52 protein-coding genes, 1 pseudogene and 1 riboswitch (1 of these 54 only partly in view) are annotated in these 57671 nt (G+C 71.9%); of the genes and pseudogenes, 31 read left to right on the top strand and 22 right to left on the bottom strand.

Annotation, left to right across the window (positions count from 1 at the left end; translation table 11 throughout):
- The first annotated feature begins 188 nt into the window (after positions 1-188).
- The 3 genes from OG715_RS26650 to OG715_RS26640 are packed head-to-tail and all read left to right on the top strand — an operon-like array spanning position 189 to position 3513.
- On the top strand, positions 189-2474 hold the full coding sequence (locus OG715_RS26650) for an FdhF/YdeP family oxidoreductase (RefSeq protein WP_266271452.1): 2286 nt from the start codon (positions 189-191) through the stop codon (positions 2472-2474).
- Complete coding sequence (locus OG715_RS26645; protein ID WP_266271451.1) at positions 2467-3096, top strand: CatB-related O-acetyltransferase; 630 nt, start codon at positions 2467-2469, stop codon at positions 3094-3096. The genes OG715_RS26650 and OG715_RS26645 overlap by 8 nt, the downstream gene beginning before the upstream one ends.
- Before the next feature lie 18 nt (positions 3097-3114).
- Positions 3115-3513, top strand: a complete 399-nt coding sequence (locus tag OG715_RS26640; protein WP_266271450.1) for a hypothetical protein — start codon at positions 3115-3117, stop codon at positions 3511-3513.
- On the opposite strand, the gene OG715_RS26635 is transcribed toward OG715_RS26640, so the two are convergent.
- Positions 3447-3731: a DUF397 domain-containing protein gene (locus tag OG715_RS26635; RefSeq protein WP_266271449.1), complete on the bottom strand. Its 285-nt coding sequence runs from the start codon at positions 3729-3731 to the stop codon at positions 3447-3449. The genes OG715_RS26640 and OG715_RS26635 overlap by 67 nt on opposite strands.
- Before the next feature lie 202 nt (positions 3732-3933).
- On the opposite strand from OG715_RS26635, the gene OG715_RS26630 reads away from it, so the two are divergent.
- Entirely contained in the window at positions 3934-4503 is a 570-nt protein-coding gene (locus tag OG715_RS26630; protein WP_266271448.1) for an SMI1/KNR4 family protein, read from the top strand.
- Here the strand turns inward: OG715_RS26630 and OG715_RS26625 are convergent.
- The 3 genes and pseudogenes from OG715_RS26625 to OG715_RS26615 all read right to left on the bottom strand — a co-directional run.
- Positions 4475-4669 (bottom strand): annotated as a pseudogene (locus OG715_RS26625) (hypothetical protein); the annotation flags it as partial. The gene OG715_RS26630 and the pseudogene OG715_RS26625 sit on opposite strands and share 29 nt — an antisense overlap.
- A gap of 166 nt (positions 4670-4835) precedes the next feature.
- A complete protein-coding gene (locus OG715_RS26620; RefSeq protein ID WP_266271447.1) occupies positions 4836-5027 on the bottom strand; it encodes a DUF397 domain-containing protein in 192 nt (63 codons plus the stop codon).
- On the bottom strand, positions 5020-5883 hold the full coding sequence (locus OG715_RS26615) for a helix-turn-helix domain-containing protein (protein ID WP_266271446.1): 864 nt from the start codon (positions 5881-5883) through the stop codon (positions 5020-5022). Before OG715_RS26615 ends, OG715_RS26620 begins: the two co-directional genes overlap by 8 nt.
- 321 nt (positions 5884-6204) lie before the next feature.
- Between OG715_RS26615 and OG715_RS26610 the strand changes: the two genes are divergently transcribed.
- From OG715_RS26610 to OG715_RS26600, 3 genes are read left to right on the top strand one after another with little or no spacing between them, the layout of a single operon-like run.
- The gene (locus tag OG715_RS26610) at positions 6205-6570 is read left to right on the top strand and encodes an ATP-binding protein (RefSeq protein ID WP_266271444.1); all 366 of its coding nucleotides are present in this window, start codon (positions 6205-6207) and stop codon (positions 6568-6570) included.
- Positions 6567-6800, top strand: a complete 234-nt coding sequence (locus OG715_RS26605) for a hypothetical protein (protein ID WP_266271443.1) — start codon at positions 6567-6569, stop codon at positions 6798-6800. Before OG715_RS26610 ends, OG715_RS26605 begins: the two co-directional genes overlap by 4 nt.
- A complete protein-coding gene (locus OG715_RS26600) occupies positions 6797-7018 on the top strand; it encodes a hypothetical protein (protein ID WP_266271442.1) in 222 nt (73 codons plus the stop codon). The genes OG715_RS26605 and OG715_RS26600 overlap by 4 nt, the downstream gene beginning before the upstream one ends.
- 391 nt (positions 7019-7409) lie before the next feature.
- Here OG715_RS26600 and OG715_RS26595 read toward each other — a convergent pair whose 3' ends face one another.
- Positions 7410-9071: a C40 family peptidase gene (locus OG715_RS26595; RefSeq protein WP_266271441.1), complete on the bottom strand. Its 1662-nt coding sequence runs from the start codon at positions 9069-9071 to the stop codon at positions 7410-7412.
- A gap of 412 nt (positions 9072-9483) precedes the next feature.
- Between OG715_RS26595 and OG715_RS26590 the strand changes: the two genes are divergently transcribed.
- Positions 9484-10668, top strand: coding sequence for an inorganic phosphate transporter (locus OG715_RS26590; protein WP_266271439.1), 1185 nt, complete (start codon positions 9484-9486; stop codon positions 10666-10668).
- Positions 10669-10697: 29 nt separating this feature from the next.
- On the top strand, positions 10698-10952 hold the full coding sequence (locus tag OG715_RS26585) for a hypothetical protein (protein ID WP_030392835.1): 255 nt from the start codon (positions 10698-10700) through the stop codon (positions 10950-10952).
- A 276-nt stretch (positions 10953-11228) separates the two neighbouring features.
- On the opposite strand, the gene OG715_RS26580 is transcribed toward OG715_RS26585, so the two are convergent.
- Positions 11229-12782, bottom strand: coding sequence for an MDR family MFS transporter (locus tag OG715_RS26580; RefSeq protein ID WP_266271438.1), 1554 nt, complete (start codon positions 12780-12782; stop codon positions 11229-11231).
- Between the two features lie 128 nt (positions 12783-12910).
- Entirely contained in the window at positions 12911-13384 is a 474-nt protein-coding gene (locus OG715_RS26575; RefSeq protein ID WP_266271437.1) for a MarR family winged helix-turn-helix transcriptional regulator, read from the bottom strand.
- A gap of 111 nt (positions 13385-13495) precedes the next feature.
- On the opposite strand from OG715_RS26575, the gene OG715_RS26570 reads away from it, so the two are divergent.
- Positions 13496-14593, top strand: coding sequence for an ABC transporter permease (locus OG715_RS26570; RefSeq protein WP_266271436.1), 1098 nt, complete (start codon positions 13496-13498; stop codon positions 14591-14593).
- Between the two features lie 64 nt (positions 14594-14657).
- Here the strand turns inward: OG715_RS26570 and OG715_RS26565 are convergent, their stop codons facing one another.
- The 4 genes from OG715_RS26565 to OG715_RS26550 all read right to left on the bottom strand — a co-directional run bounded on the left by OG715_RS26565 (position 14658) and on the right by OG715_RS26550 (position 20070).
- Positions 14658-15872 carry an ROK family transcriptional regulator gene (locus OG715_RS26565; RefSeq protein ID WP_266271435.1) on the bottom strand — a complete coding sequence of 405 codons (1215 nt, stop codon included), beginning with the start codon at positions 15870-15872 and terminating at the stop codon, positions 14658-14660.
- A 127-nt stretch (positions 15873-15999) separates the two neighbouring features.
- The gene (locus OG715_RS26560) at positions 16000-16485 is read right to left on the bottom strand and encodes a GtrA family protein (RefSeq protein ID WP_266271434.1); all 486 of its coding nucleotides are present in this window, start codon (positions 16483-16485) and stop codon (positions 16000-16002) included.
- A gap of 88 nt (positions 16486-16573) precedes the next feature.
- On the bottom strand, positions 16574-19045 hold the full coding sequence (gene lon, locus OG715_RS26555; RefSeq protein WP_266271433.1) for an endopeptidase La: 2472 nt from the start codon (positions 19043-19045) through the stop codon (positions 16574-16576).
- 209 nt (positions 19046-19254) lie between these two features.
- Positions 19255-20070, bottom strand: coding sequence for a rhomboid-like protein (locus OG715_RS26550; protein WP_266271432.1), 816 nt, complete (start codon positions 20068-20070; stop codon positions 19255-19257).
- A gap of 550 nt (positions 20071-20620) precedes the next feature.
- Here OG715_RS26550 and OG715_RS26545 point away from each other — a divergent pair.
- The 7 genes from OG715_RS26545 to OG715_RS26515 all read left to right on the top strand — a co-directional run bounded on the left by OG715_RS26545 (position 20621) and on the right by OG715_RS26515 (position 31542).
- Entirely contained in the window at positions 20621-21358 is a 738-nt protein-coding gene (locus OG715_RS26545) for a response regulator transcription factor (protein WP_093864899.1), read from the top strand.
- Between the two features lie 89 nt (positions 21359-21447).
- A complete protein-coding gene (locus OG715_RS26540; protein WP_266271431.1) occupies positions 21448-22578 on the top strand; it encodes a sensor histidine kinase in 1131 nt (376 codons plus the stop codon).
- A 327-nt stretch (positions 22579-22905) separates the two neighbouring features.
- Complete coding sequence (locus OG715_RS26535; protein WP_266271430.1) at positions 22906-26676, top strand: multifunctional oxoglutarate decarboxylase/oxoglutarate dehydrogenase thiamine pyrophosphate-binding subunit/dihydrolipoyllysine-residue succinyltransferase subunit; 3771 nt, start codon at positions 22906-22908, stop codon at positions 26674-26676.
- 338 nt (positions 26677-27014) lie between these two features.
- Complete coding sequence (locus OG715_RS26530; RefSeq protein WP_266271429.1) at positions 27015-29090, top strand: serine/threonine-protein kinase; 2076 nt, start codon at positions 27015-27017, stop codon at positions 29088-29090.
- 48 nt (positions 29091-29138) lie between these two features.
- Positions 29139-29318 (top strand): DUF6104 family protein, encoded by a 180-nt coding sequence (locus tag OG715_RS26525; protein ID WP_030392846.1) that lies wholly within the window; start codon positions 29139-29141, stop codon positions 29316-29318.
- Positions 29319-29516: 198 nt separating this feature from the next.
- Entirely contained in the window at positions 29517-30446 is a 930-nt protein-coding gene (locus OG715_RS26520; protein WP_266271428.1) for a DUF4097 family beta strand repeat-containing protein, read from the top strand.
- A 1-nt stretch (position 30447) separates the two neighbouring features.
- Complete coding sequence (locus OG715_RS26515) at positions 30448-31542, top strand: PadR family transcriptional regulator (protein ID WP_266271427.1); 1095 nt, start codon at positions 30448-30450, stop codon at positions 31540-31542.
- A gap of 132 nt (positions 31543-31674) precedes the next feature.
- Here OG715_RS26515 and OG715_RS26510 read toward each other — a convergent pair whose 3' ends face one another.
- Positions 31675-32637, bottom strand: a complete 963-nt coding sequence (locus OG715_RS26510; RefSeq protein WP_266271426.1) for a zinc-binding dehydrogenase — start codon at positions 32635-32637, stop codon at positions 31675-31677.
- A 95-nt stretch (positions 32638-32732) separates the two neighbouring features.
- The gene (locus OG715_RS26505; RefSeq protein WP_266271425.1) at positions 32733-33929 is read right to left on the bottom strand and encodes an NAD(P)-dependent malic enzyme; all 1197 of its coding nucleotides are present in this window, start codon (positions 33927-33929) and stop codon (positions 32733-32735) included.
- 623 nt (positions 33930-34552) lie between these two features.
- On the opposite strand from OG715_RS26505, the gene OG715_RS26500 reads away from it, so the two are divergent.
- From OG715_RS26500 to OG715_RS26480, 5 genes are all read left to right on the top strand, one after another.
- Positions 34553-35476, top strand: a complete 924-nt coding sequence (locus OG715_RS26500; RefSeq protein WP_266271424.1) for an ABC transporter substrate-binding protein — start codon at positions 34553-34555, stop codon at positions 35474-35476.
- 457 nt (positions 35477-35933) lie between these two features.
- Positions 35934-36869 carry an ABC transporter substrate-binding protein gene (locus tag OG715_RS26495; RefSeq protein WP_266271423.1) on the top strand — a complete coding sequence of 312 codons (936 nt, stop codon included), beginning with the start codon at positions 35934-35936 and terminating at the stop codon, positions 36867-36869.
- A gap of 58 nt (positions 36870-36927) precedes the next feature.
- Entirely contained in the window at positions 36928-37878 is a 951-nt protein-coding gene (locus OG715_RS26490) for an amino acid ABC transporter permease (protein ID WP_266271422.1), read from the top strand.
- Entirely contained in the window at positions 37875-38687 is an 813-nt protein-coding gene (locus OG715_RS26485; protein ID WP_323182166.1) for an amino acid ABC transporter ATP-binding protein, read from the top strand. The genes OG715_RS26490 and OG715_RS26485 overlap by 4 nt, the downstream gene beginning before the upstream one ends.
- 136 nt (positions 38688-38823) lie before the next feature.
- On the top strand, positions 38824-39411 hold the full coding sequence (locus OG715_RS26480) for a CGNR zinc finger domain-containing protein (protein WP_266271421.1): 588 nt from the start codon (positions 38824-38826) through the stop codon (positions 39409-39411).
- Positions 39412-39429: 18 nt separating this feature from the next.
- On the opposite strand, the gene sodX is transcribed toward OG715_RS26480, so the two are convergent.
- Positions 39430-39807, bottom strand: a complete 378-nt coding sequence (sodX, locus tag OG715_RS26475) for a nickel-type superoxide dismutase maturation protease (RefSeq protein WP_078896343.1) — start codon at positions 39805-39807, stop codon at positions 39430-39432.
- A gap of 330 nt (positions 39808-40137) precedes the next feature.
- Here sodX and sodN point away from each other — a divergent pair, with 330 nt between their 5' ends.
- From sodN to OG715_RS26440, 7 genes are all read left to right on the top strand, one after another.
- Positions 40138-40533, top strand: a complete 396-nt coding sequence (gene sodN, locus OG715_RS26470) for a superoxide dismutase, Ni (protein WP_030392857.1) — start codon at positions 40138-40140, stop codon at positions 40531-40533.
- A gap of 162 nt (positions 40534-40695) precedes the next feature.
- Positions 40696-40758: riboswitch (cobalamin riboswitch) on the top strand.
- A 125-nt stretch (positions 40759-40883) separates the two neighbouring features.
- Positions 40884-41975 carry a FecCD family ABC transporter permease gene (locus tag OG715_RS26465; protein WP_266271420.1) on the top strand — a complete coding sequence of 364 codons (1092 nt, stop codon included), beginning with the start codon at positions 40884-40886 and terminating at the stop codon, positions 41973-41975.
- A gap of 20 nt (positions 41976-41995) precedes the next feature.
- Positions 41996-42766 (top strand): ABC transporter ATP-binding protein, encoded by a 771-nt coding sequence (locus OG715_RS26460; RefSeq protein ID WP_266271843.1) that lies wholly within the window; start codon positions 41996-41998, stop codon positions 42764-42766.
- A gap of 133 nt (positions 42767-42899) precedes the next feature.
- On the top strand, positions 42900-43895 hold the full coding sequence (locus OG715_RS26455; RefSeq protein WP_266271419.1) for an ABC transporter substrate-binding protein: 996 nt from the start codon (positions 42900-42902) through the stop codon (positions 43893-43895).
- A 92-nt stretch (positions 43896-43987) separates the two neighbouring features.
- Positions 43988-44464, top strand: a complete 477-nt coding sequence (locus OG715_RS26450) for a GNAT family N-acetyltransferase (protein ID WP_266271418.1) — start codon at positions 43988-43990, stop codon at positions 44462-44464.
- A gap of 315 nt (positions 44465-44779) precedes the next feature.
- Positions 44780-45190, top strand: a complete 411-nt coding sequence (locus tag OG715_RS26445; protein WP_030392862.1) for an ATP-binding protein — start codon at positions 44780-44782, stop codon at positions 45188-45190.
- 164 nt (positions 45191-45354) lie between these two features.
- Positions 45355-46422 carry an RNA polymerase sigma factor SigF gene (locus OG715_RS26440; RefSeq protein ID WP_266271417.1) on the top strand — a complete coding sequence of 356 codons (1068 nt, stop codon included), beginning with the start codon at positions 45355-45357 and terminating at the stop codon, positions 46420-46422.
- 80 nt (positions 46423-46502) lie between these two features.
- Here the strand turns inward: OG715_RS26440 and OG715_RS26435 are convergent, their stop codons facing one another.
- Positions 46503-46931, bottom strand: coding sequence for a hypothetical protein (locus OG715_RS26435; RefSeq protein ID WP_266271416.1), 429 nt, complete (start codon positions 46929-46931; stop codon positions 46503-46505).
- 50 nt (positions 46932-46981) lie between these two features.
- Here OG715_RS26435 and OG715_RS26430 point away from each other — a divergent pair, with 50 nt between their 5' ends.
- Positions 46982-47953, top strand: a complete 972-nt coding sequence (locus tag OG715_RS26430) for a diacylglycerol/lipid kinase family protein (protein ID WP_266271415.1) — start codon at positions 46982-46984, stop codon at positions 47951-47953.
- 368 nt (positions 47954-48321) lie between these two features.
- Complete coding sequence (locus tag OG715_RS26425; RefSeq protein WP_014138019.1) at positions 48322-48573, top strand: WhiB family transcriptional regulator; 252 nt, start codon at positions 48322-48324, stop codon at positions 48571-48573.
- 430 nt (positions 48574-49003) lie between these two features.
- Here OG715_RS26425 and OG715_RS26420 read toward each other — a convergent pair whose 3' ends face one another.
- From OG715_RS26420 to OG715_RS26390, 7 genes are all read right to left on the bottom strand, one after another.
- Entirely contained in the window at positions 49004-50524 is a 1521-nt protein-coding gene (locus tag OG715_RS26420; protein WP_266271414.1) for a sensor histidine kinase, read from the bottom strand.
- A 416-nt stretch (positions 50525-50940) separates the two neighbouring features.
- The gene (locus OG715_RS26415) at positions 50941-51993 is read right to left on the bottom strand and encodes an SIS domain-containing protein (protein ID WP_266271413.1); all 1053 of its coding nucleotides are present in this window, start codon (positions 51991-51993) and stop codon (positions 50941-50943) included.
- Positions 51994-52239: 246 nt separating this feature from the next.
- Positions 52240-53532 (bottom strand): type 2 periplasmic-binding domain-containing protein, encoded by a 1293-nt coding sequence (locus OG715_RS26410; RefSeq protein ID WP_266271841.1) that lies wholly within the window; start codon positions 53530-53532, stop codon positions 52240-52242.
- Between the two features lie 446 nt (positions 53533-53978).
- Positions 53979-55532, bottom strand: a complete 1554-nt coding sequence (locus OG715_RS26405) for a glycoside hydrolase family 3 protein (protein WP_266271412.1) — start codon at positions 55530-55532, stop codon at positions 53979-53981.
- Between the two features lie 7 nt (positions 55533-55539).
- Positions 55540-56367: a carbohydrate ABC transporter permease gene (locus OG715_RS26400; RefSeq protein WP_266271411.1), complete on the bottom strand. Its 828-nt coding sequence runs from the start codon at positions 56365-56367 to the stop codon at positions 55540-55542.
- Positions 56364-57392, bottom strand: coding sequence for a carbohydrate ABC transporter permease (locus OG715_RS26395; protein ID WP_266271410.1), 1029 nt, complete (start codon positions 57390-57392; stop codon positions 56364-56366). The genes OG715_RS26400 and OG715_RS26395 overlap by 4 nt, the downstream gene beginning before the upstream one ends.
- Before the next feature lie 89 nt (positions 57393-57481).
- Positions 57482-57671 carry the end of an extracellular solute-binding protein gene (locus OG715_RS26390; RefSeq protein WP_266271408.1) on the bottom strand. The gene runs 1106 nt beyond the window's last position, so only the last 190 of its 1296 coding nucleotides appear in the window; its start codon lies off the right edge, out of view; its stop codon occupies positions 57482-57484.

Below are 57671 nucleotides of genomic sequence, written 5' to 3'. Positions count from 1 at the left end.
ACTCGTGCCGCCTCCGCACTCTATCCACGGGACCGCCCGCTCCGGCCGTCCCGTCGCCCGCTCTTTCTCCCCCCTCCACTTCCCGCCTTCGGCCACATCTCCCCTGCCGCCCGCGAGTGCCCTGGTGGGAGGATGGCAACGGGCCCCGCGACGACGCGTTGGCCGCACGCACAACAAGGAGCGCAGTCATGGCCAAGCAGGCCCCGCAGAGCGATCCGGCACAGGACGCCCCCCAGGTGTCCGCGCCCCAGCACGCGGCCGCCGGGCTGCCCGCGGTCGGCCACAGCCTGCGGATGGCCGCCGAGCAGATGGGTGTCCGCCGCACGCTCAGCACCCTGCTCAAGGTCAACCAGCCCGACGGCTTCGACTGCCCCGGCTGCGCCTGGCCCGAGCCGGGGAAGACCCACACCGCCGAGTTCTGCGAGAACGGCGCCAAGGCCGTCGCCGAGGAGGCCACCGAGCGCCGGATCCGCGCCGAGTTCTTCGCCGCGCACCCGGTCGCCGAACTCGCCGAGCGCTCCGGCTACTGGCTCGGCCAGCAGGGCCGGCTCACGGCGCCGATGCTCCTCGACGAGGGCGCCACCCACTACACCCCGATCTCCTGGGACGACGCCTTCGCGATGATCGCCGAGGAGCTGCGGGCCCTGGACACCCCGGACGGCGCCGCGTTCTACACCTCGGGCCGGACCAGCAACGAGGCCGCGTTCGCCTACCAGCTGTTCGCCCGCCGGCTCGGCACCAACAACCTGCCGGACTGCTCCAACATGTGCCACGAGTCCTCCGGCTCGGCGCTGACCGAGACGCTCGGCGTCGGCAAGGGCAGCGTCAGCCTCAAGGACCTCTACCAGGCCGATCTGATCATCGTCGCGGGCCAGAACCCGGGCACCAACCACCCCCGGATGCTCTCCGCCCTGGAGCGGGCCAAGCGCGCCGGCGCCACCATCGTCAGCGTCAACCCGCTGCCCGAGGCCGGGCTGGAGCGGTTCAAGAACCCGCAGCAGGCCCGCGGCCTGGTCGGCCACGGCACCAAGCTGACCGACCTCTTCCTGCAGATCCGGCTCGGCGGCGACCTCGCCCTGTTCCGCGCCCTGAACCAGCTGATCCTGGAGAAGGACGCCGTCGACCACGCCTTCGTCGCCGAGCACGGCCACGGCTTCGAGGAGTTCGCCGCCGAGGCCCGGACCACCTCGCGCGAGGAGGTGCTCGCCGCCACCGGCCTGCCGTGGGAGCAGATCGAGGAGCTGGGCCGGATGGTCCTCGCCTCGGAGAAGGTCATCGTCTGCTGGGCGATGGGCCTCACCCAGCACAAGCACTCCGTGCCGACCATCCGCGAGGTGGTCAACTTCCTGCTGCTGCGCGGCAACGTGGGCCGTCCCGGCGCGGGCGTCTGCCCGGTGCGCGGCCACAGCAACGTCCAGGGCGACCGGACGATGGGCATCTTCGAACGGCCCTCCGCGGCCTTCCTGGACGCCCTCGGCCGCGAGTTCTCCTTCGAGCCGCCGCGCGAGCACGGCTTCGACTCGGTCGACACCATCCGGGCCATGCGGGACGGCCGGATCGGCGTCTTCTTCGCGATGGGCGGCAACTTCGTCGCCGCCACCCCGGACACCGAGGTCACCGAGGCGGCGATGCGCCGCTGCCGGCTGACCGTGCACGTCTCCACCAAGCTCAACCGCTCGCACGTGATCACCGGCGCCCGCGCGCTGATCCTGCCCACCCTCGGCCGCACCGACCGGGACGTCACCGCGCGCGGCGCCCAGTTCGTCAGCGTCGAGGACTCCATGGGCCAGGTCCACTCCTCGCGCGGCGGCCTGCGCCCGCCCGCCCCGGGCCTGCTCTCCGAGGTCGCCATCGTCTGCCGCCTCGCCCGCGCCGCCCTCGGCCCGCAGGACTCCGTGCCGTGGGAGGACTTCGCGGACGACTACGACACCCTGCGCGACCGGATCGCCCGGGTCGTCCCCGGCTTCCAGGACTTCAACGACAAGGTCCGCCGCCCGGGCGGCTTCACCCTCCCGCACGGCCCGCGCGACACCCGCACCTTCCCCACGGCGACCGGCAAGGCCAACTTCACGGTCAACCCGCTCACCGCCCCCGAGGTGCCGGAGGGCCGGCTGCTGCTGCAGACGCTGCGCTCGCACGACCAGTACAACACCACCATCTACGGCCTCGACGACCGCTACCGGGGGATCACGGGCGGGCGCCGGGTGGTGCTCGTCAACCCGGCGGACGCGGAGGAGTTCGGCCTGTCCGACGGCCAGTACGTGGACCTGGTGAGCGAGTGGAAGGACGGCGTGGAGCGCCGCGCCCCGCACTTCCGCGTCGTCCACTACCCGGTGGCGAGGGGCGGCGCGGCCGCGTACTACCCGGAGACGAACGTGCTGGTGCCGCTGGACTCCACGGCGGACGTCAGCAACACCCCGACGTCGAAGGCCGTGGTCATCCGCTTCGAGGCCGACAGCGGCGCCGATGCCTGATCCCTCGGTGCTCCACCCGATGCCGGAGCAGCCCCGTGTGGTGCTGCTCCGGCCGCTGGTGACGTCGCCGCTGATCGAGGTCGGCGAGTTCACCTACTACGACGACCCGGACGACCCGACGGCGTTCGAGACGCGGAACGTGCTGTACCACTACGGCCCGGAGCGGCTGGTCATCGGCAGGTACTGCGCCCTGGGCACCGGCGTCCGCTTCATCATGAACGGCGCCAACCACCGGACGGACGGCCCGTCGACCTTCCCGTTCCCGATCATGGGCGGCGCCTGGGCCGCGCACTTCGACCTGCTCACGGACCTCCCGAACCGGGGCGACACGGTGGTGGGGAACGATGTCTGGTTCGGCAACGGCGTGACGGTGATGCCCGGCGTCCGCATCGGCCACGGTGCGATCGTGGCGACGGGCTCGGTGGTCACGGCGGACGTCCCGGACTACGCGGTCGTCGGCGGCAACCCGGCCCGGGTGATCCGCCGCCGGTACGAGGAGGCAGACGTCGCCCGCCTGGTGGCTGTGGCCTGGTGGGACTGGCCTGCTGAGCACATCACCGCCCATGTGCGGACGATCATGTCCGGGACGGTGGAGGAGCTGGAGGCGGCGGCTCCGGAGTAGTTCTGGCAGTCTGCCCGGGTGTCGAAGAAGCAGAAGCACGTCACGACCTTCGCCGAGGAGTTGGCGGCCCTGCCGTCACCGGTGGAGACGGAGCCCCGGAGCTCGTACGTCCAAATGCCCGTGGCCGCTCGCGGCTTCACCGATGCCGACGGCTGCTACTGGCAGCTCGCCCGCGGCCCGATCGATCCCCGCCGGGCCAAGCGGCTCGCGGTCGATGCGGACGTGATGACGATGGGCACCTACTACGAGGAGCGGGTCGAACGGTGGCTTCCGCGTTTCCTGACGGAGGCCGAGCGCCCGGCGGCCTGGGCAGAAGCGCGGGCCCGCTTCGACGCTGATGAACTGCCGATTCATGAGGCGTACGAGTTTGTTGGGGAGGACGGCCGCGTCCTGCTATTCATCGAGACGTACTGCTGAGCCGACAACGAGCGCGACCGAACTCGGCCGAGGATCGTTCCGGGCTCGTCGGACTCCCGGAGTTCCACCACCTCGCCGCAAACACGGACCTCCACGCACTCGTTGTTCGCCGCGCTGAAACTGGACTTCTGCCAGCCGGAGCTGTTCACGCCTTCCCCTTTCCGTCCGTGATGCCAGTACCCCTGGCCACAGCCGACAGCCCCGGACTTCCCGATCATCTCCTGGCGGCACCTCGCTCGACAGGAAGTCGGCCCGGCCGCCTTCCTGCTCCAGCTTTGCCTCGGCTGGGCGGACGATCGCGGAGGAGGAATGGAACACGCGCTCGAAGTACCATCCCTGCAAGGTTCTCCGGCCGGTACTTCTCAACCTCCGCAGTGGCGTAGTCGGACGGGGACATCCCTGCAGAGAGGGCAGAGGGCGATGGGTGTGGCTGAGAGCTGGTCGCGTTTGATGAGTCTTCTTCGGGAGCACGCGCCGGCCGATCACGCGGATCTGCCGGGGCCCGCTACGGAGCAGATGCTCGCGGCAGCCGAAGAGCGGATGGGGATCTCCCTGCATGTGGACCTGCGGACGTGGCTGTTGCAGAACAATCCGGATCTGCCGGTGGAGGACGTCGACGACGACGTGATGTGCTGCGGCTTCGACGGGTTCCCCGACGAGGGAAGCTTCTTTCTGGGTGTCCGGGCGATGGAGAGGCTTTACGCGAACCGCTCGACGTCCTGTGGATTCGACCCTCCGGACCAGCCGGACTATCCGTTCTGGCGTAACGAGTGGATCCCGTTCCTGTCCGACCAGGACGGCTGGAGGGGAAAGTTCATCGATGTGCGGGACGGCCGCGTCGGCAGCTGGTTCGTGGGTGAGATCACGGTCACGGGCGAGTACGAGTCGATGGCCCAGTACTTCGACTCCGTGGCGGAGACGCTGACGAGGATCGCTGATGGAAGCTCCCCGGTCTGTCGGTTCACCGAAGGCCGGCTTGTCTGGTCGTGAGACGGTCCTCAACTGGATGACGGCCATTGCCAGGCGTGAGGACGGCTGCGGCGATGACGGTCATCCGGTCGGGGCTGCAGCGGGCCCGGCGGAGGACCTGCCAGGACTCGAGTCGCGCGATGCTTCGTTCGACCGGTGCTCGTTCCGTTGACAAGGCTCGGTTGACGCCACCTGCGCTGATGAATTGGGACGTCGAGCTCGTCTCTCAACGGCACGGGAGCCTCGTGTCCAACGGGACGCTGGCCCGTCACCCGATCAGTGGCCACTCCGAAAGACCTCAGTGACCCGGATCCTGCGGCCCCTCGCTCGGCCCGAGCGAGGGGCCAGCGAGATCACAAGTGCCGGTCAAATACTCCAGCCTTGATCGATTTGAGCAGGCTGGCGAAGGCCGCGGGATCTGCACCGAGGACCGCTCCAGGATCATCAGACTCACGTAGTTCGACCAGTCCGTCCACCACGCGAACCTCGACACACGCGTTACTCGAACCCGAGTAGCTGGACTTCTGCCATATGGGGCTACCCATGCTTGCGCTCTACCTCACTCTTGACGGAACGGATGAAGTCTCGCGACTCCGCCTCCGACAGAGCTACCGCAGCCACGCTGACAAGCACCTCACGATAGTTCGACAGGTCGGAAGGGGTATCGAAGAGCGGACAACCGAAACTGATGTCGATCTGCACGGTATCCAGCTCGGGGACCGGACCCTCGGTATAGACGAAGTTTTCGCTCGGCCCCGGTAGTGCTTCGACATTGAACGGCACGACCCGGATGGAGACTCCTGGACCCTCCGAACCACTAATGAGGGCTTCGAGCTGGTCCGCAAGCACCTTTGGCCCACTGAACTGCATACGCAATGCAGCCTCGTGGATGAACGCCACATAGGGCGTCCCGCCCGCTCGAACGGCCTTCTGCCGCTGCAACCGAAAAGCCATCCTGCGCTCGACATCGGCCGACGGCAGCGGCGGAACAGCACGAGCGAAAACCGATGCCGCGTACGCCGATGTTTGGAGCAGTCCAGGAAGAAAAGTGATCGAGTAGGTGGAGATCCTCCGGGCGTGCCCCTCGATCGCAGCCACGTCCAGCAGATCAGTCGGCAGGCCGTCGCCGTACGCCTCCCACCAGCCGGCGTCCGGCTGGCTGATCATGTCGGCGAGCGCACTGACCAGGGACTCATTAGCGCACATGCTGGCGGCTGCGATCTCTCGAAGCCGCTCCGCACTGACGGCCGACTTCCCGTTCTCCATCTGAGTTACCAAGGCCGGGGTCACCCCGAGCAGGCGTGCGAGTTGACTACCGCCGAGGCCCGATGCCTCTCTCATCCTCCGAAGCTCAGCACCAAGGCGGCGTTGGCGAAGGGTCGGCTTCTGACGAAGAGCCATGACGTCCTCTCAGGCGGGTCCCCCGCAAGTGTGCCGTGCGGTCCGCGACGAGAGCCACTGGGGTGCCGCCCGGCAGCCCTGCGCTGTGGATCATCCCACTTGAGAGGGAACTTCCGACACCGGGATTAACTTTAAGAGCCAGTGCGCTATGGTCAATGTCACAGCGATCCGACGGATCGTCAGTAACGCCTGTTCATCCGGGCAGTAGGCGCATGCTGCCCTTTTGCACCGCAGAGCAGCCGGGTCCGGACTCGGCCTCGTTCACGGTGGCGCATCCGTCGACGTTTCCTCCCTCCCTGCCCCTCCCCTTGGAGGTTCGCCATGCGTGCCTGCAACCCGCCCGACTGCTCCGCCGTCCGGGCCGAACTCCGCTCCGTCCTCCACACCGCCGGCTGGCGGCCGGACGCCATCGCCGACGCCGAACTCGCCTTCCAGGAACTGTTCGTCAATGCCTGGCAGCACGGCCGCTGCCCCGCCCCTGCCGTCCTGGTCTGCCTCCGGCCGACCACGCTGCGCGTCGCGGTCTGCGACGACTGCCCCGACCTCCCCGAACCCCGCATCTCCGCCGACCCCTACGCGGTGTCCGGGCGCGGCCTCCACCTCGTGCGCGCCCTCACCCACCGCCTCGGTGTCGACCCCACCAAGACCGGCAAGGTCGTCTGGTTCGAACTGGACTTCGCCGCGTGAACGCCCCCGTCGATCCCCACGACCCCTACCTGCGCACCTACACCGAACCCGAGGTCACCGCACTCCTCCGCGAACTCCACGAACGCGGCAGACCCCTCGGCCTCCGCTGGGGCTCCATCACCGTGGCGGAGCCCACCATCGACGGCCGCCTCCTCGTCGACTTCGGCGACGCCCCCGTCTCCACCCTCCTCAACCTCCTCACCCTGCTCCGCGAAGCGGCCCCGGGGTGAGCCGCTTCCTCGTCGGCGCCGCCTTCGCCGTCCTCCTCGCCCTCGCCATCACCACCGTGATCACCGGCGTCCTCACCGCCCTCAAGATCGGCCCGCCCCCACCCCCGATCACCCGCCACGGCCACTGGGAACCCCACACCCTCCCCGACGGCACCACCGAACACACCTGGACCGCCCACCAGACCGACCAGCAACCCCACACCCGCATACCCCAGTAACCACCCCGGAGTGGGAAGTCGGCCCCACCGACTTCCCACCCCACCAACAGCACCGCCCAGTTCCGGTGGCTCCCGTGCGAGCAGCAAGGGAGCCGCCCAAGAAGCCCCAGGAGTGGGAAGTCGGCCGCGCCGACTTCCCACTCCCCCGGTGGCACGGTTCGGTCCCGGTGGCTCCTTGCGTGGAGCAAGGAGCCACCGGAAACGGCTCTCACGGCGTGCCCCAGAAACAGGAAGTCAGCCCCGCCGACTTCCTGCTCCGCCTGCTCATCACCAGGACGAACGGCGTCGGCGAGCGGCTGGCCGAGGTCGGAACGGCTGCCCCCGGACAACGGCGGAGGCCGGGCTTCGAGAGGGTCTCGAAGCCCGGCCTCCGCCGTGGTCCGTGCTGGGGTCAGTGCTGGTTGGGCGGGAGGATGCCCGACGCGGTTCCGGAGGCCGAAGCGGTGCCGGAGGCGGTGGCCGCCGCAGAACCCGAGGCGGTGGGCGAGCCGGTGCCGGTCGGGGTCGAGGTCGGGGTGCCCGTCGGCGTCTCGGTGGGCGTCCCGGTCGGGGTGCCGGTCGGCGTTCCCGTGGGCGTCCCCGTCGGGGTGCCGGTCGGCGTGCCAGTCGGCGTGCCGGTCGGGGTACCCGTGGGCGTGCCGGTCGGCGCGGTCGTCGGCGTGCCGGTGCCCGGGTCGGTCGGGACCCCGGTCGGCGTCCCCGTCGGGGTGCCGGTCGGCGTCCCCGTCGAAGTACCCGGGTTGGTCGGGTCGGGCGTGCCCGGAGTCACCGGCGTGCCCGGGGTGGTGACCGGCGCGGTCGGCGTACCCGGGAGGGCGGGCACGACCGGCGGCACCACGGTGCCCTCGGGCACCGGCGGCTGGTTCAACGGGCTGGACGCGATCGGGGTGACCGCGTCCCAGCCGGCCGGCAGGTCCGGCACCTTCCAGGAGCCGCCCGCCTCGTCGGCGGCACCGCTCGGGTCCGGCCGGACGGCGCCGAGGACCGGGTTGGCCCCGATCGGCCCGACCTTGACGTACGAACCCGGCCTCGGCGCGTGCACGACCAGCCCGCCGCCGATGTACATCGCGACGTGCGTGGCGCCCTCGAAGTAGATGACGAGGTCGCCGGGCCGCATCTGGTTCAGCGGGATGTGCTGGAGCTGCGCCCACTGCTCCTGGCTGGTGCGCGGGATCGGCTTGCCGGCGTGCAGCCACGCCTGCGAGGTGAGCCCGGAGCAGTCGAAGACGTCCGGCCCGGCGCCGCCCCACACGTACGGCTTGCCCAGCTGGGCGAGCGCGAAGGCGACGGCGGCCCGCCCGGCAAGCGACGGCGTGCGCTCGCCCTGGCCGAGCACCCCGGAGGCGAGCAGGGCGAGCTGGGCCTCGTCGGCCTTCGCCTTCTCGACCTGCTCCAGTTCGGAACGCTGCGCCCCGGTGAGCGAGGAGACCAGCTGCTCGACGGCGGCGAGGTCGGCGGCGACCTTGGCCTTGGCGGCGTCCTGCTGGGTGACCAGGGTCTGCGAGGTGCCGAGCGCCTCCTCGTTCTGCTTCCGCAGCACGCCCAGCGCGTCGCGGTCGGAGGTCAGCTTGGCGAGGAACTCGTTCTGCGAGCGGCTGGCGGTGGCGAGCAGCTCGGCGATGGTGACGGCCTCGTACGGGTCCTTGGAGAGCAGCAGCTCGGCGTAGGCGGAGGCGGAGCCGTTGCGGTACTGGGCGGCGGCGAGCTGGGCGGCGATGTCGGTACCGGCGTCGACCTGCTTCTCCTGGCGGTCCAGCTTGGTCTTGAGCTCGGTGAGCGAGGCCTGCTGCTCGGTGACCTTGGCGACGGCCGCGTTGTACTGCTCGGTGGCGGCCTCGGCACCCTGGTAGAGCGTCTGCAGCTGCTCCAGCAGCGGGCCGAGGGTGGCCTTGGCGGCGGCGAGCGGGTCACCGCCGGGGTCGGTCACGGGCGCGCCGGGCGCGGTGGCGCCGGGGGTGGGCCGGGCCGGGTCGGCCCAGGCCGCGCCGGCGGCCAGCGGCAGCGCGAGCGCGGCGGCCGCGAGCACGGCCCCGCAGCGCAGTGCGGCCCGCACCCAGGCCGGCCGTCCGCCGCCGCGGTTGCCCGCCGCTCGTCCGCCCGTCGGTTCCGCTCGTCGTACCCCGCCGCCCATAGGTCCTGTCCTCCCCTAAGCCCACGCTCCGGGGTCCCCGGACCTCCGCCGATCCTGCCATGGGTTACTCACCGGAAACAGACCGCACCCGTACGGCTCGATGAATTTTTCACCGCGCTGTGAGACAGCTCTCAGCAAAAGGGGGCGAACCGGGCAGATCTCCACTAATGTCCAGCTCAGCGCGGTGGCCAGCACCCCCTGGAAAGGTCCCGGACACCCCCAAGTCACCATCGGAACCACGATTCCGATGCCTGTTCACCTTCCGTTCATCCGGGATCCCTACCGTCGCGAACAACGCCGACGTCTGTGCGACAACTACGACGATTGTTTGGGTATGGAACACATCTCGTTCCTGGTGGCCGTTGTGATCATCACGGCGCTCGCCTTCGACTTCACCAACGGGTTCCACGACACCGCCAACGCGATGGCCACCTCCATCGCCACGGGAGCCCTCAGGCCGAAGGTCGCGGTCACCATCGCGGCCGTCCTCAACTTCGCGGGTGCGTTCCTCTCCGTGAAGGTCGCCACCACCATCTCGGGCGGCATCGTCAACGAGAAGGCCGGCATCCATCCGGAGATCATCTTCGCCGCACTGGCCGGCGCGATCCTCTGGAACCTGCTGACCTGGCTGCGCGGTCTGCCGTCGAGTTCCTCGCACGCGCTCTACGGCGGCCTGATCGGCGCCACCGTGGTCGGCGTCGGCGCCAACGGTGTCAACTTCGACACCGTCGTCAGCAAGATCCTCATCCCGGCCGTCGCCTCCCCGCTGGTGGCCGGCCTGGCCGCCTGGGGCGCCACCAAGCTCGCCTTCGCGATCACCCGCAAGAGCAACGGCGAGACCGTCGGCAAGGGCTTCCGCACCGGCCAGATCTTCTCCTCCTCGCTGATCTCGCTGGCGCACGGCACCAACGACGCCCAGAAGACGATGGGCATCATCACCCTGACCCTGGTCTCGGTCGGCGCCCTGCCGAAGGGCGCGCTGCCCCCCACCTGGGTCATCGTCTCGGCCGGCGCCGCGATCGCGGTCGGCACCTACATGGGCGGCTGGCGGATCATCCGCTCGATGGGCAAGGGCCTCGCGGACATCACCCCGCGCCAGGGCTTCGCCTCCGAGTCGGCCGCCGCGACGGTCATCCTGACCTCCTCGCACATGGGCTTCGGCCTCTCCACCACCCAGGTCTGCTCCGGCGGCATCATGGGCGCCGGCCTCGGCGGCCCGAAGGCCGAGCTGCGCTGGGGCCTGGTCCGCCGCATGGTCTACACCTGGGGCCTGACCCTGCCCGCCGCCGCCACCGTGGGCGGACTCGCGGCCTTCCTCGCCGAGCAGGGCAACTGGGGCGTGGCGCTGGTCGGCGTCGCCCTCGTGGCCGGCTCGGGCGCGATGTGGGTCATCTCCCGCCGCCAGCCGGTCGGGGCGGACAACGTCACCGCCGACGACGTCACCGACGTCACCCCGGTCGAGGTCGGCCCGGCCGCGTCCGCCACCCCGACCCCCGCCTCGACCACGGTCGCGGCCTGACCGCCGCCGGCTGAGGAGCTCGAAACACCATGCACATCAAGTGGAACGCCCTGGCCCAGACCGCAGGTGTCAGCTTCGGCATCACCGTCGCCGTCGTCGCCGTCTTCGCCCTCGGCATCCTGGCCCTGTCCCGCCGCGAGGCCTCGCTCACCGCGCAGCGCGAGGCGGCCGGACCGGGCGCCCCGGCGAACGGCGGCCGACTGGCCCTGGCCGGCGCCTACACCTGCTTCGCCGTCTGCGGCGCGGCCGTCCTGTACGGGCTGTCGCTGATCGCGGGCAAGTAGCCGCACAGCACCGAACGGCCGGAGGGCCGGGAGTGGACCACCACTCCCGGCCCTCCGGCCGTTCTCCGTACCCGTCCCCCCGGCCGACATCCGCCGGACCCGTCCCGGCCCTCCGTTCCCGTTCCCGACCCGGACGCCCGAACGCCCGAACGCCCGAAGCCGCGCACGACCCGGGCACCGCACGACCCGCACAGGGCATCCAACGCCGGACGCCCGCCCGGCAAGCGGGCGGGCGTCCGGTCGAACGGAGCCCCCGGCGGACCGGCCCCGGGCGAATCAGTCCTGAGCGGTCCGCAGCACCGTCTCCCGGATGAACAGCACCGTGACGAAGGCCAGCAGCGCGAACGGCGCCGCGACCAGGAACACCACCCCGACCCCGTGCCCGAAGGCGTCGGTGACCAGCGGCACCAGCGGCGCGGGCAGCTTGTGCAGGTCCGGGATGCCGCCGCCGAGCGCGCCGCCGGAGGCCGGGACGTGCGCGGCGGCCAGGTTCTCGGCGAGGTAGTGGCCGACCCGGTTGTTCATCAGCGCGCCGAGCGCGGAGACGCCCATCGCGCCGCCCATGGTGCGGAAGAAGGTGACCACCGAGCTGGCCGCGCCGAGCTCGGCGCGCGGCACGGTGTTCTGCACGGCGAGGACGAGGTTCTGCATGGTGAGGCCGAGGCCGACGCCGGTGATCGCCATGTAGACCGAGAGCAGGCCGTAGGCCGTGTCGGCCCGGGCGGTGCCGAGCAGGGCGAAGCCGACGGCGAGCAGCGCGGTGCCGGCGACCAGGTAGGCCTTCCACTTGCCGTACTTGGTGATCAGCCGTCCGGCCACGGTGGACGAGACGGCCAGGCCGAGGATCATCGGCAGGGTCATCAGGCCGGCCACCGTCGGCGACTTGTCCCGGGCGAGCTGGAAGTACTGGCTGAGGAACGTGGTGGCGCCGTACATCCCGATCCCGACCAGGACGCTGGCCAGCGCGGACAGGGTGACCGTCCGGTGCCGGAACAGGTGCGGCGGGATGATCGGCTCGGCGGCGCGGCGCTCGACCACGACGGCGAGGGCGCCGAGCAGCAGTCCGCCGCCGACCATGGCCGCGGTCTGCCAGGAGAGCCAGGCGTAGTTCTTGCCGGCCAGGGTGATCCAGATCATCAGCAGGCTGACCGCACCCGTGATCACCAGCGCGCCCAGGTAGTCGATCCGCACCTTGCGCCGGACCACGGGCAGCTTCAGGGTCCGCTGCAGCACCAGGATGGCGGCCAGCGCGAACGGGATGCCGACGTAGAAGCACCAGCGCCAGCCGAGCCAGGAGGTGTCCACGATGACGCCGCCGATCAGCGGGCCGCCGATGGTGGCGAGGGCGAAGACGGCGCCGAAGTAGCCGCTGTACCGGCCGCGCTCGCGCGGCGGGACCATCGCGGCCAGGCAGATCTGGGCGAGCGCGGTGACGCCGCCGGCGCCGATGCCCTGGAGGGCGCGGCAGGCGATCAGCTGGCCGGTGTTCTGGGAGAAGCCGGCCAGGGCCGAGGAGGCGATGTAGATGACCAGCGCGATCTGCAGCAGCAGCTTCTTGCTGGCGAGGTCGGAGAGCTTGCCCCAGATCGGGGTGGAGGCGGTGAGGGTGAGCAGGGTCGCGGTGATCACCCAGGTGTAGGCGGACTGTCCGCCGTGCAGATCGGTGAGGATCCGGGGAAGCGCGTTGGAGACGACGGTCGACGAGAGCACGGCGACGAAGAGGCCGAGCAGCAGGCCGGAGAGCGCCTCCATCACCTGCCGGTGCGTCATCGGTTGGTCGGTGGCGGCGGCGGCTCCGGTCGAGGCAGTCGGGGTGGCGGTGGCGGTCATCAAGGTCCTTCGGGATAGTTGCCTGACGCAACCATAGGCCGAGATGGTTGACTTGGGCAACATTCTTCAAGAACAAGTAAAGCCCGGACCGACCCACGGCCCGGGCTCCCGGCAGACCACTCGGACGTTCAGGCGCTCGGCACGGCCGCCTCGCCCACCACGTCGTTGAAGCGGTGCAGCAGCTCGGCGAAGCGCACCACGTCCTCCTCCGACCAGCCGGCCATCAGCTCCCGCACCCGGTCCATCCGCGCGTCCCGGGCCGCGAGGAACCGCCGCCGGCCGTCCTCGGTGAGCGACACCAGCGCCGAACGCCGGTCCAGCGGATCCGCCTCCCGGGCCAGCAGGCCCAGCTCCTCCAGCGCCCGGATCTGCCGGCTGATGGTCGCCTTGCCGACCGCGAAGTGCACGCCGACGTCGGTCACCCGCACCGGCCCGGCCTGCTCGACATGGCCCAGCAGGCTGTACGCCATGCCCTCCAGCTGCGGATGGACCCGCCGGGACAGCTCCGCCACCCGGGCCCGGCCGCGCCGGAACAGCACCCCGACCTCGCGCTCCACGGCCAGCAGGGGTTGCTCGTCGTGCTCCTCGTTCGGCACCTTCACCGCGCCAGTATCCCGCAGCCGGCCCGGGCCGCTGCGGCGCGGGAGAAACACAGAGGAAACTAGTTCATGCTATTAAGTATCCGGTTTCCCCCGATACACAAGGAGATGTGCATGACCTCCGCCCCCGGGCAACAGGCAGGCCAGGAACCGACGCAGGAACCCGCGCGGGCATCGGCGCCGGAGCCGCGGAAGGGCTTCGTCGCCGAGCTGAAGGGCGCGGTCACCCCGCGCGCCGCGATGCTGGTCATCGGCGTGCTGCTGCTCCAGCTCGGCTTCGTCACCTCGTACGTGGGTGCCCTGCACCACCCCGCCCCGCACGAGCTGTCGATCGCGGTGGTCGCCCCGCCGCAGGTCGCCCCGAAGTTCGTCCAGGGCCTGGAGTCGGTCCCGGACCAGGCCGTGAAGGCCGTCACCGCGCCGGACGCGGAGACCGCCACCGAGCAGATCAAGGACCAGAAGGTCTACGCCGCGCTGGTGGTGAACCCGGCCTCCACCGAGGACGTGCTGCTGGTCGCCAACGCGCGCGGCCCGTCGGCCGCCCGGGCCGCCGAGAGCATCGTCACCGGCCTGGAGAAGACCCAGGGCCGCACCGTGAAGGTCGAGGACGTGGTGCCGCTCGCCAAGGGCGACGCCAACGGCCTCTCCTCCTTCTACCTGGTGATCGGCTGGTGCGTCGGCGGCTACCTGGTCGCCTCCATCCTCGGCGTCAGTGCCGGGGCCAAGCCCGCCAACACCGACCGGGCACTGATCCGCCTCGGCACGCTGGCGGTCTACTCGGTCGCGGCCGGCATCGGCGGCGCGATCATCGTCCAGACGGTGCTGGACGCGCTGCCCGGGCCGTTCTGGTCGATGTCGGCCGTCGGCGCGCTGGTGGTCTTCGCGGTGGGCGCGTTCACCATGGCCCTGCAGTGCCTGTTCGACATCATCGGCATCGGCGTCGCGGTGCTGCTCTTCGTGGTGCTCGGCAACCCCAGCGCGGGCGGCGTCTTCCCGCCGCCGCTGATGCCGCCGTTCTGGCGGGCGATCGGGGCCTGGTTCCCGAACGGCGCGGGCACCGACGCGACCCGCTCCATCGCCTACTTCGACGGCACCGCGCTGACCCGGCCGCTGCTCGTCCTGCTGGCCTGGGCCCTGGCCGGGATCGCGGTGACCTTCGCCGCCGTGCTGCGCCGGCCCTCGCACCGCAGCCGCGAGCTGATCGAGGGCTGATCGAGGGCCGACCGCCCCGGTGCGCGCCGCCGCCGGGCTCCGGGCCGTCAGGCCCGTCAGGCCCTCAGGCCTCCAGCCGGCCCGGATCGGCGAGCACCGACCGCACCACACCCGCCGCGGCTCCCAGCAGGGGGCCGCGGCGGCCCAGCCGGGAGACCGTCAGCCGCTCGTCCGCCCAGGGCCGGACGGTCACCCGGGCGGCCAGCTCGGCCCGCATCGCGGGCAGCAGCCAGGGCGCCAGCTGCGCGTAGCCGCCGCCCAGCACCACCTCCGCCGGGTCCAGCAGGTTGACCGCGCCCGCCGAGGCGATCCCCAGCGCGGCCCCGGCCCCGGCGAGCGCCCGCCGCACCTCCTCGTCCCCGGCCTCGGCCCGCTCGGCGAGCAGCGCCACCCAGTCGCCCCGGATGCCCTCCAGCCCGGCCGCGCGCAGCACCGCAGCCTCCCCCGCGTACTGCTCCAGACACCCGTGCGCCCCGCAGGCGCAGCGCGGGCCGTCCGGTCGCACCGGGACGTGCCCCAGCTCGCCCGCGAAGCCGCGCGAGCCGCGCAGCAGGCGACCCTCGACCACGATCGCCGAGCCGATCCCGGCCTCGGCGGAGACGTGCAGGAAGTCGGCCGGTCCACCGCCGAGCCAGCGTTCGGCGAGCCCGCCGAGGTTGGCCTCGTTGTCGGCCCGCAGCGGCAGCTCGGCCAGCTCCCCGGCGCCGGCGGCGCGCAGCGCGAGCCGCAGCTCGGCGGCGAGCGGCACCTCCTCCCAGCCCAGGTTGGCGGCCCGCTGGAGCAGGGCTCCGTCGATCCCGACCAGTCCGGGCACGGCCAGGGCGAGCCCGGCCGGACGCGGTCCGGCCTCGGCGGCGGCCCGGCGGACCAGTTCGGCGAGGTCGGCCATGACGGCGGCGGGGCGCCGGCCCCGGTTGCGGATCTCCTGGCGCTGCCAGGAGCGGACCTCGCCGCGCAGGTCGACCACGCAGGCGCCCAAATGCTCCACCCCGATCTCGGCGCCGAGGCCGCCGGGGCCGTCCGGGTTGAGCCCGAGCGCGGTGCCGGGGCGGCCGACCTTGCCGCTGGGCGCGGCCGGTCCCTCCTCGACCACCAGTCCGGCCCCGATCAGCTCCTCGGCGAGCGAGGAGACCGCGGCCCTGGTCAGTCCGGTCCCGGCGGCCACCTCGGCGCGCGAGCGCGGGGCGCGGGCGATCGCGCCGAGCACCAGCGCCAGATTGGCCCGGCGCATCCCCTGCTGGCTCGCGGGCCCGGTCGGGGCGCCATCCGTCTCACGCATCATCCTCACCCGCTCCGGCCGAGGCTCCCTGCCCTGACGAACCGGGCGCTTCCGGTGCCCGGGAGCCCTTCCGAGCCTAGGCCGAACCGCCCCGGGCCGCCCCGGGGTGCTCCGGCCCGCCCCGGGCTCAGGTCTGCTCCACCCGGGTGAAGACCCAGCGCTGCATGGCCCAGAAGCGGAACAGCATCGCCACGAAGGTGCCCAGCACCATCCCGCTCAGGAAGTCGGCCAGCTCCTGGGTGAACGGGCTGACCCAGGGCTCGCGCAGGTTCAGCAGGTAGCGCGAGGCGATCAGCGGCAGGTCGTTCACCGCCACGGCGACGGCGCTCACCAGGACGAACAGCAGTGGTTCGCGCCGGCGCCAGCAGGAGCGGAAGGACCACCGCCGGTTGAGCAGGTAGGAGAGGACGGTGCCGACCACGGTCGCCACGGTGAGCGCCAGCACCGGCTTGCTCGGCATGACGGTGAACCGCAGTGCGTAGTTGATCAGCACCGTCAGCGCGAAGCAGCCGCTGCCGACCAGCAGGAACTTCACCAGCCGCCGGTGCCGGACCAGGGCCGGTCGCACCCGGCCCGGTACCCGGACCAGGACGCGCTGGGTGAGGGACGGCATCTTCGCAGTCTGGCACGGCGCACGGAGCCCGTCCCGTCCGGCGAACCGGGCTCCGTGCGGGGCCGCAGAAGTGACCGGACGGGCCGGGTCAGGCGACGGCGGCCAGCACCTCGGCCGGCTCCAGGGCCAGCCGCAGCACCTCCCGGACGTCGGCCACCGGGTGCACGGTGAGCCGCGCCAGCACCTCGGCCGGGACGTCGTCCAGGTCGGCCTCGTTCCGCCGGGGGATGATCACCGTGGTGACCCCGGCCCGGTCGGCGGCGAGCAGCTTCTGCTTCACCCCGCCGATCGGCAGCACCCGCCCGGTCAGCGACACCTCACCGGTCATCGCCACGTCGGCGCGCACCTTGCGCCCGGAGAGCAGCGAGGCCAGCGCGGTGGTCATGGTGATGCCGGCGCTCGGACCGTCCTTGGGGACGGCGCCGGCCGGGATGTGCAGGTGCACTCCCCGGTCCCGCAGCGAGGTGACCGGCAGCTCCAGCTCGGCCCCGCGCGAGCGCAGGTAGGAGAGCGCGATGTGCGCGGACTCCTTCATGACGTCGCCCAGCTGGCCGGTCAGGGTCAGCCCGGTGCCGCCGGTCTCGGCGTCGGCGAGCGAGGCCTCGATGAAGAGGACGTCGCCGCCGGCCCCGGTGACCGCAAGGCCGGTGGCCACCCCGGGCACCGCGGTGCGGCGCTCGGCGGGCTCCTGGGCCGCCTCCGGCACGTGGTGCGGCCGGCCGATCAGGGCCCGCAGCTGCTCCGCGCCGATCGCGGCGGGCAGCTCGCGCTCCCCCAGCTCGGTCTGCGCGGCGACCTTGCGCAGCACCCGGGCGATCGCCCGTTCGAGGTTCCGGACGCCGGCCTCGCGGGTGTACTCGCCCGCCAGCTTCCGCAGCGCCGGCTCGTCGACCGCGACCTCCTCGTCCTTGAGACCGGCCCGCTCCAGCTGGCGCGGGAGCAGGTGGTCGCGGGCGATGACGACCTTCTCGTCCTCGGTGTAGCCGTCCAGGCGGACCAGCTCCATCCGGTCGAGCAGCGGCTCGGGGATGGACTCCAGCACATTGGCGGTGGCGAGGAAGACCACGTCGGAGAGGTCCAGCTCGACCTCCAGGTAGTGGTCCCGGAAGGTGTGGTTCTGCGCCGGGTCGAGCACCTCCAGCAGGGCGGCGGCCGGGTCGCCCCGGTAGTCGGAGCCGACCTTGTCGATCTCGTCGAGCAGGACGACCGGGTTCATCGAACCGGCCTCCTTGAGCGCCCGGACCAGCCGGCCGGGCAGCGCGCCGACGTAGGTGCGCCGGTGGCCGCGGATCTCGGCCTCGTCCCGGACGCCGCCGAGCGAGACCCGGACGAAGGTGCGGCCCATGGCGCGGGCCACCGACTCGCCGAGCGAGGTCTTGCCGACGCCGGGCGGGCCGACCAGCGCGAGCACCGCGCCGCCCGCCCGTCGTCCGCCGCCCTTCGGGGGCGCGACCTCGCCCGGTCCGTCCTGCTCGCCCGGTCCGTCCGGCTGCGCCGCGAGCCCCTGCCCCGCGGCGGCCTGCTCGGCCCGGCGCTTGCGGACGGCCAGGTACTCGACGATGCGGTCCTTGACGTCGGCCAGGCCGGCGTGGTCGGCGTCGAGCACCGCGCGGGCGCCGGCGATGTCGTAGCTGTCCTCGGTCCGCTCGTTCCAGGGCAGCTCCAGCACGGTGTCCAGCCAGGTGCGGATCCAGGAGCCCTCGGGCGACTGGTCGCTGGCCCGCTCCAGCTTGTCGACCTCCTTGAGGGCGGCCTCGCGGACCTTCTCCGGGAGGTCGGCGGCCTCGACCCGGGTGCGGTAGTCGTCCTCCTCGTCGGCCGGGTCGCCGTTCAGCTCGGCCAGCTCCTTGCGGACGGCCTCCAGCTGGCGGCGGAGCAGGAACTCCTTCTGCTGCTTGGCGACGCCCTCCTCGACGTCCTTGCGGATGGTGTCGTTGACCTCCTCCTCGGCGAGGTGGTCGCGGAGCAGGCCGAGCGCGTACTCCAGTCGCGCGACCTGGTCGGCCTCCAGCAGCACCTTGAGCTTCTGCTCGGCGGTGGCGAAGGGCGCGTAGCCGATGTTGTCGGCGAGCTCGCCGACGCCCTCGATCGCGGCCACCCGGTCGACGATCTGCCAGGCGCCGCGGCGACGCAGCCACTGGGTGGAGAGCGACTTGTACTCCTTGACCAGCTCGGCGGCCCGGCCGGCCACCGGGGTGCCCACGGAGGACTCGCGGAACGGCGTGGTCTCCACCCAGAGCGCGGCGCCGGGCCCGGTGGTGCCGACGCCGATCCGCACCCGGCGCACCGCGCGGACCAGCGCCGCCGGGTCGCCGTCCGCCAGCCGGCCGACCTGCTCGACGGTGGCGAGGGTGCCGGCCGCCGCGTAGGAGCCGTCCACCCTCGGGACCAGCAGTACCTGGGGCTTCCCGGCACCGCCGGTGGCCGCGGCGCGCGCGGCCTCGACGGCGGCGCGGACCTCGGCGTCCTTCAGGTCCAGCGGGACGACCATGCCCGGCAGGACGACCTCGTCGTCGAGCGGCAGCACGGGCAGGGTGAGCGGTGTGGACGTCGATGCCATGATCTCTCCCCAGTCAGTGAACTTGAGCCGACCTGACTAAGGCTTGGCGGCCGCCGGATGTTCCCCGCCGTCTGTTCGCCGTGAGCGAACGGAACGGGGTCGACGCGGGTCGGCGCGGGGCCGTCAAAAAGGCCCGGCGGGCGGACCGGGAAGCGGTCCCGGCGGACGGACCCCGGCCACGCGGGCCCGGGGCCCCCACCCGCACAGCCTCAGGAGCGGCCCGGCCACGCGGGCCCGGGAGCGGCCCGGCGGACCGCGGACGCGGACGCGGAGGCCGGCCGGGACGACAGCTCGGCGGGCACCCCGAGCGGGGCACGGCGGGGGGCGCGGCGCGGCCGGTGGCCGTCCCAGCGGCGCAGCCACCGCCACAGCGCCACCCCGGCCAGCAGCGCCACCGGATGGCCGATCCCGGTGACGAGGTCCCGCTCGGCGGCGATCTGGTCCGCGATCAGCGCCACCGCCAGCGCGAGCACGGCCACGCGCCCCGCCGGCCGGAGCAGCCCGGCCAGCGCGCCGAGGCTGGCGAGCACGCCGTAGCTGACACCGATGTCGAGGTGGTCCATGGCGGCCGGCTCCATCCGCCCGGTCTCCACCGCGGCGACGACCACGCCCTGGGAGAGCAGGGTGGCGGCGACGTGCCCGGCCGCGAAGACCACGGCCGCCCGGCCGGGGCCGACCCGGCGCTCCAGCGGCGCGACGGTGAAGGCGAAGGCCCAGAGGTAGGGCATCCAGACCGGTCCGGCCACCCAGAAGCCGCTGAACAGCAGCGCGCGCAGCGGGTGCTGCAAAAGATTGTGCCCGTCCGAACTGGAGGCCTCCTGGAGCCGGAGCACGAGCTCCGGGTCGGCCAGCCCGGCGAAAGTGGTGGTGGCGCCGACCACGGCGAGATAGCCGAGGGCGAAGGGATTGCGGCGCAGGGTCGGCACCCGGGCCAGGATCCAGTCGACCGCGCCGCTCCGCAGACCGGCCCGGAGCATCCCGTACGGCGGCCCGCCGTACCCGGCGGGCGCCTGTCGCTCCGTCATGCCGCCTCCGCTCCAACGCCCGCAGCCGTCACCCGCGCGTACCCAACGTACCGGCGCGTACCGGAAATCCCACCCCTCACGAATTTGTCGTGGTCACGGTACGTCCGGGAGCTGGGAGTCCGCTGGGAGAACGCCGTGAGGATCCGGGGTCCGTACGGGCCCGCATTGGTCCAGACCTTCTACCCCTTTCGGGGCCGCTTTCCGCCCTGACCGGCGGCTTGGTGTCAACTCATGTGCATACGTACCGTTACAGAGTGAAAAAACGCCGGGTAAGGTATCGGCCCGTGCCCACTTCCCGGTGGGCCGGAAAGCCGGTCCGAGCGACCGGTCCGTGGGCCGGAAATGTCCGGTCCACCTGCCGGGAATCACCTGCGGTCCGTACGCTGCGAGGTGTACGGGAGACGGAGAGCGGCCCACGCCCTCGCCGCCACCCCCGCACGCGACGGGACGGCGGACCCGGCACAGTCCACGACGGAACAAGACTACGAAGCGGAGCCTTCGCCATCCCCACAGGTGGCCGGCCCGCAGCCCTGGGGGCGGTGGCGTGACCGTGACAGAAATTCAGCAGGACAACCAGAACACCGGCGGCACGGTGAGCAGCCAGCGCAGAGTGCTGGTGGTGGAGGACGAGCCCACGATCGCCGAGTCGATCGCGGCCCGGTTGGGCGCGGAGGGCTTCAAGGTGGCGGTGGCCCACGACGGCCCCGGCGCCGTCGACGGCTTCCACACCTGGCAGCCGGACCTCGTCGTCCTCGACATCATGCTGCCCGGCTTCGACGGACTGGAGGTGTGCCGCCGGATCCAGGCCCAGCGCCCGGTACCGGTCCTGATGCTCACCGCGCGGGACGACGAGACGGACCTGCTGGTCGGCCTCGGCGTCGGCGCCGACGACTACATGACCAAGCCCTTCTCCATGCGCGAACTGGCCGCCCGGGTCAACGTGCTGCTGCGCCGCGTCGAGCGCGCCCAGCAGGCCGCCCGGACGCCCGCGCTGGGCAGCCTGCGCTTCGGCGAGCTGGAGATCGACCACGTGCAGCGCCGGGTCCGGCTCGCCTCGGGCGACGTCCACCTGACGCCGACCGAGTTCGACCTGCTCGCCTGCCTGGCCGCCCAGCCGCGCGCCGTGCTCACCCGTGAGCAACTGCTGGCCGAGGTCTGGGACTGGACGGACGCGTCCGGCACCCGCACCGTCGACAGCCACGTCAAGGCGCTGCGCCGCAAGATCGGCGCCAGCTGGATCCGCACCGTGCACGGTGTCGGGTACGCGTTGGAGGCACCGCTCTCGTAGCGGCACCACCCTCGGACACCGGGCCGCCGGGGGGCCCGTTGTCCCGAACCGCCGTGCGGCGGACCCACGCGGGGGACCACAGGGGACCAATGACCTTTCCACAGCAACGCAACGGGGACATCGACGGCAGTCGGCCGCCCACCCTGGCCGCACGCGCCGCGAAACGGGTCTGGGCCGACATCCGGCCGCTCGACCCGGTCCGCTCCATCAAGGGCAAACTCGCCCTCCTGGTGATCGTCTCGGTCTTCCTGGCCACCGGCATGGTGGTCGTGGCGATCCGGTCCGAGACCCAGATCCGGATCATCATGATCTTCTCGATGATCGCCTCGCTGCTCTTCATGCAGTTCCTCGCGCACGGGCTGACCGCCCCGCTGCGCGACATGACCGCCGCCGCCCGCGCGATGGCCTCCGGCGACTACAGCCGCCGGGTCGAGGTGAACTCGCGCGACGAGATCGGCGAGCTCGCCACGACCTTCAACCAGATGGCGTCCGACCTGGAGGCCTCCGACCGGCACCGGCGCGAGCTGGTCGCCAACGTCTCGCACGAGCTGCGCACGCCGATCGCGGCGCTGCGGGCCGTGCTGGAGAACGTGGTCGACGGCGTCGTCCAGCCCAACCCGGCGACCCTGGGTGCCGCGCTGGAGCAGACCGAGCGGCTCGGCCGACTGGTCACCCACCTGCTCGACCTCTCCAAGATCGACGGCGGTGTGGTCGACCTGGACGCGCGCCCGTTCGAGGTGCGCGAGTTCCTGGACGGCGTGCTGCGCGGGGTCACCGTGGACGGCGCCACGGCCGGCGGGGCCTTCTCCCGCCGCGGCGACGTCCGGCTCGCCCTGGAGGTCAGCCCGGCCGGGCTGACCGGCGTCGCCGACACCGAGCGGCTCCACCAGGTGGTCGCCAACCTGGTCGACAACGCCTGCAAGCACTCCCCGCCCGGCGGCACCGTGACGGTGCGGGCCCGGCCCGACGAGGGACCGGGGGCGCTGCTGCTGGAGGTCGAGGACGAGGGTCCCGGCATCCCCGCGGCGGACCGGGCCAGGGTCTTCGAGCGGTTCGGCCGCAGCGGCACCGCGACCGCGGCCGGGCCCGGCGCCGACGGCGGGACCGGCCTGGGCCTGGCCATCGCCCGCTGGGCGGTGGACCTGCACGGCGGGCGGATCGAGGTCGCCGAGGCCGCACGCGGCTGCCGGATCGAGGTCCGGCTGCCCGGTCCGCGCTGACCGCGCTCCGCGTCGCGGGTCCGGCCCCGGACCCGCGACGCGGACGGACCGCCGGCACGGGACGGATGTCACAGATCCGACACAGTGCACAAAGAGGAACAACGCCCGCTTTTGTCCGTATTTGTCACGGCTTGGGCGGCGATCGGAAGCAGTCGGTTCCCCGCCGATGTGGCTTTCTAACGCACATTTCCAGCCAAACCGCAGGTCAGGACTGTGATCTGGGCGACGCCTGCCCCCCGGGGACTGCGCGATCACTGATCGGAGGCGTAGCCTTAATCCCCGCTGTCCAAACATCCCAAAAGGAAGCGGAAGAGGGCGGTTGCCGCCGTGTCGCCACAGTCCCCCGAACACCCCAACAGCTCGGCTAGCTCCACTGGCTTCGGCCCCAATGAGTGGCTCGTCGACGAGATCTACCAGCAGTACCTCCAGGACCCGAACTCGGTCGACCGAGCCTGGTGGGACTTTTTCGCCGACTACAAGCCCGGTACCGAGGTGACCCCAGTGACCCAGGCCGCGACCCAGGTCGGCGTGACGCCGACCCCCGCCGCCGCCCCCGCGCCCGCCGCCGCTCCGGCCGTCCAGGCCCCCGCCGCCCCGGCCGCCCCCGCGCCGGTGCAGCAGGCCCCGACGGCTCCCGCGGCCCCCGTGGCGCCCGCGCCGCTCGCCGCCGCCCCGGCCGCGCCCCCGGCGCCCAAGGCCGCCGCCCCGGCGCCCGCGCCGGCCGCCGCGACCGCCGGCCCCGAGCTGGTGCAGCTGCGCGGCCCGGCCAAGGCCGTCGCCACCAACATGGACGCGTCGCTGGAGGTGCCGACCGCCACCTCGGTCCGCGCCGTCCCGGCCAAGCTGCTGATCGACAACCGCATTGTCATCAACAACCACCTGCAGCGCGCCCGCGGTGGCAAGGTCTCCTTCACCCACCTGATCGGTTACGCCCTGGTCCAGGCCGTCAAGGCCTCCCCGGGCATGAACCACAGCTACAAGGTGGAGGACGGCAAGTCCTACCTGGTCAAGCCCGAGCACGTGAACCTCGGCCTGGCCATCGACCTGGTCAAGCCGAACGGCGACCGCCAGCTCGTCGTCGCGGCCATCAAGAAGGCCGAGACCCTCGACTTCTTCGGCTTCTGGCAGGCCTACGAGGACATCGTCCGCCGGGCCCGCGCCAACAAGCTGACCATGGACGACTTCACCGGCGTCACGGTCTCGCTGACCAACCCCGGCGGCATCGGCACCGTGCACTCCGTGCCGCGCCTGATGCAGAACCAGGGCACCATCGTCGGTGTCGGCGCCATGGAGTACCCGGCCGAGTTCCAGGGCTCCGCCCCGGAGACCCTGGCCCGCCTCGGCGTCTCCAAGATCATGACGCTGACCTCGACCTACGACCACCGCGTCATCCAGGGCGCGGCGTCCGGCGAGTTCCTGCGCACGATCCACCAGCTGCTGCTGGGGCAGAACGGCTTCTACGACGAGATCTTCGAGTCCCTCCGGATCCCGTACGAGCCGGTCCGCTGGGCCACCGACGTCGCCACCACGCACGACGACGAGGTCAACAAGACCGCCCGCGTCATCGAGCTGATCCACTCCTACCGGGTCCGCGGCCACCTCATGGCCGACACCGACCCGCTGGAGTACAAGCAGCGCAAGCACCCCGACCTGGACGTCACCACCCACGGCCTCACCCTGTGGGACCTGGAGCGCGAGTTCGCGGTCGGCGGCTTCGGCGGCCAGCGGATGATGAAGCTCCGCGACATCCTCGGCCTGCTGCGCAACACGTACTGCCGCACGGTCGGCATCGAGTACATGCACATCCAGGACCCGAAGCAGCGCAAGTGGCTGCAGGAGCGCCTGGAGAAGCCGTACACCAAGCCGGAGCGCGAGGAGCAGCTGCGCATACTGCGCCGGCTGAACTCGGCCGAGGCCTTCGAGACCTTCCTGCAGACCAAGTACGTCGGGCAGAAGCGTTTCTCGCTGGAGGGCGGCGAGTCCCTCATCCCGCTGCTGGACGCCACCATCGACTCGGCGGCCGAGCACCGCCTGGACGAGGCCGTCATCGGCATGGCCCACCGCGGCCGCCTCAACGTGCTGGCCAACATCGTCGGCAAGCCGTACGGCAAGATCTTCGGCGAGTTCGAGGGCAACCTCGACCCGAAGTCGATGCACGGCTCCGGCGACGTGAAGTACCACCTCGGCTCCGAGGGCACCTTCACCGGCCTGGACGGCGAGACCATCAAGGTCTCGCTGGCCGCGAACCCCTCCCACCTGGAGGCCGTGGACCCGGTCGTCGAGGGCATCGCCCGCGCCAAGCAGGACATCCTGGACCAGGGCGGCACGACCTTCCCGGTGCTGCCGATCCAGATCCACGGCGACGCGGCCTTCGCCGGCCAGGGCGTCGTCGCGGAGACCCTGAACATGTCGCAGCTGCGCGGCTACCGCACCGGCGGCACCGTGCACGTCGTGGTGAACAACCAGGTCGGCTTCACCGCCGCCCCGGCGTCCAGCCGCTCCTCGATGTACTGCACCGACGTGGCCCGCATGATCGAGGCCCCGATCTTCCATGTGAACGGCGACGACCCGGAGGCCGTGGTCCGCGTCGCGCGGCTCGCCTTCGAGTTCCGCCAGGAGTTCCACAAGGACGTCGTGATCGACCTCATCTGCTACCGCCGCCGCGGTCACAACGAGGCCGACAACCCGTCGTTCACCCAGCCGCTGATGTACGACCTGATCGACAAGAAGCGCTCGGTGCGCAAGCTGTACACCGAGGGCCTGATCGGTCGCGGCGACATCACCATGGAAGAGGCGGAGCAGGCGCTCCAGGACTTCCAGGGCCAGCTGGAGAAGGTGTTCGCCGAGGTCCGCGACGCCGCCCAGGCCCCGGCCGCCGCCATCAGCGGCAAGCCGGTCGCCGACTTCCCGGTCACCATCCGGACCGGCATCTCCGAGGAGATGGTCAAGCGGATCGCCGCCTCGCAGGTCAACCTGCCGGACTGGCTGACCGTCCACCCGCGACTGCTGCCGCAGCTGCAGCGCCGCGCCGGCTCGGTCGAGGACAACACCATCGACTGGGCGATGGGCGAGACCCTCGCCATCGGCTCGCTGCTCATGGAGGGCCACCCGGTCCGCCTGGCCGGCCAGGACAGCCGCCGCGGCACCTTCGGCCAGCGGCACGCCGTCCTGATCGACCGGGCCACCGGCGAGGACTACACCCCGCTGCAGTACCTCACCGAGGACCAGGCCCGCTACACCGTGTACGACAGCCTGCTGTCCGAGTACGCGGCGATGGGCTTCGAGTACGGCTACTCGCTGACCCGCCCGAACGCGCTGGTCATGTGGGAGGCGCAGTTCGGCGACTTCGTCAACGGCGCGCAGACCGTGGTGGACGAGTACATCGCCTCCGCCGAGCAGAAGTGGGGCCAGCACTCGGGCGTCACCCTGCTGCTGCCGCACGGCTACGAGGGCCAGGGCCCGGACCACTCGTCCGCCCGCCCGGAGCGCTTCCTCCAGCTGTGCGCGCAGAACAACATGACGGTCGCCATGCCGACGCTGCCGTCGAACTACTTCCACCTGCTGCGCTGGCAGGCGCACAACCCGCACCACAAGCCGCTCGTCGTCTTCACCCCGAAGTCGATGCTGCGTCTGAAGGCCGCGGCGAGTGCCACGGAGGAGTTCCTGTCCGGCTCGTTCCGCCCGGTCATCGGCGACACCACCGTCGACCCGGCGAACGTCCGCAAGGTCGTCATCACGGCCGGCAAGTTCTACTACGACGTGGAGGCGGCCCGCACCGAGCGCGGCGTCACCGACACCGCGATCGTCCGGGTCGAGCGGCTCTACCCGCTGCCGGTGGCCGAGCTCCAGGAGGAGCTGGCCAAGTACGGCAACGACGTCCAGTTCGTCTGGGCGCAGGAGGAGCCGGCCAACCAGGGTGCCTGGCCGTTCATCGCGATGAACCTGGTCGACCACCTGCAGGTCGTCATCGGCCGCAGCGCCGACGGCCCGCGGCTGCGCCGCGTCGCCCGCACGGCCTCCTCGGCCCCCGCGGTCGGTTCGGCCAAGCGTCACGGCGCCGAGCAGCAGGCGCTGCTGGAGGAGATCTTCACGATCTGACGCACCGGTTCCCACCGGTCGTCGCGCGCGAGCACGGCAACGGCCCCCCGTCTCCCCGGATCCCGGGGAGACGGGGGGCCGCCGTCGTTCCCTGGCGCGGGACGGACGCTGCCCCGGCGCTTCCCGGAGGCTGGGACGGCCCCGGGCGGGCCGTGGCCGGACGGTGGCCGCGCCGTGTGCGAAGGTCCCAGCTCTGCAACCAAAGCGGCACCGACCTGCGCGACCGGCTGACGGATCGATAGGTTGAGCCTCGCCGGACCGTCGGCCGGGGGCCCGTCGTCGCGCCCACCGGCGGAGCCCGGTGGACCTCACCGCTCTCCCAGGGGGATCAAAACCGCATGACCGCCGACACGCCACGGGACGCCGCCGCCGCACCCCTCCCGCCGGTCTTCCAGCCGCTGCTCCCCGACGACCCCAGGGAGGTGGGCGGCTACCGGCTGTTCGCCCGGCTCGGGGCCGGCGGCATGGGCCGCGTCTACCTCTCCTACACGCCCGGCGGTCGGCCGGTGGCGCTCAAGGTGGTCCGCCCGGAGTTCGCCGAGGACAGCGAGTTCCGCCGCCGGTTCGCCCAGGAGGTCTCCAACGCCCAGCGCATCCACGGCCTCTACACCGCCCAGGTGATCGACTCCGGCGGTCTGGACTCGGACGCGCCGTGGCTGGTCACCGCCTACGTCCCCGGGCCCTCGCTGCAGCAGGTGGTCCGCGAGAACGGCGCGCTGCCGGTGCGCACCGTGCTGCTGCTGATGGGCGGCATCGCCGAGGCGCTGCAGGCCATCCACAGCGTCGAGGTGGTCCACCGCGACCTCAAGCCGGCCAATGTGCTGGTGGCCGGCGACGGCCCGCGGGTGATCGACTTCGGTATCGCCCGGGCCGCCGACGCCACCGCCCTCACCGGCACCGGCTACCGGATCGGCTCGCCCGCCTTCATGTCCCCGGAGCAGGCCCAGGGCCGCCCGGTCACCCCGGCGACCGACGTGTTCGCGCTCGGCGCGCTGGCCGCGTACGTGGCCACCGGCAGCGCGCCGTTCGGCGACGGCCCGGACACCGCCGTGCTCTACCGGGTGGTGCACGAGCAGCCCGACCTGGACGCCGTGCCGGCCGATCTGCGCGAGCTGGTCCTGCGCTGCCTCGCGAAGTCCCCGGAGGACCGGCCCCGGCCGGCCGAGATCATCGAGCTCGCCCGCAACCACCCGAGCGTCGGCGGCCAGCTGCGCTTCGCCGACGACTGGCTGCCCCGGCAGGTCAACACCGAGATCACCCGCCGCTCGGACCTGCCGAAGACGCCGCCCACCCCGCTGCCCGCCGCGCCCCCGCTGCCCTCGGGTCCGCCGACCGGGTCGTCCCCGCTCACTCCGCCGCTGACTCCGCCACCGGTCCCGGCGTCGCCGGCCGGGGCCCCCGCCACCCACGCGGCCACCGCGCCGTCCTTCGGCCCGCCGCCGCCCGGCTTCGGCCCCGCCCGGCCCGACACCCCGCCGCCCGGCTTCGTCCCGCCGCCGCTGGGCGCGTACGGCGCCGCGCAGCCGACCGGCGAGGCCCCCACCGGCCCGCTGCTCGGCGCCCCGCCCACCGTCCCGCTGCGGCCGGAGCCGCCGTCCTACGACACCCCGCCGCCCGGCCCGGTGGTCACCGACAGCCCGGCGCCCGCACCCGAGCAGGCCCGCAGCAGGGGCGGGGTCTCCTGGAAGGTCCTGCTGACCGTCGCCCTGGTGATGGCGGTCGGCGGCACGGCCGGCGGGGTCGCGCTGATGGCCAAGTTCAGCAAGGACGACGACAAGAACAACTCTGCCCACCAGTCCGGCTCGACCTCGGGGAGCTCCCAGCCGGCCGCGCCGCCGGCGGGCAGCGCCTCGGCGGCCGCGACCACCCCCGCGACCACCCCCTCGGCCGCCGCCACCTCGCCCACGACCAAGTCCTCCGGCTCGTCCGCCGGGGCGGTGACCGCGCCCCCGTCGGCCTCGTCCGGTCCCGGCGTGACCGCACCGGCCCGGCCGACCGGCTACTCCCCGCTGCTGGCGGAGAAGCCGCTGTCCATCCCCGGCACCGACGCGTACTACGACTCCTACCGGATCGACCTGGACGCGGGGACGGTGGTGCCGCGCGGCACCGACCTCAAGTGGGGCCTGGGCCTGAACGCCACCGGCAGCAGCAGCAAGGCCAACTCCTTCGTCACCGCGGGCGACAACAAGTCGGACTTCGCGGTGATCACCGAGTCGGCCGTGACCCCCGACCAGTGCGCCGTCGCGATCGACTCCCGGCCGGACACCGACCTGTCCTTCAACCGGGTCTCGCCGGGCCGCCTGCTCTGCATCCGGGACCGGATCACCCGCAACATCGCCGTCGCGGTGGTCGAGGTCGCGGATGTCACCACCGGCGCGGTCAAGCTCACCGTGAGCACCTGGCGCGCCAGCTGACCCGGTCTATCCTGACCAGGTCGAATCCCCACCGGACCGGAGCGAACCGTGTATTTCACCGACCGAGGCATCGAGGAGCTGGCGAGCCGCCGCGGCGACGAGGAGGTCACCTTCGAGTGGCTGGCCGAGCGCCTGCGCGAGTTCGTCGACCTCAACCCGGACTTCGAGGTCCCGGTCGAGCGGCTGGCCACCTGGCTGGCCAGGCTCGACGACGAGGACGACGAGTGACCCGGTGAAACGGTCGTCGTGAGGGCCCGGAGGCAACCGCCTCCGGGCCCTCTCGCGTGCTCCCCGTAGGGGCACGTCTCGGGGTCCGGTCCGGGTCGGCCTCGGGGTCGGACTCCCTTGACTTCGCCGTCACGCGATATATCGTCTTTGGAAGAGGACGCGATACATCGCGAGTCACAGCAACGGGAGGCGGCAGAGATGAGCCAGTGGACGGTCGAAGGACCCGACAGGATCACCATCGAGGAGACGGTCCGGACGCTCCAGGTGCGGACCATCGACGGCACCGTCAACGTGGTCGCCGCCGAGGGCCCCGCCCGGCTGGAGGTCACCGAGCTCAAGGGCGAGCCGCTGCACGTCACCCTGGTCGACGGCGTCCTCACCGTCACGTACAAGGACCTCAGCAGCTGGAACGAGTTCGGCGACGTGCTCAAGTCGGTCGAGTCGGTGAAGGGCTTCTTCTCCTCCTTCAAGCGCAAGCGGACCGCCGCCGTCACCGTGACCGTTCCGGCCGGCACCGAGGTCAAGGTCGGCACCGTCTCCGCCACGACGACGGTCTCCGGCTTCACCGAGCACGTCTCGACGCAGACCGCCAACGCCGACATCACCCTGGTCGGGCTGACCGGGCGGACCGACGCCAACACCGTCACCGGCGACGTGGACGCCCAGTCGGTGGCCGGGCAGCTGAGGCTGAACACCGTCTCCGGCCGGCTCACCGTGCTCGCCGGCACCGCCGAGAAGGTGAGCGCCAACGCCGTCACCGGCGCGGTCACCCTGGACCTCGCGGCCGCCGCCTCCGCGCAGATCAAGGTCAACACGGTCAGCGGCGCGGTCGGCGTGCGGCTGCCCCCGCTGACCGACACCAAGGTCGAGGCCGGCACCACCAGCGGCGACCTCTCCTCCGGCTTCGAGGAGCTCACCGTCACCGGCAACTGGGGCACCAAGCGCCTCTCCGGCCAGCTCGGTGACGGCAGCGGCAGCCTCTCGGTCACCACCGTCTCCGGCGCGGTCACCGTGCTCCAGCGGCCGGAGGCCGAGGACGACACCCGGGCCGCCCGGGAGCTGCCGGCCCCCGACCTCACCAAGTCCGACGCCCCCGGCACCGGCCCCGACCTCACCAAGGAGGCCTGACATGACCCCCGTCTTCGGCCACGGTCGGCTCCGGCTCTACCTGCTCAAGCTGCTCGACGAGGCCCCGCGCCACGGCTACGAGGTCATCCGCCTGCTGGAGGAGCGCTTCCAGGGCCTGTACGCGCCCTCGGCCGGCACCGTCTACCCGCGGCTCGCCAAGCTGGAGCAGGAGGGGCTCGTCGCCCACAGCACCGAGGGCGGTCGCAAGGTCTACCGGCTCACCGACGCCGGGCGGGCCGAACTCGCCACCCGGCAGGGCGAGCTGGACGACCTCGAACTGGAGATCCACGACTCGGTGACCCAGCTCGCCGGGGCGATCCGCGAGGACGTCCGGGACAGTGCCAAGGACCTGCGCGAGCAGCTCTGGGGCGCGGCGGCCGAGCAGGCCGGGCGCGGCGCCCCGGACTCCGGGGAGCAGGGCCGGGAGAACGCCGGGAACCCCTGGGCCGGGCCGTGGGGCGACCAGGCCGCCTGGCAGCGCGCCAAGGAGGAGTTCGCCGCCTTCAAGCAGCAGGCCAAGGAGCAGGCGAAGCGCGCCAAGGAGCAGGAGAAGGCCGCCAAGGCCAAGGCGAAGGCCGCCGAGGAGGAGGCCCGCCGGCTGCGCGAGCAGTCCCGGGCGGCCCGGACCGCGGCCCAGCAGGAGGCGCTGCGGCTCAAGCGCCGGGTGGAGCAGCAGGTCCGCGAGCACGCGGCGCGCGGCGACTGGTCGACCGGGCTGGCCGAGGGGCTCTCCGAGCTGACCAAGGGCCTGGCCGGGCTGGCCGACGCGGCCCGCTGGGGACAGCCCGGGGAGTCGAAGGTCGACTCGGCCGCCGAGCGGGTCACCGTCACCCGGATCGACCTGGACAAGAACGACCTGGACGGGAGCGACCTGGACGGGCCGGCCGACGCCGTTCCGGCCGAGCTGCCCGGGTGGACCGCTGTCGACCCGGCCGGCGATCCGGCCCGGGAGCTGGAGCGGCTGCTCGACCGCTTCCGCGACCAGGTCCGCGACGCGGCCAGGGACGGCGGGGTGACCCCGGCCCGGCTGGCCGAGGCCCGCGCCGTCCTCGGCACCGCCGGCGAGCGGCTGAAGCGGCTGCTCGACCGCTCCTGATCCGACCCGGCCGGCAACCGGCGCCCGGCTCCCCGCACAGGGAGCCGGGCGCCGACGCGTCACGGGCCCACCGGCTTCACGGGCTCACGGGCTCACGGCGTCACGGCGTCACGGCGTCACGGCGTCACGGCGTCACGGCGTCAGGACGAGCTTGCCGAACACCTCGCCCTTGGCCAGCCGGGCGAGCGCGTCCGGCGCCCCCTCCAGCGGCAGCACCGAGTCGATCACCGGCCGGACCCCGGTGGTGGCGCAGAACGACAGCAGCCCGGCCAGCTCCTCCTTGGTCCCCATGGTCGAGCCGACCACCCGCAGCTCCAGGAAGAAGATCCGGTTCAGTTCGGCGGCGGCCGGGCTGGGGCCCGAGGTGGCCCCGGAGATGACGATCGTGCCGCCCGGGCGCAGCGACTTCACCGAGTGCGACCAGGTCGCGGCGCCGACCGTCTCCATCACCGCGTCCACGCGCTCGGGCAGCCTGGCCCCGCTCGGGAACGCCGCGTCGGCGCCGAGCTCCACCGCCCGGTCCCGCTTGGCCCCGTCCCGGCCGGTGACCCAGACCCGCAGGCCGGCCGCCTTGCCGAGGACCACCAGCGCGGTCGACACCCCGCCGCCGGCACCCTGCACCAGCACGGTGTCGCCGGGCTTCACCCCGGCGTTGGTGAACAGCATCCGGTAGGCCGTCAGCCAGGCCGTGGGCAGGCAGGCGGCCTCCTCGAAGGAGAGCCCGGCGGGCTTGGGCAGCAGGTTCCAGGTCGGGACGGCCACCTGCTGGGCGAAGGTGCCCTGGTAGCGCTCGGTCAGGATCGAGCGCGGCTCGTCCGGGCCGACCCCGTGCCCGCTCTGGCCGATCACGGAGTGCAGGACCACCTCGTTGCCGTGCTCGTCGATGCCGGCGGCGTCGCAGCCGAGGATCATCGGCAGCTTCTCGGCGGGCAGCCCGACCCCGCGCAGCGACCAGAGGTCGTGGTGGTTCAGGCTGGCGGCCCGGACCGTGACCACGCTCCAGCCCGGCCGGGCCACGGGTTCGGGGCGTTCGCCCAACTCCAGCCCGCTCAGCGGGTCGTCGGCGTCGATTCGTGCGGCATAGGCAGCAAACATGCACCGGACGATAGCCAGTACGCCCCCGGGCCCGGAACAACGCGTGAGTGTGACGCGTGTCCCGGGCCCGGGCGGGGTTCCGGTACTGGTACCGGCTAGCGGCGGGCGACGCCCTCGGCCCGGGCGGCCTCGGCGACGGCCTTGGTGACGGCCGGGGCGACCCGCTCGTCGAACGGCGAGGGGATGACCTTCTGCGGGGTCAGCTCGTCGGCCACGACGCCGGCCAGCGCCTTGGCGGCGGCCAGCTTCATGCCCTCGGTGATCCGGGTGGCCCGGACCTGCAGCGCGCCGGCGAAGATGCCCGGGAACGCCAGCACGTTGTTGATCTGGTTCGGGAAGTCGCTGCGGCCGGTGGCCACCACGGCGGCGTACTTGTGCGCGACCTCGGGGTGGATCTCCGGGTTCGGGTTGGCCATGGCGAAGACGAACGCGCCCTCGGCCATGGTCGCGACGACCTCCTCCGGCACGGTGCCGCCGGAGACGCCGATGAAGACGTCGGCGCCGGCCATCGCGTCGGCCAGGGTGCCCTTGAGGCCGGTCCGGTTGGACAGGCCGGCGATCTCCGCCTTGACGTCGGTCAGGTCCTCGCGGCCCTGGTGCACCACGCCCTTGCGGTCGCACACGGCCACGTCGCCGATGCCGGCCGCCAGCAGCATCTTGGCGATGGCGATGCCGGCCGCGCCGGCGCCGGAGATGACGGCGCGCAGCGAGCCGATCTCGCGGCCGGTCACCTTGGCCGCGTTCCAGAGCGCGGCGGTGGTGACGATCGCGGTGCCGTGCTGGTCGTCGTGGAAGATCGGGATGTCGAGGGCCTCCTGGAGCCGGCGCTCGATCTCGAAGCAGCGCGGGGCGGAGATGTCCTCCAGGTTGACGCCGCCGAAGGACGGGGCCAGCCGGACCACGGTCTCGACGATCTCGTCCACGTCGGTGCAGGCGAGCGCGATCGGCACGGCGTCCACGCCGCCGAACTGCTTGAACAGGATCGCCTTGCCCTCCATGACGGGCAGCGAGGCCTCGGGGCCGATGTCGCCGAGGCCCAGCACGGCGGTGCCGTCGGTGACCACGGCGACCGTGTTGGCCTTCCAGGTGTAGTCGTTCACGAGCTCGGGCTGCTCGGCGATGGCCGTGCAGACGCGGGCGACACCGGGGGTGTAGGCGAGGGACAGGTCGTCCGCGTCGCGCACCGGCACGGTCGCCCTGACCTCCATCTTGCCGCCGCGGTGGAGCGCGAACACGGCGTCGACCGGATCGTCGGTGTCCTGAGTACTGCTGTGGATGATCTCCGCTGCCACGATGACCTCTTCGTCATTGATCGAGCGAGGACACCCGGCCGACGGGGCGGACGACCCGGCCGGTCCCGGCATCCGGTGACCGGCGGCCGGTCAGCGGAACCCGGGAACGCCGAAGCACCCCCGGGGGACGGCTGGGTCGGGGCGCCGCCGTCGGACGAGCGCCTCGAAATGAGGGTTTATGGAGTTGTCCGCGTGTGGTCCGCGCTGTGCTTCCGGGCCGAGCGTAGGTCGGACGGGGGCATCGCACCCATGCCTTTTCGTCCAAGTCACATGGTTGTCGTACGCCTCACGGCCACCTGTGGGCACCAGGAACCATGAGAACCGGCCCCCGGCGGCGGCAGTGGCGCACACGTACGCACACCCGCGGGAGTGAACACGGACACGGTATGGAGGCCGGTGCCGCCGGATACGGAGTCGACGTTCTGGACTTCCGTTCCTGTGCACCCCGGGCCTGTTTGCGGCCCGACGGTCCGGTTCGAGCGTCGGGGGTCACCCGGTACCGAATTCTGACACACCCGCCCACGGGCGCGGCAGGTCGGGATGGGAGGATCCGTTGTTCCGCCATCTCGCGTCCACCTCCGCGATGCTGCGGCGCCTCCCCCTCCCTCCCTCAGGAGCAACCGATGCACCACCGTGCCCAGTCCCCCCGCCGGGCCCCCGCCGCGCTCGCCCTCGCCACCGCCGGAACCCTTCTGCTGACCGGCTGCGGCGGGGACAAGACGGTCGCCGAGGACCCGCTCCAGCAGCTCCGGGCGAAGGTCCCGAGCGCCCAGCAGTCGGGCAAGGTGCTGCGGATCGGGATGGACGTCAACTACCCGCCGGTGGAGTTCCGGGGCACCGACGGCAAGCCCGACGGCCTGGACCCGGAGATCGCCGCGGCCCTCGGCCGGATCCTGGACCTGCGGATCGAGTACGTCGACACTCCCTTCGACAAACTCATACCCAACCTCCACCACAAGCAGTACGACGTCGCGATGTCCGCGCTCAGCGACATCCGCCAGCGCCGGGACGGCGTGGACGAGGCCGGCAAGTCGACCGGCCTCGCGGTGGACTTCGTGGACTACTTCATCGCCGGCACCTCGATCGTGGTGCCGAAGGGCAACCCCAAGGGCATCCACGGCCTGGACGACCTCTGCGGCCGGACCGTCTCCGTGCAGAGCGGCACCACCCAGGACGAGATCGTCGCCCGCCAGGTGACCGCCTGCACCCGCGCCAACAAGCCGCTCACCGTCCACAAGTTCGACAGCGACGCCAAGGCCCTGGCCGAGGTCGCCGGCGGCGCGGCGCAGGCGGGCCTGAACGACTTCCCGGTGGCCGCCTACGCGGCGAAGAACACCGACGGCGGCAACCGCTTCGAGGTGACCGGTGCGCAGTCCCGGTCCAACCCGTACGGGATCGCGCTGCGCAAGGAGGACACCGAGCTGCGCGACGTCCTGGCCAAGGCGATCGACCAGCTGATCCGCAGCGGCGAGTACGACAAGATCCTCACCAAGTGGAACGTCGCCGCCGGCGCGGCCCAGAACGCGGTGGTCAACGGAGGTATCTGAGCCGGGTCCGGACGGGGGCCGGACCCTGGGGGGTCCGGGCGGGGTCCGGGCCGGGGGTCCGGACCCCGAGGGGCGGGCGCACGATCGGGCGAGTGCGCGGCCGGGCCTCCGGGCGGACCGCAGGGAGATCTGCATACTTATACGCAGGGTGACAGGGACACGGTATTAGTCCGAATAGCGGACGGCACGGCCCCCCGTTATCCGATTTTGATCTGAATGAGGGCCACCCGAGCGTCATCAGATGGCAGGATTCCCCCCATCTCGGATCGAGCCGGCCACTGGTCGAGGCGGTTCGGTCAACGCCCACCTCGGCGGACGGTGGCGGAGAGCAGTACCCGGCACCACCCCTGCGTGTGTTCTCGCTGCCCCGGCCGTACAGCGCCGTACGGCCGCTGCTCCGGCGCGTCGCTCCCCCGTGGCACGCCCGTCCGACCTCTCCCTCAGGAGGAGATCCCCCATGATCGCCCGTACCCAGCGCACCCGCCTCCTCGCCTCAGCGGCGGTGCTCGCGTCCGCGTCGCTCGTGCTGACCGCCTGCGGCAGCAGCAAGTCCTCCTCCAGCGGCGGCAGCAGTGCGGCCAACCCCAGCGTCAGCGTCGCCGCCGTGTCCGCCGACCCCGCGCTCGCCGGGCTCGTGCCCGCCGACATCAAGTCCTCCGGCAAGCTGATCGTCGCCGCCGACGCCTCCTACGCGCCCAACGAGTTCAAGGACGACAAGGGCAACATCGTCGGCCTCGACGTCGACCTGGCCAACGCGATCGCCAAGAAGCTCGGCCTGACCGCCGATGTGCAGAACGCCGACTTCACCTCGATCATCCCGGGCATCACGGCGAAGAAGTACCAGCTCGGCATGAGCTCCTTCACCGACACCAAGGAGCGCGAGCAGACCGTCGACATGGTCACCTACTTCACCGCGGGCAGCGCCGTCGCGGTCAAGAAGGGCAACCCGGACAAGATCGACCCCAAGGACCTCTGCGGCAAGAAGGTCGCCGTCCAGACCGGCACCACCCAGGCCCAGGAGATCACCGACGTCCGCAACCCGGAGTGCACCAAGGCGGGCAAGCCGGCCATCCCCAACGACGGTGACAAGTTCACCCTCCAGACCGACGTCACCACCGCGCTGGTCTCCGGCCGCGACCAGGTGATGATGGCCGACTCCCCGGTCGTCGACTACGCGATCAAGCAGACCAACGGCCAGCTGGAGAAGCTCGGCGAGACCTACGACAGCGCGCCCTACGGCGTCGTCGTCGACAAGGGCTCCCCGCTCTCCCCCGCCGTCCAGGGCGCCGTCCAGTCGCTGATCGCCGACGGCACCTACAAGCAGATCCTGGCGAAGTGGGGCGTCGAGGCCGGCGCGATCGACAAGTCCGAGATCAACGCCGCCAAGAGCTGATCCTCCGCACCACCACACCCCCTGAGGCCCCAAGGTGAAATCTTCCGAGCAGGGGGCGGTGAAATCGGGACGGCCTGAGACCATCAAGGCCGTCCCGGTGCGCCACCCCGGACGCTGGGCCGGAGCAGTAGTCATCGTCGTTCTCGCGGCGATGCTGCTCCACGCCCTCATCTTCAACCCCGCGTTCCAGTGGGACGTCGTCAGAGACACGCTCACCAACGAGCAGATCATCCACGGAATCTGGGTGACGCTCGAACTGACCGCCCTGTCCATGCTGATGGGCGTGGTCGGCGGCGTGCTCCTCGCGATCATGCGGCTCTCGCCGAACCCCCTGCTGTCGGGGACGGCCTGGTTCTACATCTGGATCTTCCGCGGCACCCCCGTGCTGGTGCAGCTGGTGTTCTGGAACTTCCTGGGCGCCCTGTGGCCGAACCTGTCGATCGGCATCCCGTTCGGGCCCGAGTTCTGGTCCGAGTCGACCAACACCCTGATCCCGACCTTCACCGCCGCCCTGCTGGGCCTCGGCCTCAACGAGGCGGCGTACATGGCGGAGATCGTCCGCGGCGGCATCCAGTCCGTCGACGAGGGCCAGACCGAGGCCGCCCACGCGCTCGGCATGAGCCGTTCGGCCACGCTGCGCCGGATCGTGCTCCCGCAGGCGATGCGGGTGATCATCCCGCCGACCGGCAACGAGACCATCTCGATGCTCAAGACCACCTCGCTGGTCCAGGTCATCTCGCTGGCCGAGCTGTTCACGGCCGGCCACGACATCTACTCGCGGACCTTCCAGACCATCCCGGTCCTGGTCGCGGTCAGCATCTACTACCTGCTCATGACCTCGATCCTCACCGTGGGGCAGTACTACATCGAGCGGCACTACGCTCGAGGTGCGAACCGGACCCTGCCGCCCACGCCGATCCAGCGGGTGCGGCTGCTGATCGGCGGCAGGCCCACCCCGAAGGCCAAGAACGACGTGGTCCCCGGACTCGAGGGAGGTGGCCACGCATGACCGACCTGACCAAGACCCCCGCCGACGAACCGGGTGGCGGCCCGGGCGGCGGCCCGATGGTGAAGTCCGAGGGCGTCCGCAAGTCCTACGGCCTGGTCGAGGTGCTCAAGGGCATCGACCTGGAGGTCAAGCAGAGCGAGGTGTTCTGCCTGGTCGGCCCGTCCGGCTCCGGCAAGTCCACCTTCCTGCGCTGCATCAACCACCTGGAGAAGATCAACGGCGGCCGCCTCTGGGTGGACGGCGAGATGGTCGGCTACCGGCAGCGGGGCGACAGGCTCTACGAGCTCAAGGACCGCGAGGTCGCGCTCAAGCGGCGGGACATCGGCATGGTGTTCCAGCGCTTCAACCTCTTCCCGCACATGACCGCGGTGGAGAACGTGATGGAGGCGCCGGTCCAGGTCAAGCGCGAGTCCAGGTCCGAGGCCAGGGAGCGCTCGATGGCCCTGCTGGAGCGGGTCGGCCTGGCCGACAAGAGCGGGAACTACCCCTCCCAGCTCTCCGGCGGCCAGCAGCAGCGGGTGGCGATCGCCCGGGCGCTCGCGATGAAGCCCAAGCTGATGCTCTTCGACGAGCCGACCTCGGCGCTCGACCCCGAGCTGGTCGGCGAGGTCCTCGACGTCATGCGCGGGCTCGCCGAGGAGGGCATGACCATGATCGTGGTCACCCACGAGATGGGCTTCGCCCGCGAGGTCGGCGACGCGCTGGTGTTCATGGACGGCGGTGTGGTGGTCGAGTCCGGCAGCCCCCGCGAGGTCCTCGGCAATCCGCAGCACGAGCGGACCAGGGCCTTCCTCTCCAAGGTGCTCTGATCCGGGGCGCTCCGAGCGCACCCGCGGACGGCGCCCGGCAGGCGAAACCTGCCGGGCGCCGCGCTTTTCCCGCTTTCACCCTGCGGGTAATAGGCTGGAGGCAATCAGCCTGTTACCGATCTCTGGAAGGACCACCGTGGAGCTCGCCTCGTACGCCGATCTGGCCGTCCGGCTGGTGAACACCGAGGAGCCCGAGCGCGGCACCGACTCGCTGACCTCGGTGGACGGGGTGCGCGCCCTGTTCTCGGACGCCTCGCGCGCCCGCGACCTCGCCGACGAAGCGGACGTGCCCCGGCTGCGGGCCGTCCGCACCCGGCTGCGCGGGGTCTTCGAGTCCGCTGCCGAGGGCGAGGAGGTGCGCAGCGTCGACCTGCTGAACAGCCTGCTGATGGAGTTCCCGGTCAGCCCGCTGGTCTCCGGGCACGACCACCTCGACGAAGCCGGCCGGCCCCGCTGGCACCTGCACCTCGCCGACAACTCGCCGACCGCCACCGCCCACTACAGCGCCGTCGCCTGCATGGGCCTGGCCGTCCACCTGACCGAGCTGGGCGCCGACCGGCTCGGCATCTGCCAGGCCGCGCCCTGCCGCAACGCCTACCTGGACACCTCGACCAACCGGTCCCGCCGGTACTGCTCGGACCGCTGCGCCACCCGCGCCAATGTCGCCGCCTACCGGGCCCGCAAGCGCCTGGAGGCCCAGGAGGCCGCGGCGGCCGGGCTCTAGCGGAGCGGGACACACGCCCTACCGGACCGGGAGTTCCTCCGGCCGGATCCAGACGCCGAGGCGTCGGGCGAGCCCGGGCACCCGCGCCAGCGGGGCGGCCAGCAGCAGCCGTTCCAGCCGCCGCCCGGGCGCCAGCCAGGCCGGGCGCGGTCGCAGCCGCAGCAGCACCCGGCCGAGCACCAGCTCGTCCGGCACCGCGCCGTAGCTGCGGCTGTCGCTGTCCACCGGCCGGTTGTCGGAGAGCAGCCACCAGCCCTTGGGGCGGCGGCCGTCGGCCCGCTTGACCACCAGCAGGTTCTGCTGGAACGGGTGACGGAACACCACCACCGCGCCGGGCCGGATCCGTGCGCCGTAGCGGACCAGCAGCTGGTCCCCGTCGCGCAGCGTCGGCACCATCGAGTCGCCCGCCACGTCGATCAGCCCGAACGGCGCGCCGCCGCCCGGCGGACCGTCCTCCGGTTCCGTGCTCCGTGCCACGGCTCCTCCTCCCGGCTCGCGTCCCGCCGTGTCCCGTCCGGCTCCCGCCGTGCCCTGCTGTCCTGCTGTCGCGCTGTCCTGCTGTCGCGCTGTCGCACACCAGTCTGCCGCACCGGCCGCCGGCCGCCGATGTCCGGATTGATCCGGTTCCGGCTCCGTCTTTTGCCCTAGGCACACCGCCCGGCCGGGAAACCGGACGGTCCGGCAGGTAACCTCGGGCGCGGGAAGACGATCTAAGGAAGGACTCCCATGTTCTCTCGTCTGTTTGCACCTCGCGCCACCGCCCACGCCCACTGCGACCTGCCCTGCGGTGTCTACGACCCGGCCCAGGCCCGGATCGAGGCCGAGTCGGTGAAGGCCACCCAGGAGAAGTACCAGGCCAACGAGGACGCGCACTTCCGCGCCCGCGCGGTCATCATCAAGGAGCAGCGCGCCGAAGCCGTCAAGCACCACATCTCGGTGCTGTGGAGCGACTACTTCAAGGCCCCGCACTTCGAGAAGTACCCGCAGCTGCACCAGCTCATCAACGACACCCTGAAGGCCGCCTCGGCCGCCAAGGCGTCCACCGACCCGGCCACCGGCCAGGCGCTGCTCGACCTCATCGCCGAGGTCGACAAGATCTTCTGGGAGACCAAGCAGGGCTGATCCCCGCCCGGTCACCTTGCGACCGCCCCCGTCCGGATCCGGACGGGGGCGGTCGCGCGTTCGGGGCCGGACGGGAACGTGCGGAGCCGGACGGGCACGACCGTTCGAACAGTAAGGGTCGTACGCCGCGAGTGCTTGTTATGCTGCCAGGGCGTCCCGCGGGGGAAGCCGGTGCGAATCCGGCGCTGACCCGCAACGGTAAGCGGCCCACCGGGCCGTGAGCCCGATCGCCCGGGGACGCCGACCTCCCGACAACTCGCCGCGGACTGCGAGGGGATGGCGCCCCGGCACACCCGCGCCCGGACGCGCCGCCCCTCGCCGTACCCGGCCCGAGGCAAGGCGTGCCACCAGTGAGCAGCACCACCGCGGCCGCACCGGCCACCGCCGCGGCCCCACCGGGCCCCCGGCGGATCCCCGCCCTCCCCCTGGCCGCCGCACTCGCCGCCGCCCTGCTCGGCTCGCTGGTCTGCGCCGTCGCGGTGGGCTCCGCCGGCCTCGGCTGGGGCCAGGTCCTGCGGCTCCTGGGCGCCGGCCTGACGGGCGGTCGGCTGGAGGCCGACGAGGCCGCCGCGTACGCCATCGTCTGGGAGATCCGGCTGCCGCGCGCCGTCCTGGCCGCCGTGGTCGGCGCCGGACTCGCCGCCACCGGGGTCGCCGTCCAGGCGATGGTCCGCAACGCGCTCGCCGACCCCTTCGTGCTCGGCATCTCCTCCGGGGCCTCGGTCGGCGCCAACGCCGTGCTGATGTTCGGCGCCTTCGCCTCGCTCGGCGTCTGGGCGCTCTCCGCCTCCGCCTTCGTCTCGGCCCTGCTGGCCATGGTGCTGGTCTATCTGACGGCCCGTACCGCCCACGGGCTCACCCCGCTGCGCCTGGTGCTGACCGGCACCGCGATGTCCTACGGCTTCTCCGCCGTGACCACGCTGATGGTCTTCGCCGCCGCCCGCGGCGAGGCCGCCCGCTCGGCCATGATGTGGCTGCTCGGCAGCCTCGGCGGGGCCACCTGGGGCTCGGTGCCGATCGCCGCCGTCACCGTGCTGGCCGGGCTGGCGTACCTGGCCCGCGCCGCCGGACAGCTGGACGCGCTGGCGATGGGCGACGAGACGGCCGCCTCGCTCGGCGTGGACCCGGACCGGCTGCGGCGCGCGCTGTTCGTGGTGACCGCCGCCGTCACCGGCACCGTGGTCGCGGTCAGCGGGGCGATCGGCTTCGTCGGACTGATGGTCCCGCACCTGGCCCGGATGCTGGTCGGCGCCGGCCACCGCAGGCTGCTGCTGATCGCGCCGCTCGCCGGGGCCCTGCTGCTGGTCTGGGTGGACATCGTCTCGCGCACCCTGCTGGCCCCCGCCGAACTGCCCGTCGGCGTGGTCACCGCGGCCGTCGGGGTGCCCTGCTTCCTGCTGCTGATGCGCCGTCGCGGCTACGCCTTCGGGGGCAACCGGTGAGCGCCGTCGGCACCGGGGCCCTGGACCTCGCCGTCGACCGGGTCTCGGTCGAGCTGGCCGGCGTCCGGCTGGTCCACGAGGTCACCCTGACCGCCGCCGCCGGCCAGGTGGTCGGCCTGGTCGGCCCGAACGGCAGCGGCAAGTCCACCCTGCTGCGCTGCGTCTACCGAGCGCTGCGGCCCGCCGCCGGGGCCGTTCTGCTGGGCGGCGAGGAGATCCACCGGCTCGCCCCCCGCGAGGCCGCCCGGCGGGTGGCGGCGCTGCCGCAGGAGCACTCCGCCGAGTTCGACTTCACCGTCGCCGAGGTGGTCGGCATGGGCCGGCTGCCGCACCGGCGCGGCGCCCTGGCCGGGCCGTCCGCCGCCGACGAGGAGCACTGCGCCACCGCGCTGGGCCGGGTCGGTGCCGGGCACCTGGCCGACCGGGGCTTCCTGAGCCTCTCCGGGGGCGAGAAGCAGCGGGTGCTGATCGCCCGCGCGCTGGTCCAGGAGCCCCGGGTGCTGGTGCTCGACGAACCCACCAACCACCTGGACATCACCCATCAGCTGGAGGTGCTGGCGCTGGTCCGGGAGGCCGGGACGACGGTGCTCACCGCGCTGCACGACCTCAATCTGGCCGCCGGGCACTGCGATCTGCTGTACGTGCTCGCGGAGGGGCGGATCGTCGCCTCGGGGCCGCCCGCCGAGGTGCTCGAACCGGCACTGCTGGCCGAGGTGTTCAAGGTCCGGGCGACACCGGTCCGGCACCCGGTCACCGGCGCCGTCCAGCTGCTGTTCGACCGCCTGCCCTGACCGGCCCGGCGGATCTCCGGCCCGATCTCCCGTCCGATCTCCCGTCCCGACCCGTCCGATCCCCCGGTCCGGACCGTCTCCCGGTACGACCGACCTTCGTACGACCGACCGCCCACCGCCCCGAGGACCCACCATGCGCACCAAGGCCGTTGCCTCCGCCGCCCTGCTCGCCCTCGCCCTCACCGGCTGCGGCGCCGAGATCGCCCCGCGCGGCGACGGCGCCGCGACCTCCGCCCACTACCCGGTGACCGTCGACAACTGCGGCTCCCCGGTCACCTTCAAGCAGAAGCCCGCCCGCGTGGTGACGAACGACGTCGGCATCACCGAGCTGATGTTCGCGCTCGGGCTGGAGGACCGGATGGCCGGCTACGTGATGCCGGACGACAAGGGCCAGGTGGACAAGGTCGCCTGGAAGGACGCCTACCAGCGCGCCCCGTGGCTCTCCAAGAAGCAGATCACCAAGGAGATCGCGCTGGAGGCCAAGGCCGACCTGGTGTTCGCCGGCTGGCACTACGGCTTCGACGAGAGCTCGGGCGTCACCCCGCAGGCCCTGGCCGGCCTCGGCATCGGCTCCTACGTGCTCACCGAGTCCTGCCGCAGCGGCAAGGGCACGGAGCGCGGGGTGATGTCCCCGCTGCACGCGCTGTACACCGACCTCACCAACCTGGGCGAGATCTTCGACGTCCGGGACCGGGCGGACCGCCTGGTCGCCGGGTTCAAGGCGGAGATCGCGGCCGTCCCCGAGCCCGCGTACCGCCCGGGCGTCTTCCTGTACGACAGCGGCGAGGACAAGCCCTACACCTCCGGCCGGTTCGCCGCCCCGGAGGAGATCATCACCAAGGCCGGCGGGCGGAACGTGACCGGGGACCTCGCCGACTCCTGGACCACCGTCGGCTGGGAGACCGTGGTCGAGCGCGACCCCGAGGTGATCGTGATCAACAACTACGGCACCCCGGACGCCGAGGCGAAGCGGCAGTTCCTGAAGTCCTTCCCGCCGCTGGCCGGCGTCTCGGCCGTCCGCAACGACCGGATCTTCGTCCTGGACTACGTCGACCTGGTCGAGAGCCCCCGCAACCCGGCCGCGGTCACCGCGCTGGCGGCCTACCTGCGGACCGTCCCGGCCCGCTGAGGCACCGGCCGTCCCGGGCACCGACACCGTCCCGGGCGCGGGACGGCAACGGGGCGGGACGGCAACGTGGCGGCCCAAGTACGCTCGAAGGCATGATCCGCACCGCAGTCCCCGCCGACGTCCCCGTGATCCACCGCATGATCCACGAACTCGCCGAGTACGAGAAGGCCGCGCACGAGGCGATCGCCACCGAGGAGCAGCTGCGGGCCGCCCTGTTCGGCGAGCAGCCGGCCGTGTTCGGCCTGATCGCGGAGGACGACACCACCGGCGAGCCGGTCGGCTTCGCGCTCTGGTTCCTCAACTTCTCCACCTGGCGCGGCAGCCACGGGATCTACCTGGAGGACCTCTACGTCGACCCGACCGCCCGCGGCGGCGGCCACGGCAAGGCGCTGCTGCTGGAACTCGCCCGGATCGCCGTCGAGCGCGGCTACGCCCGGGTCGAGTGGTCGGTGCTGGACTGGAACCGGCCCTCGATCGACTTCTACAAGGCGCTCGGCGCGGTGCCGATGGACGGGTGGACCGTCTACCGCCTCACCGGAGAGGCGCTCACCGCCGCCGGAACCCGCTGAGCCGCGCACCGAGCCGCACGCGCCGAACCGGCGCCCCGGACCGGGCGCGCGGAGGCGTACGCGGAGGGCGCACACGGTCCTCGTCGAACCCCTGCCACCCTGAGTCGCGATGCCTTACCATGAGTGACTCCCGCTCCGGGGCACGAACGCGGTAACGTCTCGGGCGGACGGCGGCGTCCGGGCGACCCACGAGGGGTATGACCGGTACGTACCGCACCACCCCTCTGGACAGTTGGGGCGAAGCAGTTGAGCCAAGCAACAGACAGTGCCGCGGCCACCGGCCCGGAAGCACAGCGCGTCACCCAGGAGGTGAGGGTGTCCCAGATCGACGGCGAGCCCGGAGTCCAGGACTTCGTGGAGGTCCGGCTGCCCGCGGCCGGGGCCTATCTCTCGGTCCTGCGTACAGCCACGGCGGGCCTCGCGGCCCGGCTGGACTTCACCCTGGACGAGATCGAGGACCTGCGGATCGCGGTCGACGAGGCCTGCGCCATCCTGCTCCAGCAGGCCGTGCCCGGCTCGGTCCTCTGCTGCGAGTTCCGCCTGGTCGGCGACTCCCTCAAGGTGATCGTCTCGGCGCCCACCACCGACGGCCGGGCGCCCGAACGCGACACCTTCGCCTGGACGGTGCTCTCCGCGCTGGCCGGCGAGGTCGAGTCCTCGGTCGCCGAGGACAAAACCGTGTCGATCAGCCTGCACAAGAAGCGCGGCGGCTCCGCCGCCCACTAGGTCGGCCGCGGCAGCGCGGCAGCAGTACCTGACATGGGCCGTCCGCCCGGCACCACCGGGCCGGACGGACGGCTCCCGGTACCGCCCCCACCCGGCGGTACGACCATCGAGACGAACCGGGACCGGCGGTCCCGGTGCTCCCGGAACGGAACGGGGGAATGGCCGTGAGTGATCTGGACCGTACCGGCCTCGCGACGGCGGGCCCTGCCGTACCGACCCAGGCGAGCGTCCCCGGCCTCGCCGCCAACGACGAAGCGCACCCGAAGGACGCCCACCGGATGAGCCAGCCGACCGAGCCGACGCCCGAGTCGTCGCCCGATCAGTCGCCCCCGCCCGTGCCGTCGGCCGCGGACCTCCCGCCGGCCGACCGCCCGGACGGGGGTCCGGACAGCGACGGCCCGGAGGACGGGGCCGCCGACGAGGCGGCCCGGGCGCTGCGCGCCGCGGTGCCCGCCCAGGGTCCGCAGCGCAGCGGTGCCCCGGACCGCGAGGCGGCCCGGGCCCTGTTCGTCCGGCTGTCCGCGCTGCCCGACGGCTCCCCGGAGCGCGTCGAGCTGCGCAACCAGCTGGTGCGGATGCACATCCCGCTGGTCGAGCACCTGGCCCGGCGGTTCCGCAACCGGGGCGAGCCGCTGGACGACCTCACCCAGGTCGCCACCATCGGGCTGATCAAGTCGGTGGACCGCTTCGACCACGAGCGCGGGGTCGAGTTCTCCACCTACGCGACGCCGACCATCGTCGGCGAGATCAAGCGGCACTTCCGCGACAAGGGCTGGGCGGTCCGGGTGCCGCGCCGGCTCCAGGAGCTGCGGCTGTCGCTCACCACGGCGACCAGCGAGCTCTCCCAGCGGCACGGCCGCTCCCCCACGGTGCACGAGCTGGCCGAGCACCTCGGGATCTCCGAGGAGGACGTGCTGGAGGGGCTGGAGTCCGCCAACGCGTACTCCACGCTGTCGCTGGACGTGCCGGACAACGACGACGAGTCGCCGGCCGTCGCGGACACCCTCGGCGCCACCGACGAGGCCCTGGAGGGCGTCGAGTACCGCGAGTCGCTCAAGCCGCTGCTCGCCCAACTGCCGCCCCGGGAGCAGAAGATCCTGGTGCTGCGGTTCTTCCGGAACATGACGCAGTCCCAGATCGCCGCCGAGGTGGGCATCTCCCAGATGCACGTCTCCCGGCTGCTCGCCCGGACGCTCGCGCAGCTGCGGGAGAAGCTGCTGGTGGAGGAGTAGGCCGGAAAAGCAGGACCGACGGCCGCCTGGTGGCGGCCGTCGGTCGGATGCGGTACCGGAAAGGCGGCGGCCCTCCGCGCTCAGCCCTCGTGCGGAGCGTAGAGGGCCGCCGTCGACTTCGGGCTGAGCAGAGCCCCGATGCCGACCAGGCCGAGCAGGCCGACGCCCACCCCGACGGCGGCCATCGTGCCGCCGCTCTGCCACATGTAGTAGGCCACCGGCAGGCAGATCGAGTTGGTCAGCACGGCCGGGCTGCGGCCCCAGCGGCGGCCCTGGAGCAGGGCCCGGGCGGCGAACAGCGGCAGTACGCCGAGCAGCACGATCACCAGGCCGCCGAACTCGTTCAGGGCGAGCTGCTTGGACTGGCCGGACAGCGCGGCGACCATGTCCCAGACGCCCACGACGGCCAGCGCGGCGCCCGCGACGGCCGTGATGGCGGCGCCCACGGTGAGGGCGGTCGGACGGCCGGCACCGGGCGCGGGTACGGGTGCGGAGGATTCTGCGGTCACTCCAGCAGGGTAGCCGCCGGGAGGTCCGTACCGACCCGTAGGCTGAGCACATGCGCGCTCTCCTGGTCGTCAACCCGAAAGCGACCACCACCAGCGGTCGCACCAGGGACGTCCTGATCCATGCCCTGCGCAGCGACCTCAAGCTGGAGGTGGCGCAGACCCAGTACCGGGGACACGCGCGCGACCTGGCCCGCGAGGCGGTCGAGGACGGCACGGTCGACCTGGTGGTGGCCCTGGGCGGCGACGGCACCGTCAACGAGGCGGTCAACGGCCTGCTCTCGCACGGCCCGGGCGAGAAGGTCCCCCGGCTGGCCGTGGTCCCGGGCGGTTCGACCAATGTGTTCGCCCGCGCGCTGGGCCTGCCGAACGACCCGGTGGAAGCGACCGGAGCGCTGCTGGACGCCCTGGAGAACCGGCGTGAGCGCCCGATCGGGCTGGGCAAGGCGATGACCGAGGGGCTGCCGGACCGCTGGTTCACCTTCACCGCAGGGCTCGGCTTCGACGCCGGAGTGGTCGGCCGGGTCGAGGAGCAGCGCCGGGCGGGGCGCAAGTCGACTCACGCGCTCTATGTCACCCAGGCGCTCCGCCACTTCGTCACCCAGCGTGAGCAGCGCAGATCAGGCCCGGTTTCCTTGGAAATGGCGGGCCGAGGGCCGGTGCCGGGCCTGGCCCTGGCGATAGTCAGCAACACCTCACCGTGGACGTTCCTGGGCAACCGCCCGGTCTACCCCTCTCCGCTGGCCTCCTTCGACGCGGACCTCGACGTCTTCGGCATCACCCGGATGACGGCGTTCGGCACTGCTCGAACGGTCCGTCAGATCCTGCGGTCGCACGGGCCTTCGAGCGACGGCGCCGCATCGCCGGGCCCCTCCGGGAAGCACGTCGTCTCCTATCACGACGTCCGTCACTTCACCTTGGTTTCGGAGGAACCGGCCCCGTTCCAGGTCGACGGGGACCACCTTGGGTCCAGGAGTCGCGTCAGTTTCACAGGCGTACGGCGGGCACTGCGTGTGATTGTGTGACTAGAAGGGCTCTTCACCCTTCTTCTCGAACGCACAAGCCCCCTTCACTCCATAGAAGTACTGGCTGTGAGCTAGGCGACACCGAAGAATCAAAAATTCCTTCCTGAAGGGGGTTGTATCCGGGCCCGAGGTTTGCGAACCTCTACATGGCGATCGGGACACATCGCAGCGACGGCAACCTCAGAACCTGTTGGGTGCCGACCGCGGGGTGTCCCTCGAATCGCCGAATCCCTCCCCAGCACAGACCTCCCGGGCCCGATGGGCCTTTGGTCTCTTTTGCTGTTGCGGGATTCGTGAAAGCGTTCACATTCACAAGCCATCGATGTGCCGTGCGGGTGACCCCCGTCGGCAGGAGGAGTTGGACGACCATGGACTGGCGCCACCGCGCTGTCTGCCGCGAAGAGGACCCGGAGCTGTTCTTCCCGATCGGGAACACCGGTCCTGCTCTGCTGCAGATCGAGGAAGCCAAGGCCGTGTGCCGCCGCTGTCCGGTCATGGAGCAGTGTCTCCAGTGGGCCCTCGAGACCGGCCAGGACGCCGGCGTCTGGGGCGGCATGAGCGAGGACGAGCGTCGCGCGATGAAGCGCCGCGCCGCCCGCAACCGCGCCCGCACGGCCTGACCCGCACCGCCTGATCACACGCCGTAGTACCAGCAGTGACCACCGTACCGATCAACACATGATCAAAGGCTTCGCCTGCACTTCCTGGTGAAGCCTTCCGTACAAAGGGCCTTGCCCGAAAAGGTCCTGCGACACTTGCCCGCCCAGCCACTTGATACTGTTCACTTAGAGCAATATTGTGGAGCTGTGGCGCTCACCGTGTGCAACGCACCGGCGAGTGGCGCATCACTAGAGCCCCCGTTCCGGCCGACTCCCCCCGACGGCCGGAACGGGTTGAGAGGCCCTGTCGACCCACCCCCCCCGGTCGACAGGGCCTCGTTTTTGTCCCGCCGTCCTCGCACCGCGCCGTCCTCGCCCCGCAGACGGTGGTGAAGGAGCGGGCCACCGGCGCTCACGCCGGTCGCACGCTCCCCCCGCACCCCGGTACGCCTCAGCGCACCGGGATCTCCAGGATCACCTTGGTGCCGCCGTTCGGACCCGCCACCATGTCGAAGGTGCCGCCCAGCTCCCCGGTGGCCAGCGTCCGGACGATCTGCAGCCCGAGATTGCCCGCCTGCTGCGGGTCGAAGCCCTCCGGCATGCCCTTGCCGTCGTCCTGCACGGTGATCAGCAGGTACTCCTCCGGCCGCGCCCCGCCGTTCCAACTGTCCGACCAGCCCATCCCGGTGGCCGGCGCCCGGCCGCGCAGCGCGCTGACCTCCAGGCTGCCGGAGGCGCTCGGCCCGAAGGCGTGCTCCAGCGCGTTCTGCAGCAGCTCGGTGAGCACCATCGCCAGCGGGGTGGCCACCTCGGCCGAGAGGATGCCGAAACTGCCGCTGCGGCGGGTCGCCACCCGGCCGTCCTGGGACAGCTCCACCACCATGGCCAGCACCCGGTCGGCGATCTCGTCGAAGGCCACCTTCTCGTCCAGCGCCTGGGAGAGCGTCTCGTGCACGATCGCGATCGAGCCGACCCGGCGCACCGCCTCGTCCAGGGCGGCCCGGCCGGCCTCCGAGTCCATCCGGCGGGACTGCAGGCGCAGCAGCGCGGCGACCGTCTGCAGATTGTTCTTCACCCGGTGGTGGATCTCCCGGATGGTGGCGTCCTTGGTCATCAGTTCGCGGTCGCGGCGGCGCAGTTCGGTGACGTCCCGGCAGAGCACCAGCGAGCCCGTCAGGGTGCCCTTGGGCTTGAGCGGGATGGCCCGCAGGGTCACCACCCCGCCCTGGACCTCCACCTCGGTCTGTCTGGGCGCCCAGCCGCTCGCCAGCTTGACCAGCGCCTCGTGCACGGCCGCCCGCGAGGGCGGCACCAGTTCGGCGGTCGCCCGGCCCAGGTGGCTGCCGACCAGGTCGGCGGTGAGGCCGAGCCGGTGGTAGGCGGAGAGCGCGTTGGGGCTGGCGTAGGTGACCACGCCGTCCGCGTCGAGCCGGATCAGGCCGTCGCCGACCCGGGGAGCGGCGTCCATGTCGGTCTGCTCGACCCCGGGGTAGGGGAAGGTGCCGGCGGCGATCATCTGGGCCAGGTCGGAGGCGCTCTGCAGATAGGTGAGCTCCAGCCGGCTGGGGGTGCGGACGGTCAGCAGGTTGGTGTTGCGGGCGATCACCCCGAGCACCTTGCCCTCGCGCCGCACCGGGATGGACTCGACCCGGACCGGTACCTCCTCGCGCCACTCCGGGTCGCCCTCGCGCACGATCCGGCCCTCGTCGTAGGCGGCGTCCAGCAGGGGGCGGCGGCCGCGCGGGACGAGGTGGCCGACCATGTCGTCCTGGTAGGAGGTCGGGCCGGTGTTGGGCCGCATCTGGGCGACCGAGACGTACCGGATGCCGTCCCAGGTGGGGATCCACAGGACCAGGTCGGCGAAGGACAGGTCGGAGAGCAGCTGCCACTCCGAGACCAGCATGTGCAGCCACTCCACATCGGCACCGGTCAGGGTGGTGTGGCGGCGGACGAGTTCGTTCAGCGAGGGCACAGGCTGAGCGTAGCTCCAGGGGCGCGCGGACGGCCCGGGCCCACCCCCGGCCGGCGGGCGCCGCGACCGCTCCCCCAAGTTGTCCAGACCAATTTTCGGACCGGCCTGGACAAGCCAGATTGGTCTAGTCCACAATGAAAGAGCACCAAGGAGAGGCCCACCGCGCAACTGCCCTGACCGCGCGAGGCCCCTTCTCGGTCGGACGCCGCCGAGCGAGGACCCCGCACAGTTCTCGGTCATAAACGGCGCCCGACGACAGCTCCGGGCTGCGGTGCCGCATGGGTTGAGGGTCCCGTGTCGGCGCCGTGGCCCGTAGTGCTTTCCAGGCCCGTTCCGCCCCGGAGGCGAAGAGGCCGAAATGCCGAGACCCCCGTCCACAGGCTGTGGACGGGGGTCTCGGCGTTTCCGCGACAGTGTCAGTGGGTCTCGGTGACCTTGGCGAGCGCGCGGGGGGCGTCCGGGTCCTGGCCACGGGCGATGGTGACCTCGTAGGCCAGCAGCTGCAGCGGCAGGATCTCCAGGATCGGCTGGACCTCCTCCGGCACGCCGGCCGGCAGCGCGAAGCCCGCCGAGGCGGACTCGACCTGCGCCTGCTGGCCCACCACGACCAGGTCCGCGCCACGGCCGCGCAGGCGGTCCAGCACCGGCTGCAGGGCCTCGCCACCCTTGCCGTCCGGGACGATCGCGATGACCGGGGAGACGTTGTCGACCATGGCCAGCGGGCCGTGCAGCAGGTCGGCGCCGGAGAACGGGGAGGCCGGGATGTAGGTGGTCTCCATGAGCTTCAGCGCCGCCTCGCGGGCGGTCGGGTAGCCGTAGCCGCGCGAGGTGATGACCAGGCGCTGGGCGAAGCGGTAGCGCTCGGCCAGGGCCTTGACCTCGTCCTGGCGGGCCAGGATCCCGGTGGCCAGCTCCGGCAGGTCCTTGGCGGCCGCGCCGTCGCCGCCGCGCAGGCCCTCGACCAGCAGGTAGAGGGCGAGCAGCTCGGCGGTGTAGGTCTTGGTGGCCGGCAGCGCCTTCTCCGGGCCCGCCAGCACGTCGATGTGGAACTCGGAGACCTCGGCCAGCGGCGAGCCCGCGTTGTTGGTGACGGCGAGGGTGATGGCCCCGGCCTCGCGGGCCGCCTTGGTGGAGGCGACCAGGTCGGGCGAGCCGCCCGACTGGCTGACGGTGATCACCAGCACGTCGGTGAGGTCCGGCTGGGCCCCGTACGCGGTGGTGGTGGACATCGAGGTGAGACCGGCCGGCTTGCCGAGCAGGATCTCGATCAGGTACTTGGCGTACAGCGCCGCGTTGTCGGAGGTGCCGCGCCCGGTCAGCAGGACGAAGCGCGGCTTGCGGGCGGCGATCTGTCCGGCGATCTCGAAGATCTTGGGGGCGCCCTCGTCGAGGATGCGCTGCAGGACGGCCGGCTGCTCGGCCATCTCCGCCGCCATGATCCGGCCAGGGACGGTCTGCGTGTCGGACATCGTGGGGTGCCTCCGATGAGATGGTTCCACCCCGCCCGGGCGGGAATGCCCGGCGGGGACCTCTACGGCGGCGAGTCCGCACACTCGCTCCGGTGATTTCTGCGGCAATCCTACGGGGGCCGCCGGGGTGCGGCACATCCGAGGACGCGGTCGCGCCCGGTCGGGCTGCCGCCGGGGGTGCTCCCGGGAGGGCGGAGCCCCTCCCGGCGGTGCGGGGAGGGGCTCCGGATCCGGGGCGGCGACTGCTCAGCCGGCCTTGTTGATCAGCTGGTCGATGGCGGCGTCCGCCTCCTTGGCGGCCTGGTCCACCGACTTGCCCTTGAGGATGGCGGTCAGCATGTCCGGCAGGATCTTCTGCTTCTCCACCAGGCCCCAGCCGGGCGCCAGCGGGGTGAACCAGGCGTCCGGCACCGCGTTGGCCGCGGCGGCGGTGACGGGCTTGGTCTTCAGCGGGTTCAGCTGGGTGAGGTTGTTCGGCAGGATGTCCTTGTCCGCCAGCGCCTGCTCGGACTTGGTGCTGGTGAACATCCGGACCCAGTCGGTGGCCAGGGCCGCGGCGGGCGACTTCGCGGTGACGGCGAGCGCCGAGCCGCCGATGAAGGTCGGCAGCGGCTTGCCGCCCGGGCCGGGCATCGTGGCCACCTTGACGGCGTCCTTGAGGCTCGGGTCGCCGGTGACCGGCGCGGCGACGCTGGCGGCCTCGTAGCCGTTGCCGTAGAAGGCCGCCGCGTGGCCCCGGGCCATCGCCTCGTACTGGTTCTGCTCGTTGAGCGTCAGATCGCCCTTGTTGTACTTGCGCACCAGGTCGACGAAGTGGTTGATGCCCTGCTGCGACTTGGGGTCGCTCAGGGTGCCGTGCCAGTTGCCGCCGCTGTCGAAGCGGGCGATGGCGCCGCCGTACGCGGAGACGTAGCTCATCGCGGCGTACCAGTACGGGCCGGGCAGGTAGAGCGGGGAGTAGGTGCGGTCGGCCTTGCTCTTTTCGGCGATCCGGTCCAGGGCCGTGCGCAGCTCGTCCTCGGTCTTCGGGAAGTCGGCGCTGCCCGTCATCTGCTGGAGGGCCGCCGAGTTGTAGATCGCGACCCGGGCGCCCGCGTAGTAGGGCACGCACCAGAGCTTGTCCTGGTAGGTGCAGGTGTTGGCGAGCGCGTTGATCCAGGTGTCCGAGTTGTCGAAGGTGTTCCGCTGGACCGGTGCCAGCGCCCCCGAGAGCACGTACTTCATGGTCTCGGTGTTGCCGAGCTCCACCACGTCCGGGGCGGTGCCGTCGCCGAGCGCCCGGTCGAGCTTGGCGACCTTGTCGGCCCAGCCCTGGTAGGCGAGCCGCAGGGTGACCTTCGGGTACTTGGCCGCGAACTCGTCGTTGACCCGCTGGACGAGGTCGGGCCAGCTCTTCTGGGCATCGTCCATCAGCCAGACCGTGACGGTGCCGGTGGCGGACTGCGGGTCCGCCGAGGCCGACTTGCCGTCAGTGGCCGAACCGGCCGACGAACAGGCCGTCAGACCCGCGGCCAGCGCCATGATGCCGACCGACGCCATGAACCGACGCTTTCCCACGCCATCCTCCGAGGTGTTTGAGCTGTACCCGCCGGCAGCGTGCTGGCGCCCGTCGGGACGGTGTCCGGGGAGGGCGGCGAAGAGCTTCGGGGTGGGCCAATACCACATCCGGGGAAATTGAAATTCGAACCGGATGGACTGGAGCCTGGCCTAGACCACTGCTGGTGTCAACGCCAAATGGCCTGGCAGAAAGGGCCGTTGCAGACCTGTTGTCTCCCGTCGGCGATCAGTCGCGCGACGGTCACCCTAAGTAGAACTTAAGGGTGCCTTAAGACGGATTTGAGGGAACACCGTCAGGTCGGTCGAATCGGCAGGTCAACCCGCCCGCCGCGGCCCGGGGACGCCGACGGGCCCGCCATGCGGCATGCGCATGACGGGCCCGTCGGCGGGGTGCCTCGCGGCCCCCGGTGTCACGGTCCGGCGGGGAGTCAGCCGATCGCCCCCGGCTGCCCGGTGAGCACCTCGACGGCGGCCAGGCCGCAGACCCGGGCCGCGCCGTGGGTGGCGATGTGCAGCGCACCGACCGGCTCGGACTGCGGCAGGCCCATCTCGACCACCGCGGCGTCCGGCCGGGCCGCCACCAGGCGGGCCAGCGCGGCCGACATCCACTCGTGCCGGTGGACGTCCCGGACCACCAGCACCAGGCGGCGGTCCCCGGCCTCGGCCAGCACCTCGGCCACCACCGCGTCCAGCACCTGCGGCGCGGCGACCTCCGGGCCGACCTCACGGGTCCGGGTGCCCGGGAAGCGGTCGGCCAGCATGCCGGCCACGCCCCACGGGGTGACGTCGCCGACGGCGATGTTGGGCTCGGCGGAGAACGAGGCCACGAAGGGGCGCTCGGTCACCGGCAGGACCTCCCGGCCCGGCGCCCGGACCACCCGCAGCGCCCGGCGGGCCGCCCGCAGGCCGACCGCGAGGTCCGCCTCCGGCCGCTCGCCCTGGGCCGCGATCCGGCCCCAGCTGCCCAGCGCGCGCACCCGGTCGGCCGCCTCGGCGAGCCGCTCCTCCGGGAGCCGTCCGGCCTGCACGCCCGCCACGATGGCGTCCCGCAGCATCAGCACGGTGGCCTCGTCGGCCAGCCCGCCGCCGACGCAGATCGCGTCCGCGCCGGCCGCCAGGGCCAGTACGGTGCCCTCGCCCATGCCGAAGGTGTCGGCGATGGCGCCCATCTCGATCGCGTCGCTGACGATCAGGCCCTGGTAGCCCAGGCCGCCGTCCTGCGGGGCCGCACGCAGCAGGTCGCGCAGCACGGCGGGGCTGAGCGTGGCGGGCAGCTTCGGGTCGAGCGCCGGGATCATGATGTGGGCCGTCATCACGGCCTTGGTCCCGGCGGCGATGGCGGCCTGGAACGGCACCAGGTCGCGGGCGCGCAGCACGTCCAGGTCGACGTCGATGACCGGCAGCCCGTGGTGCGAGTCGACGGCGGTGTCGCCGTGGCCCGGGAAGTGCTTGGAGCAGGCAGCGACGCCGGCCGACTGCAGGCCCTCGACCCAGGCCGCGGTGTGGCGGGCGCACAGCTCCGGGTCGGCCCCGAAGGAGCGGACGCCGATCACCGGGTTGCGCGGGTTGGAGTTGACGTCGGCGGTGGGCGCCCAGTTGTAGTTCACGCCGGCGGCGGCGAGGGCGCGGCCCAGCTCCCGGGCGACGTCGCGGGTCAGCGCCGGGTCGTCGATCGCGCCGAGGGCGAGGTTGCCCGGCCAGGACGAGCCGGAGCCCGCCTCCAGCCGGGTGACGTCGCCGGACTCCTCGTCGATGGCGATCAGCAGATCGGGGTTCTCGGCCCGCAGCGCGGCGGTGAGGGCGGCCAGCTGGCCGAGGTCGGCCACATTGCGGTCGAACAGCGCGACCGAGCCGAGGCCGGCCGCGAGGTGCCGGCGCAGCCACTCCGGCGGCTCGGTGCCGACGAAGCCGGGCTGGAGGACGGTCAGCGCGTCGCGGTGCAGCTGGTCGGAGGCCGGGAGGGTGGGTACGAGGATGCTCACGATGGGATCAGCCCTTCACGGCGCCGTCGGTGAGGCCACCGACCGCCTTGCGCTGCAGGAAGACGAACAGGATCAGCACCGGGAGGGCGAACAGCGTCGACGCCGCCATGGTGGCTCCCCAGTCGTTGCCGAAGGCGGTCTGGAACGAGGACAGCCACAGCGGCAGGGTCTGGCCGTCGGTCTTGTTGATGATGAGGACGAGCGGGAACTCGTTCCAGGCCGTGATGAAGCCGAACAGCGAGGTGGACATCAGGCCCGGCGCCAGCAGCGGGAAGATCACCTTCACGAAGGCCTGGGTGCGGGTGCAGCCGTCCACCATGGCCGACTCCTCCAGCTCCTTCGGGACCGCCGCGATGAAGCCGCGCAGGGTCCAGATGGTGAAGGGCAGCACCATCATCATGTAGAAGGCGGTGAGCGGGACGAGGCTGTTCAGCATCTGGTTGTCGCGGGAGATCAGGTAGACCGCGATGGTCATGACCTCCCAGGGCGCCATCTGCGCGGCCATGATGACCAGCACGAAGACCTTGCGGCCGCGGAAGCGCATCCGCGCGATCGCGAAGGACGCCAGCGTGGCGATCACCAGCGAGATCACCACCGCGAGGACGGTGACGATGAAGCTGTTGGCGGTGTACGTCCAGAACTTCGGCACGTTGACCGCGGTCTTGAAGTGCTCCAGGGTCGCGTCGAACGGCACGAACACCGGCGTCTTGCTGATGATGTCCTTCGTCGGCTTGAAGGCCGTACTGATCATCCAGTAGACGGGGAACGCGAAGAAGACGAAGAGGACGACCGCGACGACATTCGGCCAGCTGCGTCCGATGAGCGAGCGCCTCACAGCTCGTCCTCCTGCTTGAGAATGATCCGGAAGTAGTACGCCATCAGGACGCCCAGGATCAGGATGGTGAGCACCGCGATCGCGGCACCGGTGCCGTAGTGCTGGCGGCCGGAGCCCTCCAGGAAGGCGTGGATCGGCAGGGTGCGGGTGAGCCCGTCGGGACCGCCGGCCTTGATCGCGTAGATCTGGGTGAAGGCCTTGAAGATCCAGATGACCTCGAGGAAGGTCGTGGCCAGGAAGAACGGCTTGAGGTTGGGGAACATCACCGCGGTGAAGATCTTCACCGATCCGGCGCCGTCCATCCGGGCCGCCTCGTAGAGCTCCTTGGGGATGGTGGTCAGCGCGGCGTACATGTTGAACGCCACGAACGGGATCGAGCCCCAGACCAGCAGCAGGAGGATCACGAAGAAGGTCGAGTACTGGCTGCTGGTCCAGTTGTAGGCGGCCATCGAGTGCCAGCCCAGGCTGTCCAGGAGCCAGTTGACGACGCCGAACCTGGTCTCGAACAGCCAGGTGTAGACGGTGGTCGAGGCGACCACCGGCATCGCCCAGGCGAACAGCAGGCCGATCGACAGCAGCAGCCGCATCTTCTTGCCGAGCCGGTTGAGCAGCAGGCCGACCAGCGCGCCGCCGACCATGATCAGGAAGACGTTCAGCGCGGTGAAGGCGACCGAGCGGCCGGTGACGGCCCAGAACTGCTCGTCCTTGAGCTGCTCGGTGTAGTTCTCGAAGCCGTTCCACTCGGTCAGGTGCTGGACGAGCTGGCGCGCGTTCAGGTTCTGGAACGAGACCAGGACGGTCTTCAGCAGGGGCCAGCCCAGCAGGCCCAGGGTGGCCACCGTGGCGGGCAGGAGCAGCAGATACGGCGCGAGCCGGGAGCCGAGGCCCGGCCTGTCCGCCCGTCTGGCGCTCTTCTTCGCGGTGCCGGCGCCGTTGCCACGGGCGGCGCTCTTCTCAATAGTGGCCACAGCAGCCTTCCCTGACTCCGGGGACTGTGTCTGCACCCGCTCCGAATGCACAGCCATCGTTCTCTCTTCCTGACAACCCGACCACGACGGACAGGCGTCGCTCACCGGCCCCCCGCCGGGGGCCGGTGAGCGACGCCGCTCGACTGCTACTGCTTGGCGTTGAGACGCTTGGCGATCTCGTCGTCCGCCTTCTTCGCCGCGGTGGCGTAGTCGCCGGTCAGGGCCGAGGTCAGGAACTCCTTGATCGGGTTCGGGTCGTTCTCGACGCTCGCCCAGTTCGGGGTGGTCGGGGTGATGCCACCGACAACCGCGGCCAGCTTCGCGGCCGAGGCGAAG

This window comes from Kitasatospora purpeofusca, assembly GCF_036010405.1.
GTDB lineage: Bacteria > Actinomycetota > Actinomycetes > Streptomycetales > Streptomycetaceae > Kitasatospora > Kitasatospora purpeofusca.
This window is presented reverse-complemented; position numbering and strand designations above follow the sequence as displayed.

Coding starts and splice junctions, on each gene's coding strand:
- OG715_RS26650 (WP_266271452.1), top strand. CDS start 189: ATGGCCAAGCAGGCCCCGCAGAGCGATCCGGCACAGGACGCCCCCCAG.
- OG715_RS26645 (WP_266271451.1), top strand. CDS start 2,467: ATGCCTGATCCCTCGGTGCTCCACCCGATGCCGGAGCAGCCCCGTGTG.
- OG715_RS26635 (WP_266271449.1), bottom strand. CDS start 3,731: ATGATCGGGAAGTCCGGGGCTGTCGGCTGTGGCCAGGGGTACTGGCAT.
- OG715_RS26630 (WP_266271448.1), top strand. CDS start 3,934: ATGGGTGTGGCTGAGAGCTGGTCGCGTTTGATGAGTCTTCTTCGGGAG.
- OG715_RS26620 (WP_266271447.1), bottom strand. CDS start 5,027: ATGGGTAGCCCCATATGGCAGAAGTCCAGCTACTCGGGTTCGAGTAAC.
- OG715_RS26615 (WP_266271446.1), bottom strand. CDS start 5,883: ATGGCTCTTCGTCAGAAGCCGACCCTTCGCCAACGCCGCCTTGGTGCT.
- OG715_RS26610 (WP_266271444.1), top strand. CDS start 6,205: ATGCGTGCCTGCAACCCGCCCGACTGCTCCGCCGTCCGGGCCGAACTC.
- OG715_RS26590 (WP_266271439.1), top strand. CDS start 9,484: ATGGAACACATCTCGTTCCTGGTGGCCGTTGTGATCATCACGGCGCTC.
- OG715_RS26585 (WP_030392835.1), top strand. CDS start 10,698: ATGCACATCAAGTGGAACGCCCTGGCCCAGACCGCAGGTGTCAGCTTC.
- OG715_RS26580 (WP_266271438.1), bottom strand. CDS start 12,782: ATGACCGCCACCGCCACCCCGACTGCCTCGACCGGAGCCGCCGCCGCC.
- OG715_RS26570 (WP_266271436.1), top strand. CDS start 13,496: ATGACCTCCGCCCCCGGGCAACAGGCAGGCCAGGAACCGACGCAGGAA.
- OG715_RS26565 (WP_266271435.1), bottom strand. CDS start 15,872: ATGCGTGAGACGGATGGCGCCCCGACCGGGCCCGCGAGCCAGCAGGGG.
- OG715_RS26560 (WP_266271434.1), bottom strand. CDS start 16,485: ATGCCGTCCCTCACCCAGCGCGTCCTGGTCCGGGTACCGGGCCGGGTG.
- lon (WP_266271433.1), bottom strand. CDS start 19,045: ATGGCATCGACGTCCACACCGCTCACCCTGCCCGTGCTGCCGCTCGAC.
- OG715_RS26550 (WP_266271432.1), bottom strand. CDS start 20,070: ATGACGGAGCGACAGGCGCCCGCCGGGTACGGCGGGCCGCCGTACGGG.
- OG715_RS26540 (WP_266271431.1), top strand. CDS start 21,448: ATGACCTTTCCACAGCAACGCAACGGGGACATCGACGGCAGTCGGCCG.
- OG715_RS26530 (WP_266271429.1), top strand. CDS start 27,015: ATGACCGCCGACACGCCACGGGACGCCGCCGCCGCACCCCTCCCGCCG.
- OG715_RS26520 (WP_266271428.1), top strand. CDS start 29,517: ATGAGCCAGTGGACGGTCGAAGGACCCGACAGGATCACCATCGAGGAG.
- OG715_RS26515 (WP_266271427.1), top strand. CDS start 30,448: ATGACCCCCGTCTTCGGCCACGGTCGGCTCCGGCTCTACCTGCTCAAG.
- OG715_RS26510 (WP_266271426.1), bottom strand. CDS start 32,637: ATGTTTGCTGCCTATGCCGCACGAATCGACGCCGACGACCCGCTGAGC.
- OG715_RS26500 (WP_266271424.1), top strand. CDS start 34,553: ATGCACCACCGTGCCCAGTCCCCCCGCCGGGCCCCCGCCGCGCTCGCC.
- OG715_RS26495 (WP_266271423.1), top strand. CDS start 35,934: ATGATCGCCCGTACCCAGCGCACCCGCCTCCTCGCCTCAGCGGCGGTG.
- OG715_RS26485 (WP_323182166.1), top strand. CDS start 37,875: ATGACCGACCTGACCAAGACCCCCGCCGACGAACCGGGTGGCGGCCCG.
- sodX (WP_078896343.1), bottom strand. CDS start 39,807: ATGGTGCCGACGCTGCGCGACGGGGACCAGCTGCTGGTCCGCTACGGC.
- sodN (WP_030392857.1), top strand. CDS start 40,138: ATGTTCTCTCGTCTGTTTGCACCTCGCGCCACCGCCCACGCCCACTGC.
- OG715_RS26455 (WP_266271419.1), top strand. CDS start 42,900: ATGCGCACCAAGGCCGTTGCCTCCGCCGCCCTGCTCGCCCTCGCCCTC.
- OG715_RS26450 (WP_266271418.1), top strand. CDS start 43,988: ATGATCCGCACCGCAGTCCCCGCCGACGTCCCCGTGATCCACCGCATG.
- OG715_RS26430 (WP_266271415.1), top strand. CDS start 46,982: ATGCGCGCTCTCCTGGTCGTCAACCCGAAAGCGACCACCACCAGCGGT.
- OG715_RS26425 (WP_014138019.1), top strand. CDS start 48,322: ATGGACTGGCGCCACCGCGCTGTCTGCCGCGAAGAGGACCCGGAGCTG.
- OG715_RS26415 (WP_266271413.1), bottom strand. CDS start 51,993: ATGTCCGACACGCAGACCGTCCCTGGCCGGATCATGGCGGCGGAGATG.
- OG715_RS26410 (WP_266271841.1), bottom strand. CDS start 53,532: ATGGCGTCGGTCGGCATCATGGCGCTGGCCGCGGGTCTGACGGCCTGT.
- OG715_RS26395 (WP_266271410.1), bottom strand. CDS start 57,392: ATGGCTGTGCATTCGGAGCGGGTGCAGACACAGTCCCCGGAGTCAGGG.